The organism is Paraburkholderia sp. EB58 (genome assembly GCF_050436665.1).
Lineage (GTDB): Bacteria > Pseudomonadota > Gammaproteobacteria > Burkholderiales > Burkholderiaceae > Paraburkholderia.
In genome coordinates, this window is sequence record NZ_JBNDMQ010000016.1 from 1 (window position 1) to 56924 (window position 56924).

Consider the following 56924-nt stretch of genomic DNA (forward strand, 5'->3'; position numbering starts at 1 on the left):
ATGCGTTCTTCAGGCTGCAATTGTTGGTAAGTTCTTTTTTGCATGTGCGCACCTTACACGAGGAAGGTGTTGCACTTCAAATTTGATCGCGCCCAGCGCATTTGACCTTGATTGAGGATCTTTTAAATGGCCTCCTAAACTTTACTGTGCGAACGGGTCGCGCAAAGTATCAAACGGATCTGGACCGGCCGCGCTAACCGATCGCGCCAAAGCAATTAGTCAGCATTCCAAATTTAAACGGAATGCGGCTGCAGTGGACTATGGGCGTTTCTATCGAGCTATGCTCAACGATGGCGTTTGGACTTCCCAACGACAGATCGCGGTCGACTTGGGACTTTCACGAGATATGGTTGCTCGCCGTATTGCGCTCGCACAGGTGCCAGACGAAGTGGCTACTGTTTTCGGGGGGGCCGAGTCTTTATCATTGCGCACAGCAAAGGCTATCGCTTCAATCATGGCAATGATTGGAACGGAGCAAATCAGAGCAAATGCGGCAAAGATCCCGTTTGACGCTAAGCGATCGGTTGCAAAAGCGCTCTTATTTCTCACAACAGGTGTCCTGCCCTCCTAAGCGGCGCCGCGAGGGCCATTCTTGCCGCCCCTGGGATTGCCATAGCGTGGTGACCAGCTCCACGTGATCGATGGTGGGGTCGCTTCGGCCGGGTGGGCGCCAATTGCAGCGACTAGCGTTGTGTGTTGCTCATGCGCGCACCCCAGCTCTGCTTTCGGCGCACGAAGCCAAACCTTGCCAACTGGGACCGTTCACTCGAGCCCGGTTGCCGCTGTGCCAGGGGATCGGAGCGCAACGAATGGAGATGCCCGCACCGCCGTGGCACGCTCACGGTGCAGTGAATGTGGGCAGGCATCCAACAACAATTTTGGCCACTCAGACGGTGCTTCGATCGTCCGATTGAAGGGGCACATGAGACGAACGCGGAATCAGCATCGAATCGCTTCCTCGGGAGCGGTGGCCCGCTACGTTTTGCGTGGACAATTCAGCGAACTCGTGATGACGAACGGGTTGGTTTATTTGCGCCGGCATGCTGTGACACATTCATTGGCGCCTGCGCGTCGGACAAATGCGCATAGGGAACCCTTACGGACGCACCGGCGTCGCCCGTCCCGACATCGTAAGCGGTGTTTTCTCCACACTACGGAAGAAGTATGGGAGCGGAGCTCCCCCTAGAACGGCATATCGTCGAAACGCGGCGTGGCTAAGGACCGTTTCACGAACTTTAGCCAGCCCTTAAGTTGCTTGACGTCATCGAATACGAACAGGTCACGTTCAAGGGCGTGGAGGCTCTCCTGCAGCGAGAAGATATCAGCGGCAAGATTGCGCATGATGGTGCTGGGCGACACATCGATGAAGGGTGGAATTCCGTAGCTGTGCTTGAATCCGTTCTCAACATGCAGGATTTCGTGGTCAAGTTCACCGACCTGTTCCTTCAGAATCTTGTTGTAGTGTTTCAACCGGTCTTCGCCGATGTTGTTGATGGCGCTTTGGTCGATATGTTCCAGCTCCAACTGCAACTCAAGTAATTGCAACAGGCTGTTTTTGCTATAAGCCTGGTTGGCCCTTTGCATCAGAGCGGTCTTCCGATCACGCTCCTGCGGATCGGTTTCGCGGTCGGGATGCAAGGCGCTGGCCAGTTTGCGATAGACCTCGCGGATGGATAAGCTCAGTTCGGCCTGCTCAACTTGTTCTCGTGCCTCTGCTGCGAGTTGCCTGGGCGTCTTTTTTCGTTTGGCGCGGCGCGCTTCCCGAACCTGGTTTTCGAGTGCATCTTGTGCCTGCAGCTGTTCCATTTGCGCATGGGCGCGCTGCAGCACATCCTCGGGCGAACTCATATCAACGTCGTCGCCCAACTCGACCCCGAGCATAGCTTCGAGCGCTGACTTCATGTCATCCAACTCGGCGGCGGCTTCACTGTCATAGTCGGATTCGCTGTATCGGTTGTAAATCGTTTTAAGCTCCGGATCGTCGCTCTGGGCGACCAGCTCACCTGCCAGGTCGCTGATCAAATCTGCAATCGTGCGCAGCTCGGATTTGGTCAGTCCCTTCTGACCGTACGCCTGGTCCAGGCGATGCACGAGCCTGGCCCGCAATTCGATGGAAGTTTGTTCAAGGGGAGCGAACTCGCTTAGATATTTCCGCTGGAAGGCAGGCATTGCAGCCTCCCAGGCACTCAGCCGGGCGCGCCGCTTTTCGATCTGCTTGATCAGCGTGTTGAACGCCTTTTGCCCCTTCGACAGTTGAGACTTGTTATGGTCGGGAGCAATGCTGATGGACCTGAGATTTGTCCTGGTCATGGGATGATTTCCTGGTTGATGCGAGAGCGAGCACCCAGCTATTTTAGCCGAGGTCGCGGTTGCGACGCGCTGGCGTCCGCGCCGCGATAGCGAGCACGCGCACGTTGCCGAACAATGATCGACTTATGCCGGAGCTCGTGGAGAATGCGGACTGGACCCCAGATCGGCGTGCTTCAGGGGTGGGTTGTAGCGAGCTGCACTCGTTTGGCGAAATTAAACGGCAGCAGGTCGCTGATGTCCGCGTCCGATGTCCGTTGTGGCATTTCGGTCAGCACATGATGCAGATAGGCGTAGGGCTCGAAGTTGCAGGCCCGGCACGTCAGCACGAGGCTGTAGACCATGGCACTCGCCTTCGCGCCCGCAACTGTGTCAGAGAAGAGCCACGAATGTCTCGCTGTTGCAAATGGCCTGATGTCTCTCCAGAATGTTATCCACGGGCGCACGCCCATCAATCACGTAGCGGCTTAAATATTCCCATTGGTTTCTCGTGTAGCCGATCGCCTTGCCCAACAGGCTCTCAGGCAGAACCTGGGGCGCCTGCGTATCCAGCCATGTCTTGAGCGCTTCTAGCAACGGCACGCTGTGTTGCTGTCGCAGCCGGTACGCGTAGGGGGCCCGGGTCTGGCCAACGGGCAGTTCTGCCCGAGCAAGCGTCTCGACCTGATGGAGCGCCTTGAAGTACTCAAGCGCCTGCAGCGCGCGACCACCGGCTTTCTTCTTCTGCCCCTTGTGCGCGTCGACGAACAGGCGCCGCGAATGGGCCATGCATCCGAAGTGGGTCACGCCTTCGAGCGTGCGCCAGGCGCTGTAGCCGTCGGTCATCAGCATGCCGTCGCAGCCGGCGAGAAACGCCTGCGGATATTGCTGCCCGCGTCCCGGCTGGTAATCGAACAGCACCACCGGCTGTTCGCTGTCCTGTGCGCTGCGGTACGTCCACATGTATGACTTGCTTTGCGCGCTCTTGCCTTCTTCCTTCAGAACCTGCACCGTCGTCTCGTCGCCGTGAATCAGCGGCTGCGACAACAGTGTCTGACGCATCGCTTCGTACAGCCGGCGATAGTGCAGCTCTGCAGGCCTGATGATCCATTTCGCGAGCGTGCCGCGGCCCCCGGAATGCCCGCACGGGCCAGCGCGTGTTACATCCGGTACAGCGGCGTGCCGTCAATATATTTGCCGGTCGTCACCCGCTTTGGCTCAGCAGCGCGTGGGCAGGCTGTGTATGAAGGTGGCGTTCACATCGGGCGTCTGTTCAGAAGCATTTTTCTGATCGACTATTTCACAAATACCGCATTCAGGACCGAGTTGCAGCATGTGTTGAACCGCGGTGAAGTCGTACACAACGTTCAACGCGCAATCCATATCGGCAAGATTCCCGTTGAACTGGCCCGACATCAGGAATCACTCTCGGCGGTTTCCTCTGCACTGACGCTTCTAGCGAATATCCTGATGGCATGGAACACCACCCACATGCAACGCGTCCTGGGAGAAATACAGGCTGCCACGGGCCAGCCACTGGAATCTGAACAGTTAAGGCGGATCGCGCCGACCCACCTGGAGGGCATCAATCTGCGCGGGACATTCAGCTTCCCGGTGGCGCGGTACGCGCGACGAATCCTTCCAAGTCTCGCGAGTGATCTGCACGCATCGACCGCCAGTCGTCGAGCCTAGGCTGTCGAGTCCTGCCAGTTGAATCAATAATGCAAACGGCGTCTGCATTGTTGGCTTTTCAACACCCTTTTTGGAGCGCACCGGGGTGCTCCCGCCATGACGCAAGTGCGAGTCCCCCAAGCGAGTAGTCAGTAGGTACTTGATTGGAATGAAAATTTATACGGGGCCGCAGGCTGAGCCGCGCCAGGCTTACGTGCCCTTACCGGAAAAATGCACGAAAATCAAAGGCACCCCTGCGCATGGCGACAGGATGAAGGCCGCGAACGGCACGAGAACACGTATGGAAGACCGCGCATCCAATTCCTGCCTGCCGCGCATGAACATGGCAGTGCTGTCGAACCCGCAACAGCGCGGGGTTATGATGCGGCGCGGTGAGCCAGTCGCCGGTCGCCTTCGTGGACGACGACGTCTTCTACCGCGAGCGGCGGCCAAGGCTGTCTAACGCGTGTCAAGTGGCCTTGGTGCCGGGCCTCCCGGCGCGTAGTTCAGGCGTTCGTATTCCGCGATCAATTGCGCGCCGAACAGTAGCAAGGTCGCCAGCGCTTCCAGACTGAACAGCACGACAATAGCCGTTGTCAGCGAGCCGTAGACCACGCTCACCTGCGACAGGGTTGCGAAGTACCAAACCAGCACGCGGCGCGTAATCTCCCACAACGCGGCGGCAGCCACCGCACCCGCCAGTGCGTGATATGGCGTCGTGCGGCCAGCGGGTATCACCAGATAGATCGCGGTCAGGACAAAAATTTCCCCCGCCACGCCCAACAGATAAAGCACGACGCGCGTGGTGCCCGTCAGCGAAACGCTGTGTCCTAAAAGCGTTACCGTGTCGGTAGCGACTGCCTGCAGACTGCTCGACACTAACGTGACAAGCAATACGCCGACCCCTAGCGAGAGGCTGAACAGGTAAGGGAGGATCGCAGACAGCAAAAAATGGCGGCGCCGAACGACGACCCGGTGCACGAAGATGATCGACAGCGCGTTTTCCAGCACGGTGAAAGCCAGCGAACTGAAGAAGACCATCGTGACGACGAGAAACCAGCCGACCACCGAACGATGCGTGAGAAAGTTGTCCAGCTCAACGACGATCGCATCCGATTGGCCTGGCACGAGCCATTCAAGCAAACGCCTCAACGTATCCAGCAGCAATTGCTGGCCGACGAAGTGACTGAACGCAATCGCGACCAGGATGAGTAGTGGCACAATCGAAAGCAACGCGTAGTACGCAATCGCGCCGGCGAGCAGCAATCCCTGATTTTGCCGGAAGGCCTTCACCACCTGGACAACAAATTGCGCTGGGTGAGCGGCGACGAATAATAGTGCGCGGTTATCCATCGTCTTCATGACCTTCTCCGGAGCACAGGTAGGAGTTACTGTGCGAGACCCGTTGCCCAGTCGGAGCGGAAGTATCAGCGCCCGGTGAGCCGTTGCGCTGTCTTCGCAACCCTTACCATCCGCTCATTTCCTATCGATACAGCATCCGCTCTGATTCCAACCCACTGCTCATTGAAACTCAGGCTCTCGGCGGCAGCGCGTTGAAATAAGCGTAGACCTGATGACGCTGAGCAAGCGCCGTGCCGTTTAGCGAAGCGATGGCCGGAAGAGGCAACCTGAACCCTCGCATGCCGTGCGTGGTCCCGATACGTGCCTCCCCTGCAGCAAGCATAAGGTGCTGCGCCGGGTAACAGCAAGGTACGCAGTAGTCCGTTTTCCCTAGCAGGCGGGAACTGCAAGCGGTTTATGACCTGCCGGTCCCCGCATGCGGCGCACCGTTACAGTTCGCAACAATCACGCCGGTTACATTCTCGAATTCGTCGCGCGTCATCATGAACAAAGTGTTGTTGCAACATCGCTGAGCACGCGTCCGACTATGCGCGAAGCGCTGCCCGATCGACGGGATACGACAGCGTGCACGTCCGGAGCATGTCATAGCCGAATTGCGCGCCGGCCAGCGAATACGTCACCACGGGTACTGCTTTAAGGGTTCCTGCATCCTGAACTGGTCTTTGGTGTCGGACATGCGTGGACTCCTCGCGTCGACCGATGGCAGTGCGCAGCATCGCGCGGGCGACGCCCGCATGAACTCAACGGTGCTGATCCTTTTCGGCGGCTAGGGTCACGCGGTTGCGTTCCTGCGGCAACGTTTCGCCGATGATCTTCCGCCCGGCCTGATGGTTGTACTTGTCCATCTCGCCGGCCAACGCATCGCGCCAGAAGCCACGGCCGTTTTGCACGCCTCCCCAGCAGGGTAGGTCCTTACCGGTATCGTTGTAGTTCCAGTGTTTGGTGATCGCAAACGAAGGCGCCCGCTGTACCAGCGGATTTCTTCGTCGAACGTGCCGTAAATGGCCTGATTCGACTGCGCGATGAGATTCTTGCCCACAAGACACAAACTGTTTGCAAGGCCGCGCGGGAGGGCGATCCGGCGAAGGAAAGTGTGGCGGACATGCCGTCCCACGCGTCGCCCGCCAGTTCGCCGCGTTGCATCGATTCGAGGAGCGCCACCTGGCGGGATTTTTCAAGGTTGCCAAACGGCAAAACGTGACGCGCGCGACTCTCGTCACCGAGCGGGGCGGGGCCGGCGCGCCATGCTTGCTGAAGGGGCGGCCCGCATGCTGCGCATTTCGCTGGAGCCGGTTTGCGCCAGTTTGCGGTCGACGTCTGCTCCGCGGCGCGCCCGGTCCCCAGTTGACGGCGCCTCTGCCGCCGAAGCGCGCACTGCGTCTCGGCGTAGCGGTGATCGCAGCCCGGGCCGACCTTCTGGCAAGTTTTTCCCCATGGAGTAAATGTATGGTCGGCATTCGATTTTGCTGTTCCCGCCCATCGCACGTTCCCGACAATTCGGATGGATGCAAACACAACCTTAAGAGATCCTGAAGCTTGACCAAAATCGCCGAACGTCTGGCGGATGACGCCGACGCAAGTCACCATCCTCCAACGAACCGCCATATACAATCGCATCGTTGCTCGTAGAATTATCAGAAGAAAAAAAACATGCTTTGGGAGGGCCGGATGATTTCACATGAGATCGAGACGTACCGCGGATTTCGGGTTCGCATGATTCTCGAAGAGACCCCGACGCACTGGATGTGCGAGGTAACGTTTGAGCGAACGGACAGCCTTGGGCGTCATGACGTTCCCACAGGGTTCGGCAAGGATGCGGATAAGTCCAACGTGAGTGCTCTCAATTTCAGCATTGCAATGCAGTCCGAAGCGCGGACCTTGATCGACTGGTGGTTTGCAAATCGAATTGGTTTAAAGTGCCCCTCCCCTTGATTTTCGGATAGCGGTCAGCTGACAAACGTACAGACGTGCCCTTTTGCGCCCTGGGACGCTAAGGTTTCGTCCGTGCATCGGCGAATTGCAAGTCGCCCCGCGGAGTAGACATTTGCGGGCCACTGGCAGTAGGCAGCGCCCAACGAGTCCCTGTTGGCAGCAAGCGCCAAACACCCGGGGAGCGTTCAAGATTCTCCGGTGGGAGCGCGAGCGCGGCGTGTCCGCCCTGTCCTTCCGCCATGAAGACTCGCCACGCCTGCTGCCGCCGGACAAATCCATGAAGCCGCTCACGCGCGCCGCGCTTCACCGCTGGATCGCGGATGGCCGGTCGGCGCCGATCTTCGTACCGTGCGTGACAACCCGCGCCACGCATCTCTGACGAGCACCAGTGCGTGCCTCCGCACGTCCGTCGAGGAGCGTCACCGGGAGACTGAGGAAAAACATCGCATTGGCCGGTAGCTATCGCCCGCATGGCGGGCTACCCATTCATTCACCTCGCAAGCGCCACGTCGCCGCCCGACGCTAGCCAATATCAATCGTATGGCTCGCGGATTGCGACGCCTCCTGTTTCGGCACGGTCAATGTAAGTACACCCTTGTCGAACTTCGCGAGAGCGTGGTCAGCGTCGGCGTTTTCCGGCATCGGGATCGTCCGCGTGAAGGTCCCGTATGCGCGCTCAAGCCGATAGCAGCCATCTTCCTCGCTGCGCACATCCTGTCTTTTCTCGCCGCGCAACACCAGCGCCCCATCCTCGACGCTGACGTTCAGATCCTCCCTCTCCATACCTGGCAACTCGACAGTCACGCGCAGTATCTTCCCCTCGTCGACCACGTCGATGCGCGGCTGGAAACGCGATGAGCTGAAGTCGCCAAACCATCGTTCCAGCGCCCCCCGGGCTGCAAACGGATCGTGAAAGAAATCCTCCATCGCACGCCACGGATCGCGAGAGAATAGTCGCGGAATGTCAGACAGCCCCACACGCCACGGATCGCTGGCCGACGGACTCTGCGGACTGTCCGCATCGGGCTTGCGCCCTGCACCGCGGAGAAATTTGAAAGGGTTCCACTTTCTCGGGTCGGTGTGCATCTTCTGCTCCTGTATGGTCTGACAGCAGGGCCGGATGTGCGTCATTGCGCTCAACTGCAACGTTTCTCCTGACTTCCCTGGACTGCGCCCCGCGAGCCGCCGCCCTCATTTGGCGTCAGCGCTCGCGAATACACCGGTTGCGGCCAGCCTGACGGCGTGCGCAGGCTGCGCGTAAGCAGCGGCCAGCTACCGCTCTGGGCGTGACGCGGCAGATGCCAGTCGGCTAACAGCTGCGCATTACGCCTGATCCTGGCCAGCGCGATATAGCCGTCAGCGACGGCCAGTCCGCTTGCGGACCCGCGCAGCGGCACGGCCCAGGTGCTGGCCGTGTCCCCGCGCCACCATTCGTGCATGATGTCTGCAGCCGCACGTCCACGAACCGGGCGGTGGCGACCTCGCGGCCGCCACCAGTTTTTCTCCTGCCGTCCTTGATTGTCTTCCGGGCTCAGTTCGCCTGCACCTCGATCCTTCGCGGGCGTGCTTCGTCGCGACGCGGAATCGTCAGTTTCAGCACGCCGTCCTGCAGGTTTGCATCGATCTTCGATGTGTCAAAGTCCGGGCTGAGCGAGAACGCGCGCGCGAAACGCGGTTCACGGATCTCAGCGTGCTGCAGCCGCAGACCGGCGGGTGTCGGCACAACTGCTTCAGCCTCGATATAAAGGTTGCCGTCGTGCACCTTCACGTCGAGTTTGTCCTTTGTGACGCCAGGCAGATCCGCCCACAGCGTGATGCCCTGGCTGTCCTCGAACACGTCGACAGCCGGTGTGAGCGTCATCCGTCGTGCCGGCCGGTCGCCCTCGCGTCGTGTTACTGCTTCCTGGTCGCGTTCAGCAACCTGTGTCCTGTCGTTCATGGCTTGCTCCTCGAATAGCTGGTGTTACTGGACGGTGATAGCTCGCGGCTTCGACGCTTCGCGCTTGCCGACGCTGATCGACAGGCAACCGTTGGTGTAGCGCGCCTGCACCCTGTCAGGGTCCGCATTCTGCGGTAGCTCGATCACACGCCGGAAACTGCCGGCGAACCGCTCCTGTGCATAGATGCGGGGGTCGTCGCGGGTTTTGTCATCGCTTTCACCCTGGGCGGGCTTGCGCTCACCGCTGATTGTCAGCAGGCCCTTGTCGATCGACAGCTCGAGGTCGGCCGGCCTGAGACCGGGCGCGAACGCGACGATTTCGATCGAGTCGTCGGTCGTACCGATATTCACCTGTGGAAAGGCCCCGAAGCGGCCCGAGCGGATGCTGGACGGGAAGCCGCCGAACAGGCCGTCCATCTGGCGCTGCAGACGGTCAAACTCACTGAAGAGGTCAGTTCCGGAAAAGAGATCACTCATCGTATCCTCCTTAAATGCAGCGAGGAGGCGAACGGGCCTACGCGCTCCAGTTCGCCTGCCAGGCCGCTGGCAAACAAATCGAAACACGCAGCGCACCGGATGTGACCGGCGCATCTGCCTGAGCGAAATCAAAGATAGAACTTACCGTGAAAATTTCAAGGGGCGGTGATGAAATCCCGGTCTTGAAAATCGCCTGGCAGATCCTACTATCGCGGTGCATTGGAACCCAACCGGAGGACACCATGGAATTCGATTCGGACTGGCTCACCCTTGGCAGGCACCGCGTCCGGCTGCGCTCGACCAGAGGCTTCCCGACGGAGTCGATGTGTAGCGTGGCGGAGGTCGTGCGGCTCGCGATCGACAACAACATGAGCGCCCGCGCGCGGCTGGTCGAGATCGTCTTCCAGCAGGAACAGACCTTCGATATCGCCGTGGGCACGACCCTGGCGGAAGACCCCGTTTGTGCGCCGCAGCTGGAAGCGGCGATCGCGGTGGTGCTCGGCCTGCTGCCGGATCAGGTGAACATCATCGTGACGACGGTAAGTCAGGAGGAAGTTGACCTGCACTTCGGCGTGTATGAGCGCATGCTGGCCGAGAAACTGGGCGTGGTGCCGCCAATCCAGTGATCATCGGGCGACTGCGCTGAGCCGTGGGGCAGCCTCCTCGAAGAGGGTTACAGGCCACACCCTGGTTGCTTAGCAAACAGGAGATCAAAACGAAGATCGTGTTCATAACAAGCCTTGCGCTTATCACGCCAAAGCCCGCAGCGTGATGCATCAGAACGGGAAAGGTGGCTGACCGGTGTGCTATGAACCGCCTTTGACCTAAACCAGCCAGCCTCCGGGAAACCAGGCTGGTTTGCACGCCGATTAGGAGCGGCATCATGCAAGAACGCTCACAGGCACTGCTGGCCTCGGCTGTCCTGCTGGCCGGCTCAGCGGCTGCTGCGCTGGCTGCCGAGCCGCCCCTGAAAACCCTGCCGTGGCAGCAGGACATCTGGTGCAACGACAGGGTCGTTACCGATATCGTGCTTGGGAAGGCAGGCGTACCGGACCATTTGCTTCTGCTGCCTTATCTGGGGCAGCGGGTCGCGGTGAAGGGACGCGTTATCTGTCCGAACTCCGGCATCAAGTTCACGCCGACGCCGGACTTCGTGTTTCCGATCTACTGACAGCAGTCGCAGGAGCTCCTGGACCGCTAACGAGGTCTGGGACGCGACAGGCAGTCTCCTCCGTTCCGCCGGCGGCGACCTGACGTAATGCCGGCGGTCTTGCTGCATGGGCGAGTGCGGTATCTCAGCAAGGAAGCCGGTAAGGTAAGTGATACGACCCGGAAGCCCATGCCGCCGCTCGCCGGCGGAGCCGTGAGGGCGGTAGTGCCAAGCGCACCGACGGCATCGTCATTATCGATCCGGGCAAGGCACCGGGCCGGGACGGACCGTTGTGGGGTCGTGTGCCTTCGGTCGCTCCCGTCGCAGTCGGCGGAGCTAGATGCCGCCCAGATCCGCGTAGCCTCCACGATACGATCAGTTCGGAGTTACTTGCCGGTGCCGGCGTGGGCCGACCGGCTGGGCCATCACCAGAAAGCGGAACCGGGCGGTGCGCGCTGCAGCGAGGAGTTTCGGCGCGGTGTTCTCTGTCATTTCTCATCGATTCGCGGCCGGCACGGTCAGGAAATGTCATGTACATCATAGTCAGCTCCCTGCGAAGCCGCCGACTACGAGGAAAGCGAGCCCCAGCTCAATCTCTACGATCCCGCCCGCCCGATTCGCCCATCGGAACTAATCGATTGCTGCTCCCACACTTTCTCCCTCCCTTTTGCGGCGGTGAATCAAATTTACCGAATAGCGAAGACATCAACCTTGTATATCGATGGCGCTCTTTCATGGCAGGCGTACTTGACATCGTCGACGAGGTGTTCAGGGACGCGCACCACGCAAGAACCCAAAGAGAACGGGTCCTGATAGATAGTGAATGTCTTGCTTACAGACATCACGATCTCTTGAAGAACCATCGGCGTCCGTGGCGTTACCTTTCTCCCACATTCATTCGTCACCACCAGGAGGATGCGCTTCTCGCCGTCCCAATGGTCGTATTGCTCTTTCGGGACGTCGGACCACTTCCCGTATTGATCGCTATAAGTGTGGTAGATCAATTCATCTCCCGCCCGGTAGCGCACATTGATAGATCCGCTGCGCCGGCGTTCTGGATTCATCATCGTGCAGATCGACACGACAATCACAACGCGCAAAGCCAGCGCGAACAGGCTGTGCCACAAACCGTGGCGACTAGAATCGCTCCGGTTGTGATCGCGCCGCCGACACGTATGACGACTGGCGAGGATGTCGCAGCACCACGCCCAAATTTACCAGGAAGTTTCCTGTTTTCGCAGAGGCAACGGCCGTCATCAGGCTGTACATTTGCCCACCGCTACCTCACGGTTTCGCGTGATATGTCCTTGACGTCGTGACCGCTGCGGCCAACCGGGTCCTGCTGGTCGGCCCTCGCGACTTTATCGGTCGTTGCGCGTGGATCCCCCGGCGCGCCAGATGGCCCCGGCAACAAAGCCCACCGCGGCAACGACTGCCAGCGCGGTGAACGGTTTGGTGACGGCCGTTTCACGAACAATGCCGACGTAGTCGGCGCAAAGCTCCTGCGCCTTGCCGGAAAGCTCCCGAGCCCTTCCTGCCAGTTGCGTCGCGGAGTCGCCGACCAGTGCTCCTGCTGCGCCCTGCACCTTGCCGGCGCCTTCCCGAACTGCACCTTCTGCCTTCTGCGTGTCCATCTCGATACTCCAGTGGTTGAGCGCAAAACTGGCCAGCCGCTACAGCAAGGCGTCGCATGAGGCCGCCGGCGGCCGACCTAAAGCAGCGGCATTAACGCCATCGAGTCTGCGCAAGAACCGGGCCCTACCCGGCGTCGAGCAAAATGCCGCTGCTTCCCCCCGGTACGCAGGGGCAAGGGGGCTTACGCTGGGTCTTGCACGCGCGTGGCGGCGTTGACGCAGCGCACACGAGCGTTGAGTCGCCGTCGCGGGGCGCGCGGCCGGCTCCCGCCATACGAATCCAGACCAAAGTGCATGTTGTATCGGAAGGGATGTCCGCCTTGTCGGCGGCCCTACGCCCGCTCTTTGGATATGCAGCGAATTTTCCCCCGTGGTTCGGGACGAACAGACGATCTGGACTGACTGGGCGAACGCGCGTCGGCGCCTCCGATCGAACAGTTCTCACCGGCATACGAAGCTTTTTGAAGTGGCAGCACCACGCAGGAAGGCAGCTCAGGAGCGGACGCTTCTGGGCGACTCACGCGGGCAGGGGAAGCTTTTTTGCCATAGGAAACGCAAAGCATACGCAAAAGTTTTTCAGTGCTTCCTCAAATCGGCGGGAGATCGTCCATGGACTTTTCGATACTTCCGTCGGGGACATCCGTCTCGATCCCATCGGGACTATTGGTGTGCGCAACGACCCGTATCTTTGGGCCCAGAAACCTTTTACCGCTGAGGGTAAAAATGGACCAGCAAACTTCTCCCGCCCGGATTGCTTTGACCACGTCGCCGACCTCGACTATCCTGGTCGGGGACAGGCAGTCAAGCGTCTTGAGGTCAATGGGAGCCCAGCAAACATGCGTGGTGTGACCACCGGAATCAATGCGTATGCCGTCGATGCCAAACGTAGTCATTTCAGACTCCTTCATCCTGAGTCAGTGTGTACAGCGCAACAGCGAATCTCTCAGGCCGGGTGCGATTGCTCCGATCTATCGTCGCCTGCCCGTATCCTGGACGGAACGCGCACCATGGAATCGATGTACGTATGCGCTCGATTTTCGCCGTACCTGGAAGCCTCTTGCTCGGAAAGAAAGTCGAATTGCTCAGGAAAACTTGCAATGGACTGCTCCGGATGCTCGAGCGATGAAACCCTCCATGACACCCGGTATCGACGCGCAATCCCCCCGATCGCGAATGCGCGTGCGGGGGTGACGTGAACTTCGATGCAGTAGCCGCGATATGGCGCATAAGACTGGATAGACATGGCTTCCTCCGACTACAACACTTGCGCATGGTCACCGAATATGCGCATCACGCGTGCCTAGCGAAAGTAGATCCCCTTCAGCCACAGGCTCCCGGATTCGCTCAAGTGTTCAAGCGTTAGCCATTTGCTCGATCGAGCGCGAACAACCAGTTGCGAGGCGACCAGGCAGGTCGGCGGTTCGTTTCTGGCTTCATCGTCAAGGTTGAAAGAGATCGCCACCACTCAAGCTCCTGCGCACGTACCAACCGGGAACCGCGGACGAAGACGTTTCGCCGCCGAAGCGCGGCAGTCATGAAATCCAGACGTGCTTCACTTCTCGAAACGCGATCAGACGGGACTTTCGCGTCCTTATCGATAAAATGAAAAAACCGGATGCACGGCACAATCGCCCTTCTCTGAGGTTCTAGCCCGCCCTCGGAAGCGCTAGAATTTTGTCGCCGGCGCTCGCGCCGGCTTTTTTTCTCGGAGGGACAGGCATCCTGTCCTATATCCGAACGGCGTTTGAGCGGCTTAATTTCGCGGCCCGACACGGCAGATCCGATCTCAGCGCTTGTCATCCGGTCGCACCAGTTCATGCGGACCGTCCGCACCGCGCTGGTTGATCACTATATTCCGGTGACCGCACGCAACGCAGACGAAGTGAAGCCCACGGCTATCCATTTCAAGATCAATGCCCTCGCCCAGGGCAAATCGAGTGACCGTCAGATCTTCAATCGCGTGATCTTGGTGCCTTCCAGCGAGACGCCGGCCATCAGGCCGGCATTGGTCAGCACGAAGGCCTCTACCGGCGCGGTCGCGGTTGACGTATCGATATTGCCGTTTGCCCCGACCTTAACCGCGGCGACCGTTGCGTCAACCCCGGCTGCCCAGCCTTCGCTGTTGCGGAACCGGTCCAGCGCATCCTGCGTCATGAACAGGAAAATGATCGCCTTGGACTGCGCGCCGAGCTGCAGGCCGAACGAGCCACCGGCGGTGCTGTAGTAGCCGACAGTCTGGCCACCCACGCGCAATGCGCCTTCTCCGTACTGGCCACCGACCCAGAACCCGGCCTGGATGACCGAGGGGAAAACCAGCACGCCGCGGGCTTTCGCGACGAGTTCGCGCGAACCGTCGGCCGATGAATACAGGCGCGCCAGCGTCGTGTCGACGCCCGCGTTAATGGTTCGGCGTTTATCGGTGTTTTCCGAGCTGCCCGACGCGGATTTCGGCGGTGTGGTCGTGCACCCCGCGAGCCCGATCCCGCCGACCGCGAGCGCTGCACCGGTGGTCAAAATGAACTGTCTCCTGCGCATCATTGGTCTCCTTGATATCAGGGTGAAGGGCGGGATTCACACACTTTTCCGTACCGCTGTATCGCGATACGCCCGGCCGGCCACGTGATGCGGAAGTGGAATCCGGCTTGCACACGTGGCACAGCTAGCGCCCTTAAAGTGCTGAGCAAAACGTGTTCCCTGCTTTGCGTTGACGGACAATCGGCGCCCCTCCCAGGCGATGCGGTGTACGCACTCCCGAAGAACTCATCACCGGCAGTAGAACGGATTTATGGAAATGTCGCTCTGGCTACTGCGCGTCGGAAGCGGGGCAATCGTTCCGTCTCAATAGTCGTCGAAATCGTGTATAGATATCTCGAGCCCCGAGCCGCAGACCACATCAGATGTGTCACCGTCGGAACCTCGAAACATCGGTCTGACGCACCATTGCGGTGACAGTTCTGCTCGCAGTCCGAACGAATGAAATCGGCAATTCTCCACAACACACGAGTTCAACACGGCGTGGAAGCGCCTGCAACGCTCTCCTTGAGGGAGACGGGCCCTCGCCCGTTTCGGCGGCGACGCCCGCCTGAACCTCGCGTCGGGAAAAGAAAGAAAAAGAGCGGTTCAGGGCCGCGATCTTCGATCTTCGCTACACTTACACTCTCGCATCGGCCACCGACGACACGCTCTGCAGATTCGTTGCCGATTGGGCAACCCGGACGAGACCGGCCGCAGGATGATGATGCGCTACGTTCCTGGCCAGCAATCGGGCATGATGCCGAGGGAGACGGACACCGTTTGTGAATGCCTGATCCGCTTAAGGCCACGCTGAAGAAGCTGCCGCTTTCGCCGACGGCTTGCAGCTAAATTTCGGAATGCGAGATCAGCGACGCGACTGGTTCGATTTCCAGGCCCCGCAGGGCCTTATAAGCGGGTCTCTCGACCCACTTTGGCCGCTCATGGACGCACCTGTGCCATGAGTCGCTCGCGGCTCATGTAGATGTCGCTCAACGCCAGTGCGGTGAAGGCGCGCGTGGCGTTCTTCGCCAGGTGTTACGGTTCTTCGTGCGCCTGGTCTGGTCGACTTCGCCACTACGGTTGCGCACACGCTGGTTGGTAAAGTCCTTCGCTTGCGGTGCCTTGCTGGCGATGAGTTCCTTCTGGCTCGCATAGGCGCTGTCACCGTACACACGCCGCTCGGCGCCGTGCAGCAAAGCCGGCAGCGGATGCTTGTCATGCACGTTCGCAGCGCTCACTCCGCGCTGTGTGCCAGTCCCGTCTGGCTATCCACACCGATGTGCCGCTTCATCCCGAAGGACCACTGCTGGCCCTTCCTCGTCTGATGCATTTCGGGGTCTCGCGCCTTATCCGCGTTCTTCGTGGAACTGGGTGCACCGATGATGGTGGCATCCACGATGGTGCCGGTGCCAACCTTCAGGCCACGCCCTTGCAGTACCTCGCCGACCTTGGCAAACAACTGCTCGCCGAGCTTGTTGCGCTCCAGCAGTCTGCGGAACTTCAACAGCGTCGTGCCATCAGGCACGCGCTCGCGCCCCAGGTCAATCCCAACGAATCGCCGCAATGCGGTGCTGCCCAGAAGCGCTTCCTCGCAGGCTTCATCGCCAGGTTGAACCAATGCTGCACAAAGTGCATGCGCAGCATGCGCTCCAGACCAACTGGCGGGCGTCCGCCTTGACCCTTCGGATAGTAGGGCTCGACAACCTCGCACAACTGCGTCCACGGCACGATCTGCTCCATCGTCTCAAGGAACACATCGCGCTTGGTTGGCGGACGGTACTGTTCAAATCCGGCGCCTTGATCGGCTGCCATCGCAAGGGTCCGTTTGTTTCATCCGCATTTAACGATTCACCGCTCAACGCCGTTGACCTTTTTCAGCGTAGCCTTAAGTTCAACCGCGCAAGAGCAGAAAGCGCAAATCGCGCACGCCGACTGGAAAATCGAAACTATATGACGCTAGAGCAGCGGCTTCGCAGCACGCGGAAGACCGTGCGTGACATGTGCGGCATTGCCCGACTGCGCGCCGGCCAGGAAGACGTCATTCGCAGCGTGCTGGAACGGAGCGACACACTGGCAACCATGCCCACTGGCGCCGGCAAATCCCTTTGCTATCAGTTGTCGGCGTTGCATCTGGACGATACGACGCTCGTCGTATCGCAGCTCATCGCCTTGAGGAAGGATCAGGCGGACAAGCTGGTGACTGCGGGTATCGACTGTACGTTGGTGAACAACACGTTGCGCAGCCGCGAAGAGCGAGAGGCGTTGCAACGCATCGGCACGGGCAAGAGCGGCATCGTCTTTGTCAAGCCAGAACGGCTGGTACAGCCCGCGTTCATGAAGGTATTACTGGCGAGCGCCGGTCAGAGCGTGGGACTGGTTGTGATCGACGAAGCGCATTGCGTGTCGCAATGGGGTCACGACTTCCGGCCGCGTTTCTTGAGATCGCCAATGCCGTCAAGGCGCTTGGCCAACCGTCGGTGCTCGCGCTCACCGCGACCGCAACCGCGCCCCTGCTGGAGGGACATCGTACGTTCGCCGGGACTGCGCGATCCACGCGTGGTCCGCACGGGTACATTGCGTGAGAGCCTGCGGTATCGCGTCATGCAGGTCAGCGTGGGCGGTGGCAAAGATGGCGCCGCGCGGGTCACAGGCCAAGCTGGAACAACTGCGCAAGGTTGTGGCTTCGATCGCGGGCACCGGCATCATCTACACGACGACGGTACGGGAGGCAGAAGGGGGTTACGCATGGCTGGCAGAAGCGGCCGAGTCCGTGTCGCGTTATCACGGCAAGCTGGCACCGGCCGCGCGCGAAGCCACGCAGGAGGCGTTCATGTCCGGCGCGACACGACTGATGGTCGCCACCAACGCGTTCGGCATGGGTATCGACAAACCCGACATTCGCTTTGTCGTCCATTGTCAGATGCCGGGCAGCCTCGATGCGTACTACCAGGAAACTGGCCGCGCGGGCCGCGACGGGCAGCCGGCCGACTGCGTGTTGTTGTTCGATCTGAATGACCGGCGCATCCAGCAGTTCTTTCTCGCTGGCCGGTGTCCGAGCGTCGAACTGGCGCAGCGTGTGTATGACGCGCTCGCCGCGCAATGCAAGGAAGCGCCTGCCGGTGTCACGCTCGCGGAACTCAAGGACGCTCTGCCTGAGGGGGTGGCGGCAAGGTGGAAGTGACGCTCGGTATGCTGGTCGATGCCCGTATCGCGGGCCGCGACCGACAGCGGCGTTATCGCGTGCGGACACGCGTTGGCGAGCTAAATACCGTGCAAGAGGCGGTGGCGAAAGCCGCTGCGCAATTCGAAGTATTGAGCGTGCACGACAAGGCAACGCTGCAGCACATGATTGATTACGCGCAGGCTGGCCAGTGCCGTTGGCGCGCCATCCTCGCGTACTATGGCGATACGCCCGCGACGCAGCGCAGCGGCGTATGCGACAACTGCATGAATCCGCTCAAATTGCCCCCGCGGACCCGTCGATCGCCGTGGACAAAACGTCGCTCGAAGCGGACGCATTGGCCGCAGCGTCGAAGCTGCATGCGTGGTCACCGGGCGACGCGGTACGCGTGCCGAGATTCGGTGCGGGAGAAGTCGCGTTGACGAGCGGCGAGCAGGTCGCGATGGTGTTTCCGGACAGCAAAACACGGACCTTCATGTCGAGCAATGTGAAAGCCCGGCAATCTCGCCGCCATTAACGCCTAGCGCCTAATGCCAGAACAGCGCGATGAGAATAATGATAGGAATTGGCACGCCGAGCATATAAAGAAGAATTGAGCGCATATATACCTCCTTCGGTGATTAAATTGAGGTGCTAATCAAAGCTGGCGTACCCGACCGCCATGAGTGGCCATCAGGGTCGCGGAGAACGCGCCCATCAGAAGCGAGATGAATAACCACAACGACGCACCAATCGTCACTTTGCGTGCCTTGTCAGCAGCATCTTTTGCGGCCGCATCGAGCGCTGTGATTTTTTGCAAAAAGCTCGTATAGGTGGCCGCCACGCGAGCCTGCGCAGAGTCCGGCGTAAGGCCTGCGTGTTGCGCGACTAGCCGGCCCAGATAGGCGGTGTCTTCCTGCGACAACTGATCACCCGTTGCAGCGCTATTCAGGAAGATGCGGGCTGCTTCCTGACGCGGCTCGATGTTGCCTGTCGCACCCGCAGTTGTGGCGGGGGGCGAGCCGGCTGGCAAGCGGAACAGCGAATCGACAAAGTAGCCAAGCGGCCACGTGTTCATCGCGGCCATGGCATTGCCGCGTTGCATCGCGCCGTAGCCGCTCTCTGCGCCAGTTACGGCGGCGGCCTGCGTACCGGCCCGCACGATGCCTGATACCGGTGAGCTCAGGATGGCGGCGGTGAAGAGCGTCGCGACAGCCCAGCTCAGGAAGCCGTGCGCCGTGTCGCGAAACTGAATTTCATCGATCTCGACGGCCAGCCAGCGGCGGCGCAGCCGTCCCGCGAGATAGCCGCCTAACCCCGACGTGAGAATCGAGGTGACGCAAACCCATATCACGGCAGCAAACCCGAACGCCTTCGCATTCGCTGTCCCCGACGACCACGGGGAGATGGAGGTCAGTCCGAGCCCAGTGCCCAGCGTCAGCAAGATGAGCGCGAAGGCGGCCGCACCGACGCCGCCGGCGAACACCGCTCCCCAGGAGACCGCGCCCTCGTGTTGATGGGCGAACAGCGCTGGATCCTTTGCGGCCAGCGCGTTGCCAGCCGAATCTTCTGTGTAGTTCATTGAAGGCCTCCATGACCTTGTTGATACCGACATCGTCGCTATGCCGATATGTTGGGCATCATTGCGACGCCGTACCGATAACCGTCTGCACGGGCAGCATTTTTCGTGCCGCGCCCTGCCAAGCGATGTCATCACCGGGACGGTGGTTCGGAGATGTCAGGCCGGCGACGGACCCTGGAACCGTCCAGTTTCTCCGCCCGGGCCAACGTCGGAAGCGCTGCGATCGGGCGGCCGCCCGTCCGGACACTCCGGACCAGTGGAGTCTGCGGCCACTTCCGTTGGTGTCGCGCTCAATGACGTGATGGATCCGTCGTATGGGGTCTTGCTGCGGATAGCGGTCAAAGCGGCTCCGCACCAGTTTGCCGCGAACTCCGCGGACCGAGAGCGTCGTCGAACGAATGAGCGACTGGCCTAGGGCGAACGTCCGAATAGAGGACAACCTGCGGTCGGAACGTAGCCACGCGCGTCCCGCTCCGTCCGCATCTCCCGCGCGAATTGATTTTGGAACGGCCAGTCAGGAACGGTGAGTTGCCGTTTCGGTCGGGCACGACGCATGCGCGGCCATAGGCGCAGGTGTCCCTCGCTGCGTTCCTGCGCGCACATCGCGCCAGAGCGATCGCTCTGAGACCAGGGTCGGCGACATTCCGCGTCTGCGTTCGTCGTTGCCCACTACCTGTTTTCCAACTAAGCGTCCGCTGCCCAGGCTTCGCTTTGCCGCGCACGGCGTGACAAACCCCTCGCGGGTACCCCAATATCTTCTTTTGGAAAAATGCGATGTTTGTGCACAACAAACGACTTCAGTACACCGTCCGCATTGCAACGCCGAACCCCGGCCTTGCCAATCTGCTCCTCCAACAGTTCGGCGGCCCGCAGGGCGAACTCGCTGCTGCGTGCAGGTATTTCACGCAGGCGGTAAGCGAGGACGACCCCGGCCGGCGCGATATGTTATTCGACATTGCGACCGAAGAACTCAGTCACCTGGAGATCATCGGCTCGATCGTCGCGATGCTCAACAAGGGCGCGAAGGGTCAACTTGCAGAAGGCGTGGAACAGCAGGCGGAGCTTTACCGTTCGCTCACGGGAGGTGGTACGACTCGCAAACCACGGCGCTACTGTACGGCGGCGGTCCGGCACTGACGAATTCGGCGGGTGTACCGTGGACTGCAGTCTACATTGACACGATCGGCGAGCCGACCGCAGATCTGCGGTCGAATATCGCCGCCGGAGCGCGTGCGAAGATCGTCTACGAACGGTCGATCAATGTGACCGATGATCCAGGCATCCAGGAAGCGCTCGGCTTTCTAATGACCCGGGAAATTGCGCATCAGAAATCGTTCGAGAAAGCGTTGCATTCAATCCAGCCGAACTTCCCACAAGGAAAATTGCCAGGCGTTCCAGAATTTACCAACGTCTACTACAACATGTCCGGTGGCGACGGCGCCCCGCGTGGTCCGTGGAACGAAGGACCGGGTTGGGAGTTCGTCGAGACCCCGCAACCGGCGGTTGATGGCGGCAATGGCCTCGCCAGCGTTCAGGTTTCGGAAAAAGACATCGGGGTGCTGAATGCTATGGCATCGAGAACGGCTTCGGCAACCGAAACCGATCCGGTCGCCGGTGCCGACCTGGGAGCCGGGCAGGATGCGGTAGCGTCGAAGTAAGCGTACCGGTAGGAACATCCGCGCGACGCGCTGGCGTATCTCGGCTCGTGTGGCAAGCCGACGCTGATCAGCACCTGCCGTGTTGTGACTCATGAACCTGAGCGCGTCGTGCCGCCGGCCGAAACCGTGCCTGCAGGTGAAGTGGGGCAACTCATCGTGAAAGGCCCGCAACTCGCCAGCAGTTATTGGAACAATCCGGTCGAGACGGAAAGGAAATTCAGGGGCGGCTGGCTCTATACGGGCGATCTGTTCAGCGTCGACGAGGCGGGATATTTTCATTTTCATGGGCGAGCCGACGACATGATCGTGTCGGGGGGCGAAAACATTTACCCCCGCGAGGTCGAGGAAGTCCTGTACCACTGCCCAGGGGTACAGGAAGCCGCCGTGATCGGCGTGCCGGACCCGAAGTGGGGGCAATCGGTCACCGCGTTCGTGGTACGCAGCGATCTCAATCTCACGGAAGCGGATATAGTCACCTTCTGTAAGGCGAGCGACGACCTTGCTCCCTACAAGCGACCCAAGCAGGTGTTTTTCGTCGATCGGCTGCCGCTGAACCCGAGCGGAAAAGTGTTGCGGCACGAGCTTGCCGGACCGATCTATCAGAGCCTGATTGCAGGAGCCTCGCAATGAGCGACGCCGTATTGTATGAACAGGACGACTCCATCGTCACGCTGACCCTGAATCGCCCGGAAACCCGCAATGCATTGACCGAGATGGAGGTCGTCGACGCCGCTGGTGGCGAGCCTCGAGCGGGCGCAGGAAGACCGGACCGTGCGTGTAATGGTGCTGGCGGGTGCGGGCCCCGCGTTCTCGTCGGGGGGAACATCAAGCACATGCGCGACGACGTCGGGACTTTTTCTGGAAACTCGGCGCGGATTCGCGAAAACTACCGGCGCGGCATCCAGCGCATCCCAAAGGCATTTCACGAACTGGACGTGCCGTGTATCGCGGCCGTCAACGGTCCGGCGCACGGGGCCGGGTGCGATATACGCGTCGCCGCAGCCAGCGCGGCGTTCGCGGAAAGTTTCGCCAAGGTTGGCATCATCCCGGGGGACGGCGGTGTCCGCCCCCTTCCATTACTGCCGCAGCTCATGTCGATCGGTGGTTCGTAGCAAAATGCTGCGACTGTCGATCGTGCTGCGTACACTGAGCTAACCACGCCAGCGTCCGCTTTATTCCCGAGGCTTGAATGTGATGGTGTCGGTTTGCCGCGATTTCGAGCGCAGCTGAACAACTTGTCCGACTTCTTGCGGGCCTTCTTGATCAGAGTCGAACCGTGCCAACCGCTCGAGATGCGGCTTTGTGTTCAACGCACGGTTGAACGGCGGGACTAAAGGCGCGTCGTTGCAAGTAAAAGAGAGCGACACACAAAGATTGTGATATGGCTGATCACGAGCGGAACACAACACTTTGCGGCTTGCACTGCTCGCCCCCCACGCGGGCGCACGGCTGTCTCAGCACGGCTGTCTCAGATTGTGGATCCGTTTACGTCACTCCGGTTTCATTCGCCGTGCGAAGGCCAAACTGCCCCCTGTGTTCGTTATCCTCCGAACCCTGTTCGACACCGGCATTTTTCAGAGAATTCGCGCCGTCAGCAGCAAATGCGCTTCGCCTAATACCGGGCCCAAGAGGTGGTCAAACACCGTATCGCCATCGAAGTCTGACGTCACCTTCAGGGGCATGCAGATGGGATGAGAAGGCCGAGAGCCGGAAAATAAGAGTACCGGGTGTGAGGAGGACAAAGAGAAAACCGACGACGAGCTTGACGGGGACTCATCGTTTAGCTGCAGGAGTTGCTTCTTCGGTCGGACCCAGCCTGGGACATAATTGTTCTGGTTTGCGGGTCGTACGGAGAGTAGTGGTAAGCCTGTTCGCGTTGCGCCAGCTATGAAGCGGGATGTGCAAGCAGATTTGTGATGAAGCCGTTCAGTTCGGCTTCACCGGCATCCGTAATCGCCCAGTAATTCATCCCCGCGGTGCTCCAGTGAGCGAGGTGATAGCCCTGCTGCTCATAAATGCCAGGAGGCGGCGCGCCCGCGTCGTTGCCCGGCCACACATAAAGATTGATCGGGTGCAGCTTGTAGCGATAGACCATCACAGCTACCGTCCGCCCATTCACGTAATCCAGCCGGCCACCGACCAGCGGATACCCCTGCTGCGCAAGATCGACCACAGGCGGGGCAAAATCCAGCTTGCCGTCGAACCACGGCTTGACCGTGTGCCGGTCGGTGGAAATCACGTCGGAGAGGTGATTGAACTGCAACGAGCGAATGTGATCGTCGACCAGTTCGTGAGTCAGGCGCGTCTCGCCCGACGGCACCGACAGGTACAGACCCGCGCTCCACATGAGTGCAATGACACTGAAAGCCATCGTGCCAACCGGTGCCCAGCCCAATGACCGCCCGCTAGCCCCCCCCGCAAACCGGTCGACCAGCCGCTCCCACAGCGAGCGCCGGCCCGGCAACGCGGCCTTGATACGCTCGACCAGTTCGGCCGGCGCCTCCACGCGCAAATCCGCCTGTCTGAGTTGCGCACTGACGCTGCGTTGCTGCTCATAGGCCTGCTGGCACTGTTTGCAGCCGGCAAGATGACGCTCGAATTCGAGCGACTCCGACAGGCTCAACTCCTGGTCGATGTAGCCGGGCAGCAGTTCAAACGCCTGTTCGTGATCCATCACGCCTCCTGATCCGTCGGTGCGAGCAGCGCCGCGAGTTGCTGGCGTCCACGCCCGAGGCGAGACATCACCGTACCCATCGGGATGCCCACGATATCGGCGATTTCCTTGTACGACAATTCTTCCAGCTCCCGCAACACGACCACCTCCCGGTATTCCAGACGCAGGCCCTGCAACGCTTTATGCACCCGCTTCTGGCTCTGGCTGCGGATGAGCATCGCTTCAGGACTGTCGTCATGGTCAGCGGTACTCGTCTCAAGGCTATGCATGTCCTCCTCGAACTCCGTCGTATCCGCAGCGTGGCCCCGATTCTGCCGATGCCACGTGTAGAAGGTATTGCGCACGATACTCAATAGCCACGCGCGGGCATCCTCGCCTCGGAATCCACCAAAAAACCTGAATGCGCGAAGGTAAGCCTCCTGCACGACGTCCTGGGCATCCTGATCGTTATGCGTCAGCCATCGCGCGACATTGAACGCCGAATTCATATGAGGCAAAACAAGCGTCTCAAAGCGCCGCGCAGTATCTGGATCGGCCATTGTCAAATCCCTGCAGTAACCGCATTCCGTGACCGACAGTTATCAGACCTCCGGCATGTCACTTTTATTCCCGGACCGACGCAATGGTTCCGTAGTACTCCGGGGTACCAACCGGCTGTCGGATGATCGATACGCGTATGCGGAGAAAGTCATCGACGGAATGCATCAGCTGACGCGAATTCAACCAGCTAGCCAAACCTGCCTGGGTCGATTACTTCCAGCCCAGGTCGCCAGTCAGGTGCTGCCCATGCCCGGGTGCAGTGCACCAACCGGTGCCTTTCTTCCAATTTTACCCATACGTACTGGCTACGCCCTCGAGCATGGCAATCGGATAAGTGTCCTCAGAGGCATTTTATCCGCACTCAAGGTCATAAGGATGCGCTCTCTGCCCCGCGACAGTCGCTCTGCCCCCGCCCCCTGATAACGGCACAACCGGACCAGCGATCGACATCGCGCCGACCCGCCGCCCGGTGCCTGTCACCGACGGCAAGATGATGTGAATGGTCACGGCAATGATTTCCCTCGAAAACTCGGGAATATCTGATGACGAAGCGGCGTCTTCTCATCGCATACCCCATAACACTCTCAGGAGTCTGAAATGAAGATACTCGCTATTACCGTCGTTTCGCTTTCCGTTCTCACCTCGTCGAGCGCATTTGCCCAGAGCAAGACACGCGCCCAGGTCTATCAGGAACTCATCGAAGCGCAGCAGAACGGCCTGAACTACGTCACCGACACCTCATACCCAGACGTCAATCCGATCTTCGCATCACAGGTTGAGCGGATGAAGCATGAGCATCTTGCGCAACAGCGCGTAACCGCAACGGACAGCACTGCCAAATGATCTTCCGTAGCGCTTCAGGGCGCGCATACTTTCCACCCCTCCAGCACCATGCAGATCATGTTCAGCCCAGGCCGGCTTCCGCGTGATCCGGCATTCTGACATACAAGGAGTACCAAAATGAAATCGGATTCAATGAATCGGCTTGTTGACCAGCCACTGCGTGCGCTGGTTATCGCCGGCGCAGTGTTGATGGTCACTTCGGCCAGCGTGTACGCGCAAACTGCGTCGGAGCCTGCCTCACGCCAGGTCACTCGCGCGGAAGTGCAGCATGAACTCGAAGAGCTGGAGGCGGTCGGGTATAGCCCCTCTCAGGGCGACGATGCTGACTACCCCGCCGACATCCAGGCTGCCGAAGCAAAGGTCGCGGCCAAACATCAAGCGGAAAGAAATGCAGTAACGGGGACAATCCAGACCGGACAGACAGCGCTGACGCCATGAGTCGAAAAAAACGTCGACTATGATGATCCTGCATGGGCGGGTCCTCTGTCACACCAGACCATCATCAGAGTATGTCGCTGAGTCGGCGTACTCCCTGAGCAGGATCCGCGTTGCTGCGCGAGACCTGGCTATTTTACCAAACCAGCCAGCGACATGCCCGATTGCTCGCCCAGCGTCATAATTCAGAACGCGATGCCCATGCGGAGCACGTATCGGGCACTCTATCAGGGAAACCGCAGCCCTCCCACATGTCCGTGCAAAGGTACTGATATCACGCGGATAGGACGACCACGCATCGATTCAGTCCGGCAGGCGCACGATGTTCGTCGCGTCGGAGCTCGACGACGGCGTCGAGGAAACCAGGTGAGGGGCTTGTTGGGAATTTGGCACTCCCTGATCGTGTTACCGATCGTTGCACCGGTGTTCGGCACGAAGGATCGGCACCGATCCTTGTGGCGCAGTGAACGCCTTCAAAGCCTGAGGGATGCCGGGACGCCGGCTGACATGCAATTGCCCGGACAACCGGGCACCAGCACCGTCAGTGTCGCTTTCTCACCTGTTTGAGCATGCGGAACACCCAATCGCCTCTTAAGTCGGTTGGGCGTTCCGTTTCTCCTCGAACTCCAGAAACGCGTCGTCAAAACAAAACACTGGACCCGAGCACTTCTAACATGCCCGCGCCGTCGAATACACCGCAATTCAATCCACTTCCGCCGTCGCTGTCCGATCCGCAACTAGCCAATGCTCCCAGCGGCGCTCCAATCAGGGCCGTGCCGGCCAGCCTCGACGAACGCTCTCATCTGAGCTGTTTCGATTTTTTTCGAGAGCCATGCAAAGTCATCTGGCGCGCTGCGCGTCCAGGGGAATGGAGCGACCGACGCGCAGGTGCCGCAGTCAATTTCACGAACACCGCGACCTGAGCCCTCTTCCGGACGGTTGCGCAACTTCTCGCGGCACTGGCTCCTGCACAGCGCATCTACTGGACAGTAATCGTCTCCTTCATGGTCGGGTGGATGCCGCAGAATACCTTGTAGACACCCGGCTTATCGAACTTGAACTGGAAGGTGTCATTCTGATCGAGCGCGGCGGAGTGAAAGATTCCGGCGTCGTTGACAACCGTGTGGGGTTCGCCATCGAGATTCTTCCACGTCACTGTCGAGCCGGCTTTGATGGTGAGTGACATCGGCGAGAACATGAAGTTCTTTATCACGACGGCACCGGATTCCTGCGCCTGCGCGACGGAGAAATCAGCAGATGCCGCCACGAGCACCCCCACGAGGGAGGTGACAATGGCGCGGCTAAGGGTGGTCAACATGTCATGGTTCCTGGTTGGTGAGTTCCGTGTGGCGACTCAGACGAGCGTCGTGTCGGCGAGAGTCGCAGAGAGGGGATGGCGCACGATCTTGATGCTGGTCACGCCAAGCATCTTCGGCAGCTGATCGCTCGCCACCTTCAGCGGCCCGGGTCCGGGCCCGTTGCCGGCTGTCGGTTGCGGATAGGCCGTCGAGCGCGCCGTATGGAAGGTGATATTGCCTTCCACCTTGGACACGATCTGATGAATATGCCCATTCAGTACCGTCACCGAACCGAAGCGCTTCAGGTAGCTCATCGCCTGGCCAGCATCGCCTGTGCCCCAACCCCATGGTTCGTAGATCGTCCACATCGGCATGTGCGCGAAGACGACAATCGGCGTGCTGGCCGAGCGACCCTTCAGATCACTTTCCAGCCAGGCAAGCTGATCGTCGCCAAGCCCACCCAAACCGTTCGGCTTGAAATGCATGACGTTGACGAGACCGACAAAGTGCACGCCGTTGTGGTCAAAGCTGTAATAGCCTTTGTTGTCGGAGGCTTGACCGAAACGGCTGAAGTATTCCGTTCCGGCCCCGTCGGTCACGTCATGCTCGCCTGGCACGGTATGCAACTCGGTGATATTCAGGCCCGACATCAATTGGGCCGCGAGGTCGAACTCTTCCGGCTTGGAAAGGTGAGTAATGTCGCCGGTATGAATCGTCAGCGCTGGCTTGACTGGCATCGCGTTGACGAAGTCAATCGTCTGCCTGAGCGTCCCCGCGACATCCGGATTGGCTTCCTTATTGAAGCCAATGTGACTATCGCTGATCTGCAGGAACAGGGGGACGCCTGAGGCGGTTGCCGAATCCTTCGCCGTTGCGGCGAGGGCTAGTTCCACCGGCGTAAGAATGCCGCCGGCCAGGACAAACACGGTACCTACGCCACCGAAGGCGAGACATTTCAACGCGCCCCGGCGCGACGGATCGGATGGAAGATCTGACGACATATAGCCCTCGCGATTAAATTGAGGAGGTAGACCGCCGGATCATCCAACGGGCCTCCTGACTGGGTTCAAGAGCAAGACTGTCGGCTCATCCGTTTTATTCCCGCCTGCGCGACATTGCGAATGCGCCCGTAGGTTCGGTCGCCCTCGTTGTTGGCAATCGCCGCGCACCCGGGCCGCAAAGGTCGGTGCGTTACGGCGATGTGATCAGAAGTGGTACAGGTGCCCCTCCTACCTGATGCCGGTCAGGCAGCTGTTATCCGCCTCAGCCTTCAGGCAAAAAGGCCTCTTTTGAAGATCGGGAATATCCGGGGACGAAAGTGCGTCTACTCATCGCATTCCGCAAGACACGCTCGGAAGCTTTCAATAAGAAAACATTCCATGGTTGCTCTCATGACCTGATCGACGCGCAGCAGAACGGTCTGAACGACGTCACCAAAACCTCGCCTCCAGCCGTCCACTGGATGTTCGCGGCACAGGTTTCCGGCGTGAGGCAGCAGCATCTCGACCAACGAAACGCCGCCAACGGAAGCACGAGTGACAGCACTCGAGTCAATAGCGCCAGGCAAATGGGCTCGTCGTTTCCGTATGGTTACGTATTGGCGAGGCCTCACCTGAAAGCGGAATGATGCGCAGCCCTGCCCTCCCTTGAACTTGTTGAACTATAGAGAACTGCAAATGAGCCAATTCGAGTTTCGCGACAGTCCCATCCCCGATGCACAACGCGCCGGCACAGCCCACGGCTGCGAGACCGCGACCAGACTTCCGGGTTCGCGCAGTCGCCGCGCAGGCAAGAACGTTTCCGCGCGCATTCGCCGGACGATCGGGATCACTGCCGTGTTCGCGGGACTTATAGTCGAGGGATGTACGTCCCTGCCTCAGACCAGCAACAATGAATGCGTAGGTCCAGTCAGCTACTGTCAACTGCTTTTCGGCTCCTGAGTAGCAGCTCTCCTCACATCTGATATCAGGGAGAAACAAACGTGCAACTGATTCTGCGCCGTTTGCAACTCGGATCAGGCGTAGTGCTGTGGACGTATCTCTTTCTCCACCTGGTCAACCATGCACTCGGGATCTGGTCTCTGGATCTTGCTGGACGCGGCCTCACATTGGCGCTGCACCTCTGGCATAGCGTGCCGGGAACAATCCTGCTGTACGGCGCGGCGGTCCTGCATTTTGCGATGGCTCTGCACACGATCTATATGCGCCGCTACTGGGCGCTGCCACCCGCCGAATGGATACGCCTTTGGGCAGGGCTCAGCCTCCCTCTGCTGCTCATTCGCCACGCCGTGACGACCCGACTCGCCGCTTCGCTTTATGGCTTCGAACCAGACTATGAGCGGATCGTGATATCGCTGATCACGAGCGGGACGCAAGGCCTGCAGCTTGCGCTGCTCGCCCCGGGGTGGATACACGGCTGCCTCGGACTGTGGTTCCGGTTACGCCACCATGCAATGGTGCGGCGCGCGAAGCCCGCGCTGTTTGCACTACTCGTCCTTCTACCACTGCTGTCCGCGGCCGGCTTCTTCCGGATGAGGCAAGCCGTCGTGGCAATGCATGCCATTCTGCCTGCGCCTGATCCGACGCTGGTCGTACATCAGCTCACGCTCAACGCGTGGCGTCACAATCTTATTGTCCTCTACCTGTGGTTGGTCATCAGCGCTTTCGTGGCCGGCCAGCTACGCAATTGGTTTGACCGTCGACGAACGCGTGACTCACTGCGTTAGCGAAAACGCGAGTAAGCCGCTACTGGAGTCAACGGACGTCCGAGCGACTGACTGCCACGTTACGAATCTCTTCACTCCGCTACCTTGGGTATTGGTCGGCGTGGTCCGGCATGCTTGCCGACAAAAGGCGGCCAGGCGACGTGTACCCTGCACGGCTGCGTCCTCCGGTTTCCACGACGACAGGTGACCCCATTACTCCTTGACCGTGAAGGTGTATTCGCCCTCCGTACGGTGCCCGTCGGCGGCGACCGCCACCCACGTAACCGTGTACACGCCCGGCGTCAATGCCTTTAGTGCCACCCACATAAGTTTCGCGTTCGACGGGTCCACCACCGCCTTGCCACTCGTCACGGAGTTGCCCCGTGCATCAGTCACGGTGATTGCGCTGAATTCCGATTCGAGCCCGTCATCGAAGTCAATCGCCACCGAATTTTGCGAACTGGACACGGTGGCGCCAGCGGCGGGCACTTCATGTTTAGGGAAGGCATGAGCGTGCGCCAGTTGCGCGATTGCCAGTGTCAGCGCAGCGACGGGGCCGCGCGCTTTCGGGAAAGAGATTTTCATGGATGGATCAGTGTTTTGACGTGAGAGTGGGGAAACAGAGCTCTACTGACCAGGTAGGCTCGGGCTCGAACCACCACCACCGTGCACCCGGTGGCCAGAGCCCGAACTCGTGATTTGGCCGAGAAATGGAGCGTAAGCCGTGTTCGGAACGCATGGACTCAGGGCATGGTCCTGGTCTGCGCCATTTGGTTCTCACCCTTCAGGACACTCCCTTCCACTTGATGCAGGGATTCCAATCTTTGTTCCGCCGCCTGAATGTCCTCTGGATAGTAGAGGTCATTGGGAGTAGGGCGATATCCGACTGACTCCAGTTCCTCGAGTTCATGTCTGACTTCTGCACGGGTGACATGATGCGTGCCGGGCTCCATCGATGTCTGCGCATGCACAGAGGCTGATGTTGCCATCAGCATCACGCTTACGACAAGCGAAACACGCGTGGACTGCACAACAAGCCGATTCAGCGAATTCGATTTCATGTCAATACTCCTTGGATGTTCGAGCGAATGATGTCCGCAGTCAACCTGATTGCGCAGCACGACGCTCTGCACCGGTAGACCTCCGAACCGGTCGCCTTATTCCCGATCATCTTTCGCACAACAAAACGGCGCCCGTGACGCCTGCGATAACAGAACGCAGCGACACGTCCAACCGTTGAGCTATCCAACGATCGTCCCCTGCATCCGTCGTCATGCATGGGATGGGCGAATACCCGGTCGCCACCCTATTTTCATGTATTCGGCACTCGCCGGTGAGCACAGCGTTTCAAATGCGGGAAGCCGCTTCTTCGTTGAGTGAACCAATTTTACAAGGTTAAAACTTAATTACATTCGCATACCTTAGTACTCTGCCTACCACGTCCACGCGTAACATGTTTGATGACATCCGGCCCGGGACCTTCTCACGTTGCGCCGTCCTGCCTGCAGATGTGGCCGGATGCGTGGGTGAACCCGGACCACCGTGCGGCAATTCACCCCGCAATCGACATCGTTTTCAGTTGGCGCGGCGGCGCAGATTTATTTATTCACCGAGCGCGGGAATATCCGGTGACGAGACTGCGTTTACTCATTGCATTTCGTACAGTACGCTCAGACGTAGCGGGCGTTACGAGCGGAGTGAAGCGGGCCGCGAAAAGACGTTGGGAATACAGAAGGCGGTTCGGCGGGCCGTGTTGTACAGAGCGGTATTCCCAAAAAACCAGGTCGATAGCATGTCTCGCGCTTTCGACACCTTAAGGAATACGATATGAAAGCCATTTTCGGAAAATTGAGCGTGAAGCGAGCGCCGATGGCATTGCGGAGACTCCTGCTAGCGGTGTCGTGTGTCGCCGCCGCGGGTAGCGTGGCGGCGCAAGGTCTCAGTCCATATGACGATGTGAACGCGCCCGGGAACAGCACCCGACTGATGCCGCACGCTGCACTCGGAAGCGAGTATCCCACCCACGGTGACCGGCAGGCAGGAGAGCTGAATCTGAATCCGACCGATCCGCGAGCCCAACTCTCCAATGGTTTGCCGAACAATGCGCAGTCCGGTGGATACGGATCGCCGCTAGCCGGCGTGAGGACCTATGTTCTGCCGCAGTCGCCAAATTGAGCGTCAAGGCCCGGGCCAAGATGCTGCACACCCTCGCCGCCATCGACGATTTCGGGCCGTGCCGATTCCGGGCCACGTCCCGTCCTGCGACACTGCAGACCGAGGAAAAAGACGGACTTTGCGGGGTCGATTCAGGATGGCTGGCTGCTTTTAATCGGGCGTCGGATAATCATCGAAAGCAGGTATGTCGTGCTGGCTCGAATGCGCGCTGCAGGACCATCAACGGCAACCTGTCCGGATCCAGCGTTCGTCGCGCCGCCCGCGTTGTTGTGACGCTGGTCCGATCCAGGAATGAACGCAATGAAATACCATGTGGTCCACCGGGTTGTTGCGCGTACATTGTGGAAATCGGTGGCCTCGATGTTCGCTGCGTGCACACCGCGTCAGGAGCACCGTTCGACGTCGGTCACTTCAGGTATTCGCGGTTCACAAGATGCTTTGTTCACGCAACCGCAAAGCTCGACTGGAACGAAGGCGGCCTTTACAGCAGTTCAATCACGGGGAGCATCGAGGCCGCCAGCGTGGATACCAACGTGCCGCCGGCGAGACACACCCACCCTCTGCAGTTACGGGAATTCAGGTGACCGGGAAAAGCCGTAGCCAGTAATGCACAAAAATTACGATTACCCCACTCAATGTAACGGTAGCGACGGCCACCAGACTGAGATGTTTCATGATTATCTCCAGTATGCACATTGATATGCATTACTTACCACATTATGGCGAGACGCCCACTTTGTTGAACGTCGCGCCGCACTAGTCGCATGGATCTAACCGATCCTTACCAATCGTCCGGCGTGTACTGGTTAAACCGACACAACGTCGGTTTTATTCCAGATTAGCGACGTCAGGCGCCTCCGTCGCCGACGAGCCGCTTTGCGCATAATTTCTGGTACACGACAAAGTGGTGCCGATAGTACTATCTTGTCGTTCGGTACCAAGGTGGCCAGCCGCGGCTTCAATCCGCGCTTCGCGCCCCTGCACGTGCGTGTTGCCGCTGGGCGCCGCGGCCGGCTTAGGGGCTGCCGTGTAAATCGAGGATGTGGGGTCGTCACGAATTTGCGCTCGATAACGAGTTCACCAACTATGGGTGCCCCGGAGCACCAAGGTTTTGGGGGCCAAGGGCATACGCTTTGTCCTGACTCCTGACGGAGCCCTATGCGGTTCGCACGAGTCATGGATCGTCCTGCGCCTTCGGCGCTGCGGCCATAACGTGCGCGCTTGCTGTGAGCGGCAGCCCCCCAGCGCCACCACAAGCAGATCGTCGTTGTCTTGATGCTGCCCCGCTCGTGCCGGGGATCGCTGCGGTATTCGTGGCAGGCGGTTTGATTCGGGAATAACAGGTCCCCACCGGCAGTCTTGCAAATGAGAGGACACGAGTGAGGTGATCAGAATGGACATTATCGATATGGCCCGTGCGTCGGGAATGGCAGTGATCCTCGACGCCAAAATCGGCTGCGAGGAATACCAGAGCGTGTGCGGTTCGTTATCGGCGTTGCAGCGATTTGCCGATGCAGTACTTCACACCGATGCGAGCCTGAAACCCAAGCAGAAGCCCGCGCGCCCGACTACCGGCCACACCTAAGAAAGGCCGCACAGCGCGGGATCTCCGTGATTCTCACGTTTGAGTTATGACCCCTATTACTCGATATTGGGAGACAGATCGGCTCGACCGAAGGGCGCTTCGCTTTGGTATCAATCGCCTTCGTCCGGCTCGATGACGCTCAGGCGTGTGAGGCGATCGATTCGCTCGCATTCGCGCCGCAGCCGTTGCTGCAACTCCAGTGGCAGTGGGCGTACCGTTGTGGCACCGTACCTCATCGCATGCCAGACGTGCGGCGAAGTTCCGGCTATCAACTTCACCCCAACAACCGAGCGTGACCAGCAGGTTGCGCATGCGATCCCAGTGTTGCAGCACCTCCTTCTGCAGTTGCCCACGATCGCGCATCAGGTGAAGTTGCCGGCTGGCCTGGGCCTGACGCCCACACCGTATGCCAGCGGTACCAGCGAAGTCGAACAGGCATCAGCAAGGCCGGCAAAAAACGGGCGCGATGGCTGATGGCCGCGTTCGCATGGAGCTGGTTGCGCTTCCAGCCTAACAGCCAGCTCAGCCACTGTTTCAACCAGCGCTTTGGGCCGCCGGCAGGCGGCTGCGGTGCATCGGTATCGTGGCGCTCGCACGGCGTCTCGCAATCGCGCTGTGGCGCTATCTCGAACACGGGGAGATTCCTGCTGGTGCAATACTCAAATCACGAGATATCAACTTGGCGAGCATCTGACTACCACTGAAGCACGACGGCATGCAAAGGTCAACGCCCGGTAAAAATTCGGGCTACCCCTGCAGGTGGCCGTTTTTAGGGATGAGGCGCGTCGGTAACAGAGTGGCACCAGCGCTTGCGCGTGCCGCATGAGGTAACCGGCTTGGTTGCCCGACACGGATAGAAGGCCGACCGGCCCAGGGCCGGTCACATCGTACACTCTGACCTGAGTGACATTGACATACCAGCCCTGCAAGGGCAGGTCATTATCGGCCCGCCCAAGGGTGGTCCAAGGCGAGCCTGCGTCTGGTCGCAGCAGGCTGGCCTTGAATAACAGGCAGCTCAAGGAGAATTACCTCGTTTTACCGAGACTTTTACATTCAACAGGACCTGACTTTCAACGCCCCATAGAAGGATTTTCAGCGAATCGGACGCGGATTCGACTCCGTGCCTGAGACCATCCTTGTACACCGCTTCCGCTTCGCTAAAAATCCTCTGCCTTTGCGTTCACCCATAGCCTTGTCCCTTCCGCTGCTCGCTTCAAACCGGACGACCATCAAGCAGCAAACGCGGGGATGCCATCGACCGAATTCCGTCGGTAAATCGCTCCACGAACTCCCCGAAAACAGGAGTTTGTCACATTTCAACAGATGTAAGGAGAGCGCGGTGCTCGCCAAAAACGACTGCGCCGAATGTCTCCAGTTCGTCGATGAAGCTCACCACAATCTGGCGGGACGGCCTTGCCTTATTGCTTGATACCTTCAGCCTGGATGTGCAACACCGTTTGCATCTTGAAGCCGTAAGTCTTGCCCATGTCCACGCCGAAATCCGACCGGTCGAAAGTCACCGTCGATTCCGTGCCGCACACTTCACGCTTGAACATCGGGTTCTGGAAACACTTGAACGACTCAATCTTTAGATTCAGCGGCTTCGTCACACCGTGCAAGGTCAACTCGCCAATCACTTCGACCGGCACATCGCCCTTGAACTTCATCGACGTTCCCTTATAGACAGCGGTCGGGAATTGAGCGGCATCGAAGAATTTCGGGCTCTTCAACTCCTGAGCTAGACCATAGGGTCCGCGCACAACAACGGCGATTGGCGTCGCAAGCGTTCGCATTCGGAGCCGGTGAGATCGGATCTAACGGATCGCATGTGACGAATCGTAAGGCACAGTTTTCCAGCGTGCAGTGACGGCCGTCACAAATGAACCATAACATTTTAGAAATCCATCTACGAAACGGTTCGACGCTGGTGCGATAAATTCGGCGTGTGTTTCACACGCCCCGCGTGAAAGCGGCGTGTTGTAAGCTCGGTACCACCTGGCACCTTGACGCACGTGTGTCACGAATACAAGCGAAAGCTTACGTGCCTGACGACAGGAGTTGGTCAGCTACCTTCGCTCGCTCAATAACCGCCCGTGCTGCTACCCATGCTAGTGCCCATGCTGCTACCCATACTGCTGCTGCCCGAATCACTCATATCTCCTGGCGATGCGCATCCAGACACTAGCACCGACATCGCAAGCGAAACACCCATCAGAACTGCCGAAAGAATTCGGAACTTCCTCATCTGCAATCTCCTGTTAGCACTCGAGGCATGAAGGCGGGAGCAACTTACGCCACCCGCTGGGACATGCCTAGAACCGGTTAAAAAAGCGCCCGCAGTGCGGGCTGTTCGGACGGCGCCATTTATCGTCGCGCCGCCACGCAACTGTCTATAACGATAGCGAGTCCTGGTTTATTCCAATACGTCGACCTCTTTCTTCGACCCCACCACCTCAATTGAGCCGCTTCGACTGCCCATCGTCGGCATACCAGTCGACCGCGACACCGCTTGTGTTCACCGTCACCGCTCGCGGTTCGCTGAACTGATCGAACGAATCGATGCCCGTCTCGCGTCCTACACCACTGTTCTTGAATCCACCCCATGGCGAAGCGGGGTCCAAGCGATGGTGATCGTTGATCCAGAGCATGCCGAAGATGAGCTTGGCCGCCACCCGGTGGGCCCGCGCCACATCCTGCGTCCACACCGATGCGGCGAGTCCGAACTGCGTATCGCTGGCAATGCGCAGCGCACCCGCCTCGTCCTTGAACGGCATGATCACTGTGACCGGCCCGAACACTTCGCTCTGGCCGAGTTCGGACTTCGGGTCGACGTCATAGAAGGCGGTGGGTTCGAGGTAAAAGCCCTCGCCCTGCAGGTGTTCCGGAATGCCACCGCCGCTCAGTACCTTCGCGCCTTGCGCGACGCCTCGTTCAAGCATCGCAAGAATGCGGTCGCGCGACCGCGCGGAGATCACCGCACCGAGTTGCGTCCTGATGTCAGCCGGATCGCCGATGCGGATCGCCGCGACCTTCGCCTTGAATTTCTCGAGGAACGCCGGATAGATCGATTCCTGCACCAGCGCCGCACACGCAGGTTTGCCCCGCGCCGACGAACGCTGCGAACGCGGCACCATTCACCGCGCGATCGAGGTCCATGTCGTCAAAGAGAATGACCGCACCCTTGCCGCCCAGTTCGAGCGTCGTCAACGCGAAAGTCTGCGCGGCGGCTTCGCCGATGGAGCGGCCCACTTCCGTGCCGCCGGTGAACACCACTTTGGCAATCAGCGGATGGCGTGCAAGCGCGGCGCCCGCTTCCTTGCCCTCGCCGTTCACCACATTCACCACGCCATCCGGGACACGGGCCTGCTGCAACCGTTCGACGAGCCTCACGGTGGTGAGCGGCGTCTGCTCCGACGCCTTGATGACCACGCTGTTGCCGGTCGCGAGCGCCGGGGCGAGACTCTTCGAGAGAATCATCAACGGATGGTTGAACGACGTCATCAACGCACACACGCCGAGCGGCACGCGCTGGGTATAGCAGAGATACGGCCCTTCGATGGGGATCACATCGCTGCGGCGCGTCAACGCGAGCGCGGCGAAGTAGCGGTAGAACTGCGGCAAGCGCGAAATCTGCGCGCGCGTTTCCACGAGCGGACGCCCGTTGTTGAGCGTTTCGAGCTGGTAGAAATTCTCCAGATCCGCCTCGAATAGATCAGCGAAGCGATTCAGTACGCGGGCGCGTTGCTGGATCGGCATATGGCGCCATACGCCACTCTCGAAGGCCGTGTGCGCGCCTTGCACCGCGCGATCGATGTCTTCGGCCGATGCCGCTGCGAGTTGCCCGATCACCGCGCCGTTCGCCGGGTTGATGATATCGATGGTCTTGCCTGCAGCCGCATCGACGAACTTGCCGTCGATGAACAGTTGTGCGTTGAGGTATTGCTTGTTCACTGCATCCATTCCCGATTCTCAGTATTTACTTGAGCGGGGACACTCGCGCATCTGCGCCGACATCGCGGCGCGTGCGCGCGCCGCCTGGCTGAATATCTTCCAGGCGCTGGCCGGTCGAATCGACGCCAAGCGCTCCCACCACCACGATCTGAATGGCCAGCAAGCCGATCATCAAAACCAGCACGCCGACCACACTGTAGTGCGCGAACAGCGCCACCACGATGAACGGCGTGATGATCGTCCCCGCGGCCGAGGGTGTTGCAAATGCCCGACACGCGCAGCCGCACTTCGGTCGGAAAAAGTTCCGGCACGTAGATGGCGAACAGCAACGCAACCAGCACCTAGATGGGAATCACCAGCAGAAGTCCGACGATGGGCAGCAGCACCTCGCTGCTGACGAACGGATAGATCGAGCCGAACACGATGGCGAGCAGCGACGCGCCGATAAAGGTCGGCTTGCGGCCCAGAAGGTCGGCAGTGAGCGCGCCGAAGGCCGAGCCGAGCGGCGCACCCAACGACATGATGAACGCGAATCCGAACGACTTGGCAATGCTGAAGCCCTGATGCACGAAAAAGGTCGGCAGCCACGTAACGAAGCCGTACAGCAGCGTATTGATCACAATCAACGTCACGCAGCCGACGATCATCCGCGGCAGCATGGCGCCGATGAAAAGCGAGCCGAGCTCGCGCGAGGGTGAAATGAAGGGCTTGGCCGCGGGCGCAGGCAATGGCGCGTTGCCGTGTTCGGCTCACACCTCGCGTTCGATCGCTGATAGGATTGCTTCGGTTTCCTTATCGTGTCGAGCGGACTCCAGCCAGCGAGGCGACTCCCGAAGCGACTTGCGTGCATACCATACGCAGATTGCACCAACCCCGCCGAGCACAAACATCCCGCGCCAGCCAAGCACGGGAATCAGCAGGAGCCCGATCAGCCCTGCGACCGGCAGTCCGGATACCGCAAAGACAGCCATCAGACCCTGTAGCTTGCCTTGAGAGGCGGGCGGCGCGAACTCCGTGAGCGTCGAGTAGCCAACCACGTTCTCTGCGAGGAGACTGAGGCCCATCATGAAGCGGCACGCGATCAGCACGGCCATGTCCGGCGCAAGCGCGGCGCCCAGCGATGCCAGGCCGAACACCATGAGGTTGGTGCGGTAGGTAAAGCGCCGGCCGTATCTGTCACCCAGAAAACCCGTTGCCAACGAGCCGAGCATCATGCCGAGGAAGGTCAACGACACGAACAGCGCATTCTGTCCGAGCGTGGAGAAGCCGCTTTTCAGCGTCGCGCCGAGCACCGTCGACGCCACATAGATATCGAAGCCGTCGAAGAACATGCCAATGCCGATCAGCCACATGATGAGGCGATGAAAGCCCGACAGCGGCAGCCGGTCCAGCCCCGCCCCTGCGTTCACACTCATTTGCGTCTCCTGCAGACCTGGACGGCCTGTCGAATAGACCGTTCACTTGCCCTGCAGACGGAGCGCCGCGACCGTAAGCGCTTCGGTGGCACAGCGGAAGTCGTGTTCAATCGGACTTTCCTGCGCGGCCTGGAAGAACGCCTTGCACTGGCGCGCGCCGGTGTCGTCGAGCGCAAGGATGCGCTCGGTGAGGGCTTCGGCTTCCGCCTGCAGCAACTCTGCGGGCACCACCCGGGCGACGAGTCCTGCGGCAAGCGCCGTATCGAGCGCGAACGCGTCGCCGAAGAGGACCATCGGGAAAACCTGCTTGGGCAGCGCGTAGCGGCCCAGATAAGCCATGATGGCGGCAGGCGGCAAGCCTTTTTTCATCTCGGGAAACGCGAGGGCTGCGCTGTTCGATACCAGCGTGAGATCGCACAGGATGGCGAGCCCCAGGCCGAAACCGAAGGCATCGCACTGCACTTCGGCAATGGTGATCAGCGACGAAGCACGTTGCGGGCGCTCCCGGATTGTCGAAACCCGTGGCTATCCGCGCGGTCGCGGAACTCGAATCGCCTGGATGTGCGTCTTCTTCAGCGCAGCACGCGCAGCGTCACTCCGACACCCGCGGGCTATGAGTTCGCGCAGCGTTGTGGAGAAATTTTGACTGCGACCGCCGTAGAACGCATTCAAGATGTCACCGTTGCGAGTATATAGTCGAGCCGACGATTGACGCCCATGCAGATATCTTTTGCTCAGGAGAAGATTGCTTCGATATCCGGCGACGCATCCTTCACCTCGTCGAAGTTCAACGTCGCCTCGATATGCTCCAGATGTTCCAGCATGCACGCCGCCGCCTTGGCGCCGTCGTGCGCTTCGATTGCGTCGATCAAATCGCTATGCTCGTGATGCGGGCACGCCGGTGCATTCGGTTTGTCGTAAAGCGTGATGACGAGGCACGTCAACGGTGCGAGTTCACGCATCATCCGTAGGAGAATCTCGTTGCCGATCATCTCCGCGATCAGCACATGAAACTCACCCGACAGCCGGATGATGGCAGGCCGATCATTCTGTTTGCGCGCTTCGCTTTCCTGCCGCACGTGCTTGCGTAACGCGCGCACTTGCGCCGACGTTGCGGTACTGCTCAGCAGCCTGACCATTTCCGGCTCGATCATACGCCGCGTGACAAATACGTCTTGAGCCTGCTGGACGCTTGGGCTGGCGATAAAGGCTCCGCGATTCGGCACCAACTCGACCACCCCCTCGTGGGCAAGCTTGTTAAGTACTTCGCGGATTTTTGTGCGGCTCACACCCGAGACTTCCGCAAGCCGCTCCTCAATCAATTTTGTACCAGGTGCAAGGCGACGCTCGAGCACCGCCTTCTGGATACGGCCGTAAATTTCCTCGTTCGTATACGGCGCCTTGGGCCCGGCAACTTTGCTGGCTGGAATGGAGAAGGCTCGGCTCAAAATTTTTCTCGCAACTGGGAAGTGAATCGATGATAGAGCAATCCAAGGCGTTTTTGTGCACAGAAATTCGATGCAACGCTCGTATCGATTACTCGTTCCAATGAAGGAAATTGTAACTCATTTGTATACAAACGTTCATCAATGTTGCTGCCGGTCCGGAGCCTCAGCCACCAGTTTGAAAATACCTCTTTGTCCGTGTAATAGCCCGCGTTTGGTGCCAACGATTCGCCTTTGGTGCGCCCACGCACCATCTGCATGCAACTTCACCCTCGGTCGTTTCAGCCTTCACATGTAGAAGTTTGCTCCAGCGAAGGCGCTGAAGAGGCTGGCCGAGGCGCTATCCGTCGCCGCCTTAAATTGCATACAATCCTAGCTTTATTGAGTACAAACATAACAATTTATGTTGGCACAAAGTTTGCGTTAGTAGCGTCGACCGAGCCTCTCTTTCCGGCGCAGCCTGCCAGAAGCTACCCCTGATATGGAAATCATGACGCAACGCACTTTGATTGGCATGTTGACCCCGTCTTCCAACACGGTCCTCGAACCCGTCACGTCGGCAATGCTCGCCGGCCTGCCCGAAGTCAGCGCGCATTTCGGCCGCTTCCGTGTGACCGAGATCGCGTTGTCCGAAAAGGCGCTAGCGCAGTTCGACGACGAGGAGATTCTCGCCGCGGCAGCGCTACTTGCCGATGCGAAGCTCGACGTAATCGGCTGGAACGGCACGTCGTCGGCCTGGCTCGGGTTTGAAGCAGACGAACGCCTGTGCCGCAGCATTACCGAACGTACCGGTATCGCCGCCTGCACCTCGGTGCTCGCACTCAACGAGATTTTCGCCATGACGGGCGTTCGTCGTTTCGGCCTGGTCACGCCGTACCGGGACGACGTGCAGGCAAAAGTCGTCTCAACGTACGGCGGCGCGGGCTTTGAGTGTGTCGGTGAACGTCATCTGAACAAGCAAGCCAATTTTTCGTTTTCCGAAGTCAGCGCGGACACGCTGCGTGAGATGGCGCGCGAAGTCGCAAAGAGCAAACCCGACGCCATCACGATTTTCTGCACCAACTTGCGCGGCGCGCCGCTCGCTGAAGAGCTCGAAGCCGAACTCGGCATCCCGGTGTACGACACCATTTCGACAGTGGTCTGGAAGGCGCTGCGGATGAGCGGCATCGACACGTCGCGCGTCACCGGCTGGGGCAGCCTGTTCCGGGAGGTCGCATGAGCGACGCGGCGGCCTTCGACCTGGTGATCCGCAACGCGGATATCGCCACGGCGGCCGACCGCTTTAGCGCCGATATCGGGGTGCGCGACGGTCGCATCGTCGCGCTGGGAAGCGGACTCGCTCGTGGCGCCAGCGAGATCGATGCAGCCGGCCGCCTCGTCACCCCAGGCGGCGTGGATAGCCACTGCCATCTGGATCAGGACACGGGCGACGACAGCGTGATGGCCGACGACTTCCTGAGCGGCACCGTATCCGCTGCGTGCGGTGGCACCACCACGGTCATTCCGTTTGCCTGCCAGCAGAAGGGCAAAACGCTGCGCGCAGCGATCGACACCTATCATCAACGCGCCGACGGTCGCGCGGTAATCGACTACGCCTTCCATCTGATCGTCACCGACCCAACGCCGTATGTGCTCGAACAGGAGTTGCCGCAACTGATCGAGGAAGGTTACACGTCGTTCAAGATCTACATGACGTATGACGCGCTCAAGCTGAACGACCGCCAGATGATCGAACTGCTCGCTCTGGCACGCACCCACGGCGCCATGGTGATGATCCACGCCGAAAACGCGGATTGCATTGCGTGGCTCACCGAAGCGTTGCTGGAGCAAGGCATCACCGCGCCGATCGGACACGCGCTGTCGCGCCCGATGCTGGTCGAGCGCGAAGCGACGCATCGCGCCATCAGTCTCGCGCAGCTGGTCGATACGCCCGTGCTGATCGTACATGTCTCCGGCCGCGAAGCGATCGAACAGATCCGCTGGGCGCAAGGGCATGGCCTCGCCGTGTACGCCGAGACCTGTCCGCACTATCTGCTGCTGACCGAAGACATGCTCGAAGATGGCCCGCGTGGCTATCAATGTATTTGCAGCCCGCCACCGCGCGACGAAGCTAACCGCCAGGCCGTCTGGGACGGTCTCGTGAACGGCACATTTCAGGTGCTCTCCTCCGACCATGCGCCGTTTCGCTTCGATGGTCCGCACGGCAAGCAGGTGGCCGGCGAAAACCCGCGCTTCGATCAGGTGCCCAACGGCATACCGGGCCTCGAGACGCGTATGGCCTTGCTGATGTCGGAAGGCGTGATGAGCGGACGCATCGATATTCACGCCTTTGTCGCGCTGACCGCAACCAATGCCGCGAAGCTTTACGGCCTTTATCCCCGCAAGGGTTCGGTCGCGATTGGCGGCGACGCCGACCTGGTGATATGGGATACCGATCGTGCATTCACGCTCACCAACGATGCATTGCATCACAACGTCGACTACACGCCGTACGAGGGCTGGCAGATGAAAGCGTGGCCCGCGCTGACGCTGTCGCGCGGCGCCGTGGTGTGGGACGGCGTGCAGCCCGGTGGCGCGCCCGGCCGCGGTGAGTTCCTGCCGGCCTTGCGCCCGCAACTGGCGCAACCGCATCGCCCGTTGAACCCGCGCGTTGAGGCTCACCGGGTGCTGCCACGCTTTGAATTTCCCGCCGTTTATCGGCAATAGGAAAGGGTTTGTGGGGTCGTGCGTCTGGTGCGTTCCGCCCTGCTTCACACGCTTTTTATATCGTACGTATTGTGATTATTCTGGAGAGCCTGATGTCCGAACGATTTTCGCGTCGCCAATTCCTTCAGTGTGCCGGCGCGGGCGCAGCCCTGGTGTCGATCGGTTTGCCGCGTTTTGCGATGGCCGCCGGGATCACGCTTGACGGCATCAAAAAAGCGGGCGTGCTGCGCATCGGCTGCGAAGCGACTTATCCGCCGCTCACCTATCGTGACGCGAGCGGCACCATGATCGGCTACGACGTGGACCTCGCCAACGCGTTTTGCCGCCATCTCGGCGTCAAGGCGCAGTTCATCGACACGGTGTGGTCGGGCGTGATTCCGTCTCTCTACACGAAGAAGTTCGATCTGGTGATGAGCAGCCTGAGCTATACGGCCGAGCGTGAAAAGCACGTGGACTTTTCGGTGCCTTACGTGGAAGCTTCGCAGGCGCTGCTGATTCGCGCGGCGGATCAGAAGAGCGTCACCGGCATCGCCGGCATGAACGGCAAGGTGCTGGGGCTCAAGCTCGGCTCACCGGGTCAGATACTGGAGCCCAAACTCGACGCGCAATTGAAAGCAGCGGGCGGAGTGGGCTTCAAGGATGTGAAAACTTTCGACGACCATCCTGCCGCTTATATCGCGCTCGCGGAGGGCCGTGTGGACGGTGTGCTCAACACCTTGCCGACGCTTTCGCTCGTCCTCAAGAATGCGCCGGGCAAATATGCCATCGTCAAGGGCATCGGCGCGGACAACTGGGCGGGCATCGCGGCGCGCACCGACGACACCGCGCTGATCGGCTTCATCGATCAGCAACTGCGCCAGTTCAAAACCGACGGCACGCTGCATACGTTGCAGCAAAAGTGGTTTGGCTTCGACATGAACCTGCCGGACGCGATTCCGGCACTTTCCTGAGAGCGCGGCGTCCATGGACTGGAGCATTATCGTCATGGCGTTGCCGATCCTCGCGGTCGGCCTGCTCGCCACGCTCAAGGTCTGCCTCGCGGCGATCGCGATTGGCATCGTGCTCGGCTTCGTATTGGGCTTTGGCGCACTCAGCCGCTTCAGGGCGGTCCGGATCGCCGTGCTGGCCTATGTCGATTTCGTGCGCGGCACACCGTTGCTGGTGCAGATCTTTCTCGTCTACTTTGCGTTACCGGTCATCGGCATCAACTTCAACGAGTATTGGGCTGGCGTCATCGCGCTCAGCCTGAATGCGGGCGGCTTCATCTGCGAGATCGTGCGCGCCAGCATGCAGTCCGTCGATCGCGGCCAGACCGAAGCCGCGCAATCCATCGGCATGCGGCACCGTCAGATTGTTCTGCACGTGCTTTTTCCGCAAGCGTGGCGGCGCATCTTGCCGCCGCTTACCAACGAACTGATCTCGCTGATCAAGGGCTCGGCGCTGCTGTCCGCCATCTCCGTGTATGAACTCACGCACGCCGGGCAGGAGATCATTGCGACGTATTTCTCGCCGTTCGAGATTTTCCTGCTGATCGCCCTGTACTACTACGCATTGATTTCGGCGTTGGCGTGGCTGTCGCGCTACCTCGAGCGGCGACTGCCGCAATATTGACTTCATGAGCTCGGGATCCAGCATGTCTTCCACCGTTACCGTCTCCGACGTCCCCGCAGCCCCCGCGATGGACGCCGCCGCGCAAGCACATGCAGGCGCCGCTGCAACACTGTTGTCCATAGAAGGTCTGCACAAGCGCTTCGGCGACAAGATCATCCTGCCCTCCATCTCGCTGGAGGTTGGACATGGCGAGACCGTCGTGCTGATCGGGCCGTCGGGTTCGGGCAAGACCACCCTCCTGCGCTGTCTCAACTTCCTGGAACGATCGGACGGCGGCACGATCCGCCTTGGCGGCCAGCGTATCGGCCTGTCGGAGCAGGGCCGCGCGTTGCCCGAAGCCGAACTGGCGCGACAGCGCAGCCGCTTCGGCTTCGTGTTTCAGCGCTTCAACCTGTTCGCGCATCTGAGCGCACTCGATAACGTCGCCGCCGGCCCTCAGCGCGTGCTGGGGCTTTCGCGCGATGCGGCCCGCGCTCGCGCACAGGTGGCGCTGGAAAAAGTCCATCTCGCGCAACACCTCGGCAAACGGCCAGCGCAACTCTCAGGCGGCCAGCAACAACGCGTGGCGATTGCACGCGCACTTGCGATGGAACCGGAGATGATCCTGTTCGACGAACCGACCTCGGCGCTCGACCCGGAACTTGTCAACGAAGTGCTCGACGTGATGCGCGATCTCGCGGCTGCCCGGATGACGATGATGGTCGTGACCCACGAAATGAGCTTCGCGCGGAACGTCGCGCATCGGGTGGTCTTCATGGACGCCGGCGCCATCGTCGAACAAGGCACGCCCTGCGACGTTTTCAGCCGTCCGCGCGAAGAGCGCACGCGGCGTTTCCTGCAGCACCTGCACACCTGAACTGAACCGGACCACCTGGCTGATGACTGCCTCACCTATCGAATTTGACCTTGACCTGTTGCTACTGGGCGCCACCGTCGTGACGATGGACCCGGCTCAACCGCTGTTGCATGACGCGGCGATCGGCATTCGCGGCAACCGGCTCGCCTTCGTCGGCCGGGCGCAGAATCTGCCGGCACAGACACGCGCGCAGACCACGCGCCAGCTCGCCGGACGTGTCATCGTGCCCGGCTACGTGAACGTTCACACCCACGCCATTCTGACAATGGTGCGCGGCGTCGCTGAAGACCTGGGCTTTGCGCCCGCCTACACACCCGGGATTCCCCATGGCCATGACGTGCGCCCGGACGAAGCGATCGCGCTGGCACGTCTCGGTGCGCTTGAAGCCATGCTGTTCGGCTCGACGCTGATCAACGACACCTACGTCCACGCCGATCTGACCATGGAGGCCATGGCCGACATCGGCCTGCGGGTGTATTCATGCGGCCGCCTGCACGACGTCGACTTCTCCGGCGTCGCGGACGGACGCTGGGAATACCATGCCGCGACCGGCGAGCGTACGCTGAATGACGCACTGACGCTGGCCGGTCGCTGGAATCGCAAGCACAACGAGCGCACGGGCGTCCAACTAGCGGTTCATGCGCCGGATACCTGCTCCGACGACTTTCTGCGTCTGATCGCCGAGGCGGCACGCACGCATGATCTCGGCGTGACGACTCATCTCGCGCAAAGCTGCACCGAGGTCAGCGTGGTGAAGAAGCGTTCGGGCAAGAGCCCGGCGCAGTTGCTAGACGAAGTCGGGTTGCTCAACGAAAGGCTCGTAGCGGCGCACTGCCTGTATCTCGACGACGACGACATTGCACGCGTCGGACGGGCCGGCATCACGGTGGCACACATCCCCAAGGGCAACGCGACGGGAGGCACCATGGCGCCTACTCCGCGTCTGCGCGCCGCCGGCGCGCGCATTGCATTGGGCACCGACAACATGCACGCCGACATGACCGAGGTCATGCGCTGGGCACTGGCGATCGCGCGCATCCAGTTGGGCGAAGTCGCCGCGGACTGGCAACCCGCCGATGCGCTCACCATGGCGACGCACAACGGCGCACACGCTATGGGGCTTGGCGACGAACTCGGCTGCCTCAAGACAGGCTGGCTCGCCGACCTCGCCGTATTCGATTTCCGGCGCGCACATCTGACTCCGCACCCCAATCCGCTGGGCACGCTGGTGCACACGGGACTTGGGCGTGATGTCGAGATGGTCATCGTGGACGGTGAGATTGTGGTGGACGGCGGCGCCCCCACCCGTTGCGACGCCGATGCCGTCATCGCGGCTGGAAAGCACGCCGCCACGCAACTATGGAAGAGAGCTCGCGCATGAGCACCCCGCACACTATCGATTCGCAGTCGAAGCAAGGCGCAGCGGCTGCCGGCCTTGCGGCCTCGCAGGCACGCACCTCGCCAATCGGTGCCGCCGTGCAAATGCGCGGCATCCGGCATCGTTTCGCCGCCGTGCCGGTGATCGAAGACGTCACGCTTGAAATTGCAGCAGGCGAACTGGTTGCGTTGCTCGGCCCGTCGGGCTGTGGCAAGAGCACCCTGCTGCGCATCCTCGCCGGTCTGCAGGTGCAGTCCGAGGGCGAAGTGCGGATTGGCGGCCAACGCGTGGACGGTCTCGCGCCGCGCCAACGCGGCGTGGGCATCGTCTTCCAGAACTATGCGCTGTTTCCGCACATGACAGTCGCCGCCAACGTCGCCTACGGTCTGGAAGCCAACGGCGTCGCGCGTCGTCATGCTGCTCACAAGGCCATGCAGATGCTTGAGATGGTGCGCATGGAATCATTCGCGAAGCGCTATCCGCGCGAGTTGTCGGGCGGTCAGCAGCAACGCGTGGCGCTGGCCCGTACGCTTGCCGTCGAGCCGCGCATCCTGCTGCTGGACGAGCCTTTCGCGGCACTCGACAAAAACCTGCGGCTCGATATGCAAATCGAAATCCGCCGTCTGCAGCGCGAACTGAATATCACGACCGTGATGGTGACGCACGATCAGGAAGAGGCGATGAGCATGGCCGACCGGGTCGCCGTGCTCAATCGCGGGCGGCTCGAACAATACGACTCTGCGGTCGCAATCTACGATCAGCCCGCCACCCCCTTTGTAGCCACCTTCGTCGGAACGGCGAATCTGCTGCCCGTTAATTTGCGCGTGCACGGCAACCAATGCCTTGCAAACTTCGACGATGGCGCCGTGCTGGCCGTTACTCACCCCGGCCCGTGGCACGATACCGGTGCGGCGCTACTGGCGGTCCGCCCCGAGCAATGGGCGTGGCAGTTGCCGCAGGCCGGCGTCAGCGCGCCTCAGCTGCTCGCTACTGTGCAACTGGCGATGCCGATCGGTCCCACGTTGGTGGTCGATTTGCAGACCGAAGCCGGACAGACTGTGAAGATATCCGTGCCGCGCGCCGAGGGTGCGGACTTGCGCCCCGGCTTGCGCGTCGCGCTCGATTTGAAACCAGGGGCACGGGTGCGCACCTTCAAGGCTCCCCAACCTGGTTCCGCGGGTGTTTAGCTCGTGGCCACGATCGTCCTGATCCAACGCGCCGCCCGCTTCGCTATCGCTGGTTCATCCTGTTTAACTAACCGTCCAGAGGTCTTATGTCGCTGATCGATCACCAACGTCGCAAGCTCCTGCAACTGATGGGCGCAGCGGGGGCCGTCGGCTTGTCGCTTGGCAGCCCGCTTGCCATGGCTGCGTCCGAATCTCTTGCCGCCACCACGTTTCCCGGTGCGTGGGAAGAGTCGCAACGCAAGATTCTGTTGCCCGCATTTCGCAAGGCTGCGGGCGTAAGCGCCGTGCTCACCGCATCGCAGGCGGTCGACACGCTGACCAAGCTGGTGGCCGCGCGCAATAACCCACCGTTCGATGTGGTCATGATGGACGAGGGTCCCTACCTGCAGGGCATCGCGCAAGGCGTGTTCGAACCCATTCCTGCAGCGCGGGTGCCGAACCTCGCGAATCTGCCCGCGCACTTCATCGATCCGAAGGGTCTAGGCGCCTATGTGTCCGCGCAGGTCTATGGCATTGCGTACAACACGGAGCGCGTGAAGACCACGCCGAAGTCCTGGAACGATCTGCTCAGGCCGGAATTCAAGGGTCGCGTCGGCCTCGTGAGTCTCGATTCCACCTTGGGCACCGTATGGATGGTCGCGCTCGCCAAGATGCTGGGCGGCGACGAAGATCACATGGACCCGGCGTTCGATTATGTCAAGCGTCTGATGCCGAACGTCGGTGCAGTGGCTGCCAATCCAGGCGCCCTCGGCACGCTGTTCCAGCAAGGTCAGGTGGATATTGCCTGTCACTACATCAATAACGTGGAGTCGCTCAAGGCCAAGGGCGTGCCGGTTGCGCTCGCTCGCCCCGACAGCAACTGGGGCATGGTGCGCAGCACGATGAACATTGTGAAGAACACCCAGGCGGCGGATCTCGCCGCAGCGTACATCAACACCGCGTTGAGCGTCGAAGTGCAGCAGCAGATGACGAGCGCGCCCTACTACGTCGCGCCAACCAACACGAAAGTGCCGTTCGGTGCAGCGCTCGCCGCGATCGCTCACAATGCCAATGACATGACGTCGTTCGTGCAGGTCGATTGGGCCCGTATCAACCCGCGCCGCGCGGAATATATCGATCGTTTCAACCGTCTGGTCAAGGTCTGACGCATCATGCACGCGAATCACCGGATGCCACGCGACTGGCTGCTCGTGCTGCCGCTAGGCCTGTTCTTCATCGCGTTTGTGGGCGTGCCGCTCTTGCTCGTCGCGCTGATCAGCCTGCACAACGACACAGCCATGACGCATGTCGGCATTCGCCAATACCTGGTTTTCTTTGACGACAGCTATAACCGCGGAATCCTCTGGCAAACGCTCTGGCTTGGTGTGGCGACCACGCTCGCGACGATCGTGCTTGGCTATCCGGTCGCGCATCTGTACGTGGTGAGCCCACCGCGCTGGCGGCGTGTGCTGATCGTGCTGATCCTGCTGCCGCTTCTCACCAGTTCGGTGGTGCGCACATTTGCGTGGGTCGTGATTCTCGGCAATGAAGGGTTGGTCAACGCGCTGCTGATGACACTCGGACACGCGGGGCCGCCGGTCAAACTCCTGTACACGCCGCTGGCGGTAATCCTCTCGCTTGCGCAGATCGAACTGCCGTTGATGGTGTTGCCGCTCGTCACCACGCTCACTTCGCTCGACACACGCTTGCCCGAGGCATCGCATGCGCTGGGTGCCAGCAGTTGGCGCACCTGGTGGAAGATCACCGTGCCGCTTGCGATACCGGGTTTACTCAGCGGCACCCTGCTGGTGTTTACCGGCGCGGTCAGCGCGTTCGTCGTTCAAACTCTGGTGGGCGGCGGCCAGCTGATGTACATGCCGTTTTACATCTACGAACAGGCCATCCAGACGCAGAACTACCCGTTTGCGGCGACGCTTGCCGTGATTCTGCTGGCGAGCGTGCTGCTCGTCGTGACCTTGCTCAACTATTTCGGCCGCAAGACCAGAGGGTTTGTCCATGGCTAAATCCACGCTTGCCGCGTCGGGCGTCATGCCGGCGCACCGTGCCCAGCCGGGTCGCCTGTCGTTCAATGCAGTGATGGGCTTGATGGGCGGCGTCGGTCTGTTGATGTTGATTGGGCCCACGCTCATCGTACTGGTGACATCGCTCACGTCGGGCTACTCGCTGAAGTTTCCGCCGCCGGGACTGTCATTGCGCTGGTATGAAGCGCTGATCTTCGATTCGCCGGAGATCATCGACGATCTGCTATTGAGCCTGAAGCTCGCCGCGGCGGCGACCGCGTGCGCGACCGTGCTGGCGGTCGCCGCGGCGGTGACGCTCGCACGTCGCCGCACGTTTGCCGCGCGACTGCTCGATTCGTTTTTCATGGCGCCGCTGACCATTCCGTCGCTCGCGCTGGGGCTCGGTATCCTGATCCTGTTCAACCTCGAAAGCGCCGGGCTCTCGTTCTACAGTCTGCTCGCCGGACATATCACGCTGTGTGCACCTTATGTGTTGTACACGACCTCGGCGAGTTATGCGCAGCTCGATCCCGCGCTGCTCGACAGCTCGACATGCCTCGGCGCGGGTGGCTGGTTCACGTTCCGCCGCGTCGTGCTGCCGGCGCTGGTACCGGGCATCGCGTCGGGGGCGTTTATCGCGTTCATGAATTCCTTCGATAACGTCGCGCTGTCGCTATTCCTGTCGGACGCGCGATCCGAAGTGCTGCCCATCCACCTGTGGCACATCATCGAGGACAGCCTCGACGTCCGGGCGGCCGCTGCCTCGGGCGTGCTGATCGTCGCCACCTTGATTTCCATGTTGGTGATGGAGCGGCTCGCCGGCTTGTCGGGGCAGTTTCGCTAGCCGCCTCAGTCCTCCCTTTCTTCGATCTGGTAGAAACCGTGCGCAAGATACTCTCCAACGTCAGGGCATTACACGGCACCGAACAGCAATACGAGCCGCGCCGCGTCGATGTCGTGATCGAAGGCGAACGCATCGCCGCCATCGTGCCGGGCGGCAGCGCGACCGACGGCGAATGTATACCGCTCGACGACTGCCTGCTGATGCCGGGGCTCATCAATGGCCATCAACATTCGCACGAGCATTTTCACAAGGGACGGCTCGAAAACCTGCCGCTCGAATTGTGGATGCATTACGTGCGCGCGCCGCGTCCGGTCAAACTGACGCCGCGCCAGATCTACCTGCGAACGCTGATCGGCGCGCTCGAATCGCTGCGCAGCGGCACCACCACACTCGTCGACGACGTGAGCCTCGGTCAGATTATCGACCCCGCCGCCGTCGAGGCCATCTTCCAGGCCTACGAAGATGCGGGCATTCGCGCGCTGGTCGGGTTCTCGATGATGGATCGCGCGATCGTCGATAACTTCCCCGAGGTCGACAGCATTTTCCCGCCCGCCCTGCTCGCGCAACTGCGCGCACAACCGCGACCCTCGCCTGATGCGTTCTTCGCGTTGCTGGAAAGCGAATTGGCCCATCACCATCCGCAGCATGACCGGGTTGGCATGCTGGTTGCGCCTTCGGCACCGCAGCGCTGCACACCGGAATTTCTCACACGTTGCCGCGAATTCGCCGACACGCATGATCTGCCGGTCATCATCCACGTTCAGGAAACGCGCTTGCAGGTAGTGACAGCGGAAGCCTTCTACGGCAAATCCATGGTGATGCACCTTGCCGAACAGGGATTTCTGCGGCCGGGCACCTCGCTGATCCACGCGGTCTGGTTGTCGGACGGGGAGATCGAGTGCCTTGCTCGATTTGGTGCGAGCGCGCAACACAATCCGTGGAGCAATCTGATGCTCGGCTCCGGCGTGCAACCGGTGCGTGCGCTGCTCGACGCAGGCGTCAACGTGAGTCTCGGCTCCGACGGCTGCGCATCGACGGTCACCGTCAACATGCTCAACGTGATGGGTAGCGCCGCGGCGGTGTCGAAGATACGTGGCGACGACTATTCGCGATGGTTGTCCGCGGCCGAGGCTCTGCATGCGGGGACGATTGGCGGCGCGACGGCGCTCGGATTAGGCGGCCAGCTCGGTGCAATCGCGCCGGGTTATCGCGCCGACCTGGTCGCCTATCGGACCGATGCAATCAGCTTCACGCCCTTAACCGATCCAGTGCGGCAACTGGTGTATGCCGAGCGCGGCGCCGCGACCGACAGCGTGTTTGTGGCGGGCGAGGCAGTTATGCGAAACGGACAGCTCACGCGCGTCAATGAAGGTGCGCTGCTGCGCGAGATCAATACCGCTTACGAGTCACTTGGCGCTGAGTTTGATCTCGCGAACGAATCGGTCGCTCCGCTGCGTGCGGAGATGGAGAAAATCTACGCGCGCGCCCAGGCGCTGCAGGCCAGCTGGCAACCTCATACGGCGAAGCTGGCAGTTCGGTCGCCCTAACGCGCTAAGAAGCGCCTTATCACATCTGCCCACCTCTGAACGCATCGATCCCATTCGCTAGCAGCCCAGCCTCTCGCAGGTCAACGTCATCCGCGACGCTACTGTTCGGGTGCTTACCCACGGTTCGGCACCAGCGTGACCTGGCCTTCATGCGCAAGGCGGCTTAGCAAGCTCCAAGCTTGCGCCCCCTGCTCTCGCACGGCGCGCTGTGCTGGTGCTCCATTGCACCGTGGGTGGGCTGCTAGCAAGGCTCCGGCGCATTCCCGGCTTAACGCAACGACGCCGCCCAAAGGCCGTCAAGGCCTCGCCTTCATTGCGTACCAAGATAATTCACATTGCATACACTTTATGCCAGTACTGTTGGCACGATCATTGCGTTATGGATGCAGATTTCTTTTTGACTTCCCTGACGCCCGCATATGAGTAAACAACGCGTTGCCCGATCAAAAACAACATCCTTGACTATTTTCCCTATCCGCATCGGAGTTAGCGATAGGACACTCACTACGTCGTAGAAGGAACGTCATGAATTTGCAGCGAACAAAACGTCGATGGCTATTTATTCCCGCAATGCTGCTCGCCAGCGCAGCCCACGCGCAGAGCAACATCACGCTCTATGGGTTGATCGACGAGGGCCTTAACTTCACCAGTAACGCGCAGGGCCACAGCGCCTACCAAATGAAGAGCGGCGACTTTTACGGCAGTCGCTGGGGCTTCAAAGGCAGCGAAGATCTCGGTGATGGCTATCGGGCGATTTTCCAGTTGGAGAATGGGTTCAATGCCAGCAATGGGGCGCCTGGCCAAGATTCACGCGAATTCGGCCGCCAGGCATATGTCGGCATCGCATCCGACCGGTACGGCACGTTGACGCTCGGCCGCCAATACGATCCGACCTCGGACGGGAACAGCTTCGGCGTCCTCACGGCTGCTGGTAACTGGGGCGGGGATCTCGCGGCGCACCCGTTCGACAACGACAACGCGGATTGGGACTTCCGTGCGAACAATGCCGTCAAGTACGTGAGTCCGACTTACCGAGGGCTCACCGCCGAGGGCATGTATGCGTTCAGCAACCAGGCCGACGGGTTCTCCAACAACAGCCTCTATGGCGGCAGCCTCAACTATCAGAATGGGGGGCTGACGGCGGCGGCATCGTATATGAAGATGAATCACCCCGGAGCGAACACGTCCGGTGCGGTGGCCGGCGATACCTTGTTCACCGGTTCTTCGGAACAGAACTACGGCGTCGGGGTGTCGTATAAGTTTTCGAAGACGCTGCTAGCCTTCGTATACTCGCATGTCGACGTGTACGACCCCACGGCCAACTCTTACTTCACGTCGAATACGGGACCGGACGGTGGTTCGTGGAACTCGTGGAAATTCGACAACTTCGAAATAAACGACCAGTACTTCTTTCGACCGAACTTTTGGCTAGGTACCGCCTATACATTTACGGAGGCGCGACTAGCATCGAGCGTCGGGTCATTCAATCCCAAATGGCATCAGGTCACTCTGACACTCGACTACGATCTATCCAGCCAGACATCCGTTTATGTCCAAGGTGCGTACCAGCACGTCGTCAGCGCACATACGGGCACGGACTTTGACTATGCGTCGAACGTGGCAGACGCGGGTATGTCGTCCAGCGAAAACCAAATGGTTTATCGCGTCGCGTTAATGCACCGTTTCTGACGGACGGCGCCGCTGCGACGCGCGGCGCAGGTCCGCTATGCTGGCCTGCCGGAAGAAACGGTTGGGGCGAGGCGAGCGGACCCCCAAAAGCGAGATTACGCGGTACCTGAGACCCACTGACCGTAGTCAGCGACCATGTTGTGGATCTTCGTCAGCGCACCAACCTCAGGGGCCCCGCCTCATTCAGTTGCGCGCCTTCTGAGCCAATATCTGTCCAATTGGTACCCACGCCGAACCACGGAACTTCGCCCCTCAACGCAGCGACATGGGCCATTCCTTCGCGTTAGCCGACGGACGTCGTTTCGCAGCTCGACACCACTCGTATGCCCCCGCGTCGCGGTTATACACCCGTATAAACGGGTTACGCGAACGCGGCATCGGCATATCCAACCGTAGAGTAGATTCGCCGTGCGGAAAAACCTACTCTTCTCTCATGGGGACAGCGCCCGCCGTTGTGACAGCGCAAAGCTCGCGGTTCGGCCCGACGACAACATCGCCCCTTGGGCCCCGCTGGTTCCTTTTTAAACGTCGTCAAGGAATCATTGTGTCAGTTGCTCTGCATCACTGGATACATATCGGAAGCAACGCGTATACGGAGTACACGTTCGTGCCTTGGCTTGGCAGGAACATCTATCGCCGCACGGTCGACCTCTGCGCAATATGCATCCAGCAGCTGCTTCACTCTTTGCCAAAGAAAGGAACACCATGTTGAACGCTGGACCCAGTACGACTTCGGACATCCTGTCAAAGAAGGCGTCCAACGATATGTCTATTGTCCCGGCGCCACCCCCAACGCATCACCTGTTATCGTATCTTGAAACGGGAAATTGCGTGGAAAGCACTCCGGCCCGCAATTGGAACTATCGCGTAATTGAGTTTGTTACTGAGGATGGCGAAGTTTGGCGTTCGATACATGAGGTGCATTACGTCGACGGCGTCCCGAAGGCATATAGCGAACGGCCTGCCCCAATCATGTGGGAAAGGGATGACGGCGAAGCCGCCGCGTTCGTCACCCTTGAGCAGATGCGTGAGGCGATGTCCAAGCCAGTTCTGGGAGAGATGGATTTTCACCCCGAGGACTCAGGCCACATTGGTCAGTTTTCCATACGATAACCGAGTACCTCGAATCACTGCGAGGTGGACTCGAAGGAAGCAGCATTACAAGTTGCCAACGGGACTGTTGTTGACCTTCTTCGCGCGGTAATGGACGTATCTGAGCCTATTGAGTCCTCTGCTACAGGCGTTGCGGGAGCAACAAGCTGCCATCGACCAAATCAAATACGCGGCGTCATTGATGCCCGCATGACCCAACGGAATTCCGCATTGGTCCAGGACGACGTGGCCGGAGCGAACGTACTTGAAATTCAGTCGCAGCAACTGCGAAGGACCGCGCGGGCGATTGCAGAAGTACTCAAACGACTGCGCACGAGCGGTCGCGAGGTTTCGTTGCGGGGTCCACTTGGTGCGGCAGCGCTCCAAAAGCCTCCGGCACAGGCAAGCCACGAGGGTCTTCGTGGTGCGCGGTGGACCAGGCCCAAGTCTTGGCACCCGCCGGTGGCAGCTGCCTAGCCACACATCTAAGCGAACAAATCACTCATGGGTTAGATGTGAGCCAACCGGTCGACGGGCCACTGTGTCAGCGCCTCCAAAAACTTTGCCTTTTCAACGGCAAGCGTAAAGTAAAAGAACGAGGCCACTATCATCTGCAAACGTCACGGCAAAAAATGGCTGCTTACACGCAGTTCGAGCCAGTTGAACCTTCACGGCGAGATGTCCTTCGGGCATAAAAAAGCCCTCCGAAGAGGGCTCATCTTGAGCGGCTCATATCAAGTTCTTGAGACATTCCTAACCGACGCCATCAGGTCGACTATCGTCACCCCCGGCGTGCGCGTTATTACGCTCGTCGCGGGATCATCCCCTCGGACGCGAGATGGACATCGATCGCTTCCGCCCTCTCGCGCTGTGCCTCGGCGTCTTCCATTCCTGCGGGGAACTTTGCCAGCACACTGAATTCGTGGAGAGTTGTCATGGATTGGGATTTGCTGTGATAGCACTCGTCATTGCGGTGGCGCGGCCCGCATTGACCACGCCTGGAGACGTGTACAGACCCATGTAAAAGCCACCGTTGTTATCGAAATTGTATAGCTCGTACCAGTCGATGCCGATGATGTCGTAAGCCTTGGCCGCTGCACCCGCAAACTCGGCGAGGGCCGTTCCGACATACGAATCATAGACAGTTGACGAAACGCTGGTCTGCACCCCGACTTCTGTCAGGAGGATCGGCTCATCGAACGCGGTATGCAGCACCGACAGGGTGTTGACGCCGCCTGCCGTCTCGATGTCGCCCATGTCGTAGTACCAGTGGTAGTTCGTGATGTCCCACTGCGCAGTCGGGTGACCGCTCGAACCATCCGGTGCCGTGCCGTTCCACAGACCTTCGAGCAAGCCGTAGTGCAGCCAGCCGACTGACGGGCTCGCGATCAGCGTCTGCTTGGTCGTGTCGACCGAGCGGAAGCCGGCGATGAAGCCACGCACGGCGCCGCGGAATGCCGGCCACTGGCTATTCGATGCTGACCAGTTGGTGACAAGTTGACCATTGTCACTCGGACCGTTGCTGAAGTACTGGTTCTCCGGTTCGTTCATCAGCTCGATGACCGGAACCTTGCCGGCGAGCTG

50 protein-coding genes and 13 pseudogenes (1 of these 63 running past the window's edge) are annotated in these 56924 nt (G+C 60.2%); 31 read left to right on the top strand and 32 right to left on the bottom strand.

All coding sequences use genetic code 11. The features are described 5' to 3' along the window. Positions 1-1182: 1182 nt before the first annotated feature. On the bottom strand, positions 1183-2310 hold the full coding sequence (locus tag P3T40_RS22720) for a molecular chaperone DnaJ (protein WP_429269973.1): 1128 nt from the start codon (positions 2308-2310) through the stop codon (positions 1183-1185). A 173-nt stretch (positions 2311-2483) separates the two neighbouring features. Further along, a pseudogene (gene tnpC / locus P3T40_RS22725) lies at positions 2484-3482 on the bottom strand (IS66 family transposase); the annotation flags it as partial. A gap of 7 nt (positions 3483-3489) precedes the next feature. Here tnpC and P3T40_RS22730 point away from each other — a divergent pair. Beyond that, positions 3490-3978 (top strand): annotated as a pseudogene (locus P3T40_RS22730) (Tn3 family transposase); the annotation flags it as partial. A gap of 438 nt (positions 3979-4416) precedes the next feature. Here the strand turns inward: P3T40_RS22730 and P3T40_RS22735 are convergent. The 3 genes and pseudogenes from P3T40_RS22735 to P3T40_RS22745 form a co-directional block, all read right to left on the bottom strand. Continuing rightward, entirely contained in the window at positions 4417-5319 is a 903-nt protein-coding gene (locus P3T40_RS22735; RefSeq protein WP_429269974.1) for a YihY/virulence factor BrkB family protein, read from the bottom strand. 746 nt (positions 5320-6065) lie between these two features. Then, positions 6066-6388 (bottom strand): annotated as a pseudogene (locus P3T40_RS22740) (GMC family oxidoreductase); the annotation flags it as partial. Positions 6389-6609: 221 nt separating this feature from the next. Then, positions 6610-6799, bottom strand: a pseudogene (locus tag P3T40_RS22745) (DUF5131 family protein); the annotation flags it as partial. Between the two features lie 751 nt (positions 6800-7550). Here P3T40_RS22745 and P3T40_RS22750 point away from each other — a divergent pair. After that, a pseudogene (locus P3T40_RS22750) lies at positions 7551-7710 on the top strand (tyrosine-type recombinase/integrase); the annotation flags it as partial. A 63-nt stretch (positions 7711-7773) separates the two neighbouring features. Here the strand turns inward: P3T40_RS22750 and P3T40_RS22755 are convergent. The 4 genes from P3T40_RS22755 to P3T40_RS22770 all read right to left on the bottom strand — a co-directional run bounded on the left by P3T40_RS22755 (position 7774) and on the right by P3T40_RS22770 (position 9667). Further along, complete coding sequence (locus P3T40_RS22755) at positions 7774-8337, bottom strand: Hsp20/alpha crystallin family protein (RefSeq protein ID WP_429269975.1); 564 nt, start codon at positions 8335-8337, stop codon at positions 7774-7776. A 50-nt stretch (positions 8338-8387) separates the two neighbouring features. Next, on the bottom strand, positions 8388-8690 hold the full coding sequence (locus P3T40_RS22760; protein WP_429269976.1) for a hypothetical protein: 303 nt from the start codon (positions 8688-8690) through the stop codon (positions 8388-8390). A 92-nt stretch (positions 8691-8782) separates the two neighbouring features. Further along, positions 8783-9190: an Hsp20/alpha crystallin family protein gene (locus tag P3T40_RS22765; protein WP_429269977.1), complete on the bottom strand. Its 408-nt coding sequence runs from the start codon at positions 9188-9190 to the stop codon at positions 8783-8785. Positions 9191-9214: 24 nt separating this feature from the next. Then, entirely contained in the window at positions 9215-9667 is a 453-nt protein-coding gene (locus tag P3T40_RS22770; RefSeq protein WP_429269978.1) for an Hsp20/alpha crystallin family protein, read from the bottom strand. 242 nt (positions 9668-9909) lie between these two features. On the opposite strand from P3T40_RS22770, the gene P3T40_RS22775 reads away from it, so the two are divergent. Both P3T40_RS22775 and P3T40_RS22780 read left to right on the top strand, forming a co-directional pair. Then, complete coding sequence (locus P3T40_RS22775) at positions 9910-10293, top strand: hypothetical protein (protein ID WP_429269979.1); 384 nt, start codon at positions 9910-9912, stop codon at positions 10291-10293. A gap of 257 nt (positions 10294-10550) precedes the next feature. Beyond that, positions 10551-10838: a hypothetical protein gene (locus P3T40_RS22780; RefSeq protein ID WP_429269980.1), complete on the top strand. Its 288-nt coding sequence runs from the start codon at positions 10551-10553 to the stop codon at positions 10836-10838. Positions 10839-11503: 665 nt separating this feature from the next. Here the strand turns inward: P3T40_RS22780 and P3T40_RS22785 are convergent. The 5 genes and pseudogenes from P3T40_RS22785 to P3T40_RS22805 form a co-directional block, all read right to left on the bottom strand. Continuing rightward, positions 11504-11944: a hypothetical protein gene (locus P3T40_RS22785; protein ID WP_429269981.1), complete on the bottom strand. Its 441-nt coding sequence runs from the start codon at positions 11942-11944 to the stop codon at positions 11504-11506. A 234-nt stretch (positions 11945-12178) separates the two neighbouring features. Beyond that, the gene (locus P3T40_RS22790) at positions 12179-12451 is read right to left on the bottom strand and encodes a CsbD family protein (protein ID WP_429269982.1); all 273 of its coding nucleotides are present in this window, start codon (positions 12449-12451) and stop codon (positions 12179-12181) included. A 587-nt stretch (positions 12452-13038) separates the two neighbouring features. Further along, positions 13039-13344 carry a hypothetical protein gene (locus tag P3T40_RS22795; protein ID WP_429269983.1) on the bottom strand — a complete coding sequence of 102 codons (306 nt, stop codon included), beginning with the start codon at positions 13342-13344 and terminating at the stop codon, positions 13039-13041. 1051 nt (positions 13345-14395) lie between these two features. Next, positions 14396-14986 (bottom strand): BPSL1445 family SYLF domain-containing lipoprotein, encoded by a 591-nt coding sequence (locus P3T40_RS22800; RefSeq protein WP_429269984.1) that lies wholly within the window; start codon positions 14984-14986, stop codon positions 14396-14398. A gap of 918 nt (positions 14987-15904) precedes the next feature. Then, positions 15905-16777 (bottom strand): annotated as a pseudogene (locus P3T40_RS22805) (IS5 family transposase). 186 nt (positions 16778-16963) lie between these two features. On the opposite strand from P3T40_RS22805, the pseudogene P3T40_RS22810 reads away from it, so the two are divergent. The 5 genes and pseudogenes from P3T40_RS22810 to P3T40_RS22830 form a co-directional block, all read left to right on the top strand. Next, positions 16964-17335: pseudogene (locus P3T40_RS22810) on the top strand (DEAD/DEAH box helicase); the annotation flags it as partial. A gap of 38 nt (positions 17336-17373) precedes the next feature. Further along, positions 17374-17547 (top strand): hypothetical protein, encoded by a 174-nt coding sequence (locus P3T40_RS22815; RefSeq protein ID WP_429269985.1) that lies wholly within the window; start codon positions 17374-17376, stop codon positions 17545-17547. A gap of 47 nt (positions 17548-17594) precedes the next feature. Then, positions 17595-18146, top strand: coding sequence for a helicase-related protein (locus tag P3T40_RS22820; RefSeq protein ID WP_429269986.1), 552 nt, complete (start codon positions 17595-17597; stop codon positions 18144-18146). Between the two features lie 164 nt (positions 18147-18310). Then, positions 18311-18355: pseudogene (locus tag P3T40_RS22825) on the top strand (hypothetical protein); the annotation flags it as partial. Between the two features lie 44 nt (positions 18356-18399). After that, on the top strand, positions 18400-18663 hold the full coding sequence (locus P3T40_RS22830; protein ID WP_429270146.1) for a hypothetical protein: 264 nt from the start codon (positions 18400-18402) through the stop codon (positions 18661-18663). Between the two features lie 120 nt (positions 18664-18783). Here the strand turns inward: P3T40_RS22830 and P3T40_RS22835 are convergent, their stop codons facing one another. Continuing rightward, entirely contained in the window at positions 18784-19707 is a 924-nt protein-coding gene (locus tag P3T40_RS22835; RefSeq protein ID WP_429269987.1) for a hypothetical protein, read from the bottom strand. A 774-nt stretch (positions 19708-20481) separates the two neighbouring features. Here P3T40_RS22835 and P3T40_RS22840 point away from each other — a divergent pair. The 3 genes and pseudogenes from P3T40_RS22840 to P3T40_RS22850 all read left to right on the top strand — a co-directional run bounded on the left by P3T40_RS22840 (position 20482) and on the right by P3T40_RS22850 (position 22477). Continuing rightward, a pseudogene (locus P3T40_RS22840) lies at positions 20482-21365 on the top strand (manganese catalase family protein). Between the two features lie 84 nt (positions 21366-21449). Beyond that, positions 21450-21995: a class I adenylate-forming enzyme family protein gene (locus P3T40_RS22845; protein WP_429269988.1), complete on the top strand. Its 546-nt coding sequence runs from the start codon at positions 21450-21452 to the stop codon at positions 21993-21995. After that, the gene (locus tag P3T40_RS22850; RefSeq protein ID WP_429269989.1) at positions 21992-22477 is read left to right on the top strand and encodes an enoyl-CoA hydratase-related protein; all 486 of its coding nucleotides are present in this window, start codon (positions 21992-21994) and stop codon (positions 22475-22477) included. The genes P3T40_RS22845 and P3T40_RS22850 overlap by 4 nt, the downstream gene beginning before the upstream one ends. A 773-nt stretch (positions 22478-23250) precedes the next feature. Here P3T40_RS22850 and P3T40_RS22855 read toward each other — a convergent pair. Together P3T40_RS22855 and P3T40_RS22860 are read right to left on the bottom strand one after the other, a co-directional pair. Further along, a complete protein-coding gene (locus P3T40_RS22855; RefSeq protein WP_429269990.1) occupies positions 23251-24039 on the bottom strand; it encodes an anti-sigma factor family protein in 789 nt (262 codons plus the stop codon). Continuing rightward, positions 24039-24578: a sigma-70 family RNA polymerase sigma factor gene (locus P3T40_RS22860; protein ID WP_429269991.1), complete on the bottom strand. Its 540-nt coding sequence runs from the start codon at positions 24576-24578 to the stop codon at positions 24039-24041. Before P3T40_RS22860 ends, P3T40_RS22855 begins: the two co-directional genes overlap by 1 nt. A 598-nt stretch (positions 24579-25176) precedes the next feature. Between P3T40_RS22860 and P3T40_RS22865 the strand changes: the two genes are divergently transcribed. Together P3T40_RS22865 and P3T40_RS22870 are read left to right on the top strand one after the other, a co-directional pair. Then, entirely contained in the window at positions 25177-25422 is a 246-nt protein-coding gene (locus tag P3T40_RS22865) for a DUF4148 domain-containing protein (protein WP_429269992.1), read from the top strand. Between the two features lie 117 nt (positions 25423-25539). Then, entirely contained in the window at positions 25540-25860 is a 321-nt protein-coding gene (locus tag P3T40_RS22870) for a DUF4148 domain-containing protein (RefSeq protein WP_429269993.1), read from the top strand. A gap of 976 nt (positions 25861-26836) precedes the next feature. Here P3T40_RS22870 and P3T40_RS22875 read toward each other — a convergent pair. Both P3T40_RS22875 and P3T40_RS22880 read right to left on the bottom strand, forming a co-directional pair. Then, positions 26837-27175: a cupredoxin domain-containing protein gene (locus P3T40_RS22875; RefSeq protein ID WP_429269994.1), complete on the bottom strand. Its 339-nt coding sequence runs from the start codon at positions 27173-27175 to the stop codon at positions 26837-26839. Between the two features lie 36 nt (positions 27176-27211). Further along, complete coding sequence (locus P3T40_RS22880) at positions 27212-28156, bottom strand: metallophosphoesterase family protein (protein WP_429269995.1); 945 nt, start codon at positions 28154-28156, stop codon at positions 27212-27214. A 980-nt stretch (positions 28157-29136) separates the two neighbouring features. Between P3T40_RS22880 and P3T40_RS22885 the strand changes: the two genes are divergently transcribed. Beyond that, positions 29137-29880 (top strand): hypothetical protein, encoded by a 744-nt coding sequence (locus P3T40_RS22885; protein ID WP_429269996.1) that lies wholly within the window; start codon positions 29137-29139, stop codon positions 29878-29880. Between the two features lie 192 nt (positions 29881-30072). Here the strand turns inward: P3T40_RS22885 and P3T40_RS22890 are convergent, their stop codons facing one another. Then, the gene (locus P3T40_RS22890; RefSeq protein WP_429269997.1) at positions 30073-30444 is read right to left on the bottom strand and encodes a copper resistance CopC family protein; all 372 of its coding nucleotides are present in this window, start codon (positions 30442-30444) and stop codon (positions 30073-30075) included. A 158-nt stretch (positions 30445-30602) separates the two neighbouring features. Continuing rightward, on the bottom strand, positions 30603-30920 hold the full coding sequence (locus tag P3T40_RS22895; RefSeq protein ID WP_429269998.1) for a DUF4148 domain-containing protein: 318 nt from the start codon (positions 30918-30920) through the stop codon (positions 30603-30605). A gap of 808 nt (positions 30921-31728) precedes the next feature. Between P3T40_RS22895 and P3T40_RS22900 the strand changes: the two genes are divergently transcribed. Continuing rightward, positions 31729-32034 (top strand): hypothetical protein, encoded by a 306-nt coding sequence (locus tag P3T40_RS22900; RefSeq protein WP_429270134.1) that lies wholly within the window; start codon positions 31729-31731, stop codon positions 32032-32034. A gap of 1393 nt (positions 32035-33427) precedes the next feature. Beyond that, a complete protein-coding gene (locus tag P3T40_RS22905) occupies positions 33428-33619 on the top strand; it encodes a hypothetical protein (protein ID WP_429269999.1) in 192 nt (63 codons plus the stop codon). 158 nt (positions 33620-33777) lie between these two features. Here P3T40_RS22905 and P3T40_RS22910 read toward each other — a convergent pair. Next, positions 33778-34012 (bottom strand): annotated as a pseudogene (locus P3T40_RS22910) (IS110 family transposase); the annotation flags it as partial. On the opposite strand from P3T40_RS22910, the pseudogene P3T40_RS22915 reads away from it, so the two are divergent. After that, positions 34001-34313 (top strand): annotated as a pseudogene (locus P3T40_RS22915) (transposase); the annotation flags it as partial. The pseudogenes P3T40_RS22910 and P3T40_RS22915 overlap by 12 nt on opposite strands. Before the next feature lie 724 nt (positions 34314-35037). On the opposite strand, the pseudogene P3T40_RS22920 reads toward P3T40_RS22915, so the two are convergent. The 8 genes and pseudogenes from P3T40_RS22920 to P3T40_RS22955 all read right to left on the bottom strand — a co-directional run. After that, positions 35038-35352 (bottom strand): annotated as a pseudogene (locus P3T40_RS22920) (YceI family protein); the annotation flags it as partial. Between the two features lie 720 nt (positions 35353-36072). Then, a pseudogene (locus P3T40_RS22925) lies at positions 36073-37579 on the bottom strand (aldehyde dehydrogenase). A 16-nt stretch (positions 37580-37595) separates the two neighbouring features. After that, positions 37596-37790 carry a hypothetical protein gene (locus tag P3T40_RS22930; protein ID WP_429270000.1) on the bottom strand — a complete coding sequence of 65 codons (195 nt, stop codon included), beginning with the start codon at positions 37788-37790 and terminating at the stop codon, positions 37596-37598. A gap of 121 nt (positions 37791-37911) precedes the next feature. Further along, a complete protein-coding gene (locus P3T40_RS22935; RefSeq protein WP_429270001.1) occupies positions 37912-38298 on the bottom strand; it encodes an MFS transporter in 387 nt (128 codons plus the stop codon). Positions 38299-38319: 21 nt separating this feature from the next. Next, the gene (locus tag P3T40_RS22940; RefSeq protein WP_429270002.1) at positions 38320-38985 is read right to left on the bottom strand and encodes an MFS transporter; all 666 of its coding nucleotides are present in this window, start codon (positions 38983-38985) and stop codon (positions 38320-38322) included. A 42-nt stretch (positions 38986-39027) separates the two neighbouring features. Beyond that, positions 39028-39495, bottom strand: coding sequence for an enoyl-CoA hydratase/isomerase family protein (locus P3T40_RS22945; RefSeq protein WP_429270135.1), 468 nt, complete (start codon positions 39493-39495; stop codon positions 39028-39030). Between the two features lie 224 nt (positions 39496-39719). Continuing rightward, entirely contained in the window at positions 39720-40433 is a 714-nt protein-coding gene (locus P3T40_RS22950; protein ID WP_429270003.1) for a GntR family transcriptional regulator, read from the bottom strand. After that, positions 40430-40690, bottom strand: a complete 261-nt coding sequence (locus P3T40_RS22955; protein ID WP_429270004.1) for a hypothetical protein — start codon at positions 40688-40690, stop codon at positions 40430-40432. The genes P3T40_RS22950 and P3T40_RS22955 overlap by 4 nt, the downstream gene beginning before the upstream one ends. A gap of 230 nt (positions 40691-40920) precedes the next feature. Between P3T40_RS22955 and P3T40_RS22960 the strand changes: the two genes are divergently transcribed. From P3T40_RS22960 to P3T40_RS23020, 13 genes are all read left to right on the top strand, one after another. After that, positions 40921-41649 (top strand): maleate cis-trans isomerase family protein, encoded by a 729-nt coding sequence (locus P3T40_RS22960; RefSeq protein ID WP_429270005.1) that lies wholly within the window; start codon positions 40921-40923, stop codon positions 41647-41649. Then, entirely contained in the window at positions 41646-43136 is a 1491-nt protein-coding gene (gene hydA / locus P3T40_RS22965; protein ID WP_429270006.1) for a dihydropyrimidinase, read from the top strand. The genes P3T40_RS22960 and hydA overlap by 4 nt, the downstream gene beginning before the upstream one ends. Before the next feature lie 92 nt (positions 43137-43228). Beyond that, entirely contained in the window at positions 43229-44086 is an 858-nt protein-coding gene (locus P3T40_RS22970; protein ID WP_429270007.1) for a transporter substrate-binding domain-containing protein, read from the top strand. 13 nt (positions 44087-44099) lie between these two features. Further along, positions 44100-44747, top strand: coding sequence for an amino acid ABC transporter permease (locus P3T40_RS22975; RefSeq protein WP_429270008.1), 648 nt, complete (start codon positions 44100-44102; stop codon positions 44745-44747). Positions 44748-44769: 22 nt separating this feature from the next. Beyond that, positions 44770-45603, top strand: a complete 834-nt coding sequence (locus tag P3T40_RS22980; protein WP_429270009.1) for an amino acid ABC transporter ATP-binding protein — start codon at positions 44770-44772, stop codon at positions 45601-45603. A 22-nt stretch (positions 45604-45625) separates the two neighbouring features. Next, on the top strand, positions 45626-46984 hold the full coding sequence (locus P3T40_RS22985; protein WP_429270010.1) for an amidohydrolase family protein: 1359 nt from the start codon (positions 45626-45628) through the stop codon (positions 46982-46984). Beyond that, the gene (locus P3T40_RS22990; protein WP_429270011.1) at positions 46981-48168 is read left to right on the top strand and encodes an ABC transporter ATP-binding protein; all 1188 of its coding nucleotides are present in this window, start codon (positions 46981-46983) and stop codon (positions 48166-48168) included. Before P3T40_RS22985 ends, P3T40_RS22990 begins: the two co-directional genes overlap by 4 nt. An 86-nt stretch (positions 48169-48254) precedes the next feature. Next, entirely contained in the window at positions 48255-49313 is a 1059-nt protein-coding gene (locus tag P3T40_RS22995) for an ABC transporter substrate-binding protein (RefSeq protein WP_429270012.1), read from the top strand. 6 nt (positions 49314-49319) lie between these two features. Beyond that, on the top strand, positions 49320-50171 hold the full coding sequence (locus tag P3T40_RS23000) for an ABC transporter permease (protein WP_429270013.1): 852 nt from the start codon (positions 49320-49322) through the stop codon (positions 50169-50171). Beyond that, positions 50164-51012 carry an ABC transporter permease gene (locus P3T40_RS23005; RefSeq protein WP_429270014.1) on the top strand — a complete coding sequence of 283 codons (849 nt, stop codon included), beginning with the start codon at positions 50164-50166 and terminating at the stop codon, positions 51010-51012. Before P3T40_RS23000 ends, P3T40_RS23005 begins: the two co-directional genes overlap by 8 nt. 38 nt (positions 51013-51050) lie before the next feature. After that, on the top strand, positions 51051-52559 hold the full coding sequence (locus tag P3T40_RS23010; RefSeq protein WP_429270015.1) for an amidohydrolase family protein: 1509 nt from the start codon (positions 51051-51053) through the stop codon (positions 52557-52559). Positions 52560-53084: 525 nt separating this feature from the next. After that, positions 53085-54248: a porin gene (locus P3T40_RS23015; RefSeq protein ID WP_429270016.1), complete on the top strand. Its 1164-nt coding sequence runs from the start codon at positions 53085-53087 to the stop codon at positions 54246-54248. Positions 54249-55079: 831 nt separating this feature from the next. After that, positions 55080-55361, top strand: a complete 282-nt coding sequence (locus tag P3T40_RS23020) for a hypothetical protein (protein ID WP_429270017.1) — start codon at positions 55080-55082, stop codon at positions 55359-55361. 781 nt (positions 55362-56142) lie between these two features. On the opposite strand, the gene P3T40_RS23025 is transcribed toward P3T40_RS23020, so the two are convergent. Further along, complete coding sequence (locus P3T40_RS23025) at positions 56143-56277, bottom strand: hypothetical protein (protein WP_429270018.1); 135 nt, start codon at positions 56275-56277, stop codon at positions 56143-56145. Beyond that, positions 56274-56924, bottom strand: partial view of a hypothetical protein gene (locus P3T40_RS23030; protein ID WP_429270019.1) — the end only. The gene runs 795 nt beyond the window's last position; only the last 651 of its 1446 coding nucleotides appear in the window; its start codon lies off the right edge, out of view; it ends in the stop codon at positions 56274-56276. Before P3T40_RS23030 ends, P3T40_RS23025 begins: the two co-directional genes overlap by 4 nt.

Coding starts and splice junctions, on each gene's coding strand:
- hydA (WP_429270006.1), top strand. CDS start 41,646: ATGAGCGACGCGGCGGCCTTCGACCTGGTGATCCGCAACGCGGATATC.
- P3T40_RS23005 (WP_429270014.1), top strand. CDS start 50,164: ATGGCTAAATCCACGCTTGCCGCGTCGGGCGTCATGCCGGCGCACCGT.
- P3T40_RS22830 (WP_429270146.1), top strand. CDS start 18,400: ATGCGACAACTGCATGAATCCGCTCAAATTGCCCCCGCGGACCCGTCG.
- P3T40_RS22890 (WP_429269997.1), bottom strand. CDS start 30,444: ATGAAAATCTCTTTCCCGAAAGCGCGCGGCCCCGTCGCTGCGCTGACA.
- P3T40_RS22780 (WP_429269980.1), top strand. CDS start 10,551: ATGCAAGAACGCTCACAGGCACTGCTGGCCTCGGCTGTCCTGCTGGCC.
- P3T40_RS22860 (WP_429269991.1), bottom strand. CDS start 24,578: ATGGCCGATCCAGATACTGCGCGGCGCTTTGAGACGCTTGTTTTGCCT.
- P3T40_RS22815 (WP_429269985.1), top strand. CDS start 17,374: ATGGGGTCACGACTTCCGGCCGCGTTTCTTGAGATCGCCAATGCCGTC.
- P3T40_RS22775 (WP_429269979.1), top strand. CDS start 9,910: ATGGAATTCGATTCGGACTGGCTCACCCTTGGCAGGCACCGCGTCCGG.
- P3T40_RS22835 (WP_429269987.1), bottom strand. CDS start 19,707: ATGAACTACACAGAAGATTCGGCTGGCAACGCGCTGGCCGCAAAGGAT.
- P3T40_RS22755 (WP_429269975.1), bottom strand. CDS start 8,337: ATGCACACCGACCCGAGAAAGTGGAACCCTTTCAAATTTCTCCGCGGT.
- P3T40_RS23000 (WP_429270013.1), top strand. CDS start 49,320: ATGCACGCGAATCACCGGATGCCACGCGACTGGCTGCTCGTGCTGCCG.
- P3T40_RS22870 (WP_429269993.1), top strand. CDS start 25,540: ATGAAATCGGATTCAATGAATCGGCTTGTTGACCAGCCACTGCGTGCG.
- P3T40_RS22880 (WP_429269995.1), bottom strand. CDS start 28,156: ATGTCGTCAGATCTTCCATCCGATCCGTCGCGCCGGGGCGCGTTGAAA.
- P3T40_RS22795 (WP_429269983.1), bottom strand. CDS start 13,344: ATGACTACGTTTGGCATCGACGGCATACGCATTGATTCCGGTGGTCAC.
- P3T40_RS22790 (WP_429269982.1), bottom strand. CDS start 12,451: ATGGACACGCAGAAGGCAGAAGGTGCAGTTCGGGAAGGCGCCGGCAAG.
- P3T40_RS22820 (WP_429269986.1), top strand. CDS start 17,595: ATGGCGCCGCGCGGGTCACAGGCCAAGCTGGAACAACTGCGCAAGGTT.
- P3T40_RS23025 (WP_429270018.1), bottom strand. CDS start 56,277: ATGACAACTCTCCACGAATTCAGTGTGCTGGCAAAGTTCCCCGCAGGA.
- P3T40_RS22800 (WP_429269984.1), bottom strand. CDS start 14,986: ATGCGCAGGAGACAGTTCATTTTGACCACCGGTGCAGCGCTCGCGGTC.
- P3T40_RS22960 (WP_429270005.1), top strand. CDS start 40,921: ATGACGCAACGCACTTTGATTGGCATGTTGACCCCGTCTTCCAACACG.
- P3T40_RS23015 (WP_429270016.1), top strand. CDS start 53,085: ATGAATTTGCAGCGAACAAAACGTCGATGGCTATTTATTCCCGCAATG.
- P3T40_RS22850 (WP_429269989.1), top strand. CDS start 21,992: ATGAGCGACGCCGTATTGTATGAACAGGACGACTCCATCGTCACGCTG.
- P3T40_RS22905 (WP_429269999.1), top strand. CDS start 33,428: ATGGACATTATCGATATGGCCCGTGCGTCGGGAATGGCAGTGATCCTC.
- P3T40_RS22985 (WP_429270010.1), top strand. CDS start 45,626: ATGACTGCCTCACCTATCGAATTTGACCTTGACCTGTTGCTACTGGGC.
- P3T40_RS22990 (WP_429270011.1), top strand. CDS start 46,981: ATGAGCACCCCGCACACTATCGATTCGCAGTCGAAGCAAGGCGCAGCG.
- P3T40_RS22855 (WP_429269990.1), bottom strand. CDS start 24,039: ATGGATCACGAACAGGCGTTTGAACTGCTGCCCGGCTACATCGACCAG.
- P3T40_RS22770 (WP_429269978.1), bottom strand. CDS start 9,667: ATGAGTGATCTCTTTTCCGGAACTGACCTCTTCAGTGAGTTTGACCGT.
- P3T40_RS22765 (WP_429269977.1), bottom strand. CDS start 9,190: ATGAACGACAGGACACAGGTTGCTGAACGCGACCAGGAAGCAGTAACA.
- P3T40_RS22760 (WP_429269976.1), bottom strand. CDS start 8,690: ATGCACGAATGGTGGCGCGGGGACACGGCCAGCACCTGGGCCGTGCCG.
- P3T40_RS22895 (WP_429269998.1), bottom strand. CDS start 30,920: ATGAAATCGAATTCGCTGAATCGGCTTGTTGTGCAGTCCACGCGTGTT.
- P3T40_RS22970 (WP_429270007.1), top strand. CDS start 43,229: ATGTCCGAACGATTTTCGCGTCGCCAATTCCTTCAGTGTGCCGGCGCG.
- P3T40_RS22900 (WP_429270134.1), top strand. CDS start 31,729: ATGGCATTGCGGAGACTCCTGCTAGCGGTGTCGTGTGTCGCCGCCGCG.
- P3T40_RS22995 (WP_429270012.1), top strand. CDS start 48,255: ATGTCGCTGATCGATCACCAACGTCGCAAGCTCCTGCAACTGATGGGC.
- P3T40_RS22720 (WP_429269973.1), bottom strand. CDS start 2,310: ATGACCAGGACAAATCTCAGGTCCATCAGCATTGCTCCCGACCATAAC.
- P3T40_RS22875 (WP_429269994.1), bottom strand. CDS start 27,175: ATGTTGACCACCCTTAGCCGCGCCATTGTCACCTCCCTCGTGGGGGTG.
- P3T40_RS22980 (WP_429270009.1), top strand. CDS start 44,770: ATGTCTTCCACCGTTACCGTCTCCGACGTCCCCGCAGCCCCCGCGATG.
- P3T40_RS22735 (WP_429269974.1), bottom strand. CDS start 5,319: ATGAAGACGATGGATAACCGCGCACTATTATTCGTCGCCGCTCACCCA.
- P3T40_RS22940 (WP_429270002.1), bottom strand. CDS start 38,985: ATGAGTGTGAACGCAGGGGCGGGGCTGGACCGGCTGCCGCTGTCGGGC.
- P3T40_RS22955 (WP_429270004.1), bottom strand. CDS start 40,690: ATGCAGATGGTGCGTGGGCGCACCAAAGGCGAATCGTTGGCACCAAAC.
- P3T40_RS22975 (WP_429270008.1), top strand. CDS start 44,100: ATGGACTGGAGCATTATCGTCATGGCGTTGCCGATCCTCGCGGTCGGC.
- P3T40_RS22865 (WP_429269992.1), top strand. CDS start 25,177: ATGAAGATACTCGCTATTACCGTCGTTTCGCTTTCCGTTCTCACCTCG.